General features: G+C 53.0%; 55 protein-coding genes and 1 tRNA gene (1 of these 56 running past the window's edge). 34 read left to right on the top strand and 22 right to left on the bottom strand.

Annotated elements, in window-relative coordinates; all coding sequences use genetic code 11:
• Positions 1-118 precede the first annotated feature (118 nt).
• Positions 119-1,240 carry an ABC transporter ATP-binding protein gene (locus EPE01S_RS00540; protein WP_062742625.1) on the bottom strand — a complete coding sequence of 374 codons (1,122 nt, stop codon included), beginning with the start codon at positions 1,238-1,240 and terminating at the stop codon, positions 119-121.
• Positions 1,241-1,568: 328 nt separating this feature from the next.
• Here EPE01S_RS00540 and EPE01S_RS00535 point away from each other — a divergent pair, with 328 nt between their 5' ends.
• The 6 genes from EPE01S_RS00535 (at position 1,569) to EPE01S_RS00510 (ending at position 8,677) form a co-directional block, all read left to right on the top strand.
• Positions 1,569-2,789 carry an extracellular solute-binding protein gene (locus EPE01S_RS00535; protein ID WP_062742624.1) on the top strand — a complete coding sequence of 407 codons (1,221 nt, stop codon included), beginning with the start codon at positions 1,569-1,571 and terminating at the stop codon, positions 2,787-2,789.
• Between the two features lie 41 nt (positions 2,790-2,830).
• Positions 2,831-4,138 (top strand): carbohydrate ABC transporter permease, encoded by a 1,308-nt coding sequence (locus EPE01S_RS00530; protein ID WP_062742623.1) that lies wholly within the window; start codon positions 2,831-2,833, stop codon positions 4,136-4,138.
• 9 nt (positions 4,139-4,147) lie between these two features.
• A complete protein-coding gene (locus EPE01S_RS00525) occupies positions 4,148-4,999 on the top strand; it encodes a sugar ABC transporter permease (protein ID WP_062742622.1) in 852 nt (283 codons plus the stop codon).
• Positions 5,000-5,035: 36 nt separating this feature from the next.
• A complete protein-coding gene (locus EPE01S_RS00520; protein ID WP_062743074.1) occupies positions 5,036-6,196 on the top strand; it encodes a glycoside hydrolase family 53 protein in 1,161 nt (386 codons plus the stop codon).
• 47 nt (positions 6,197-6,243) lie between these two features.
• Positions 6,244-8,301: a beta-galactosidase gene (locus tag EPE01S_RS00515; RefSeq protein WP_062742621.1), complete on the top strand. Its 2,058-nt coding sequence runs from the start codon at positions 6,244-6,246 to the stop codon at positions 8,299-8,301.
• A 61-nt stretch (positions 8,302-8,362) separates the two neighbouring features.
• The gene (locus EPE01S_RS00510; protein ID WP_062742620.1) at positions 8,363-8,677 is read left to right on the top strand and encodes a PTS sugar transporter subunit IIB; all 315 of its coding nucleotides are present in this window, start codon (positions 8,363-8,365) and stop codon (positions 8,675-8,677) included.
• 84 nt (positions 8,678-8,761) lie between these two features.
• On the opposite strand, the gene EPE01S_RS00505 is transcribed toward EPE01S_RS00510, so the two are convergent.
• Complete coding sequence (locus EPE01S_RS00505; RefSeq protein ID WP_062742619.1) at positions 8,762-10,021, bottom strand: maltoporin; 1,260 nt, start codon at positions 10,019-10,021, stop codon at positions 8,762-8,764.
• Positions 10,022-10,286: 265 nt separating this feature from the next.
• On the opposite strand from EPE01S_RS00505, the gene EPE01S_RS00500 reads away from it, so the two are divergent.
• Positions 10,287-11,357: a LacI family DNA-binding transcriptional regulator gene (locus tag EPE01S_RS00500; protein WP_062742618.1), complete on the top strand. Its 1,071-nt coding sequence runs from the start codon at positions 10,287-10,289 to the stop codon at positions 11,355-11,357.
• Between the two features lie 164 nt (positions 11,358-11,521).
• On the opposite strand, the gene EPE01S_RS00495 is transcribed toward EPE01S_RS00500, so the two are convergent.
• Together EPE01S_RS00495 and EPE01S_RS00490 are read right to left on the bottom strand one after the other, a co-directional pair.
• The gene (locus EPE01S_RS00495; RefSeq protein ID WP_062742617.1) at positions 11,522-12,529 is read right to left on the bottom strand and encodes a substrate-binding domain-containing protein; all 1,008 of its coding nucleotides are present in this window, start codon (positions 12,527-12,529) and stop codon (positions 11,522-11,524) included.
• A gap of 9 nt (positions 12,530-12,538) precedes the next feature.
• Positions 12,539-14,146 carry a methyl-accepting chemotaxis protein gene (locus EPE01S_RS00490; protein ID WP_062742616.1) on the bottom strand — a complete coding sequence of 536 codons (1,608 nt, stop codon included), beginning with the start codon at positions 14,144-14,146 and terminating at the stop codon, positions 12,539-12,541.
• Between the two features lie 424 nt (positions 14,147-14,570).
• On the opposite strand from EPE01S_RS00490, the gene EPE01S_RS00485 reads away from it, so the two are divergent.
• Entirely contained in the window at positions 14,571-15,488 is a 918-nt protein-coding gene (locus tag EPE01S_RS00485) for a GGDEF domain-containing protein (RefSeq protein WP_062742615.1), read from the top strand.
• 198 nt (positions 15,489-15,686) lie between these two features.
• Positions 15,687-17,300 (top strand): FAD-NAD(P)-binding protein, encoded by a 1,614-nt coding sequence (locus tag EPE01S_RS00480; RefSeq protein ID WP_062742614.1) that lies wholly within the window; start codon positions 15,687-15,689, stop codon positions 17,298-17,300.
• A 950-nt stretch (positions 17,301-18,250) separates the two neighbouring features.
• Here the strand turns inward: EPE01S_RS00480 and EPE01S_RS00470 are convergent.
• Positions 18,251-19,141, bottom strand: coding sequence for a LysR family transcriptional regulator (locus EPE01S_RS00470; RefSeq protein ID WP_062742612.1), 891 nt, complete (start codon positions 19,139-19,141; stop codon positions 18,251-18,253).
• A 247-nt stretch (positions 19,142-19,388) separates the two neighbouring features.
• Between EPE01S_RS00470 and EPE01S_RS00465 the strand changes: the two genes are divergently transcribed.
• Both EPE01S_RS00465 and EPE01S_RS00460 read left to right on the top strand, forming a co-directional pair.
• Positions 19,389-20,417, top strand: coding sequence for an alpha/beta hydrolase (locus EPE01S_RS00465; protein ID WP_062742611.1), 1,029 nt, complete (start codon positions 19,389-19,391; stop codon positions 20,415-20,417).
• 50 nt (positions 20,418-20,467) lie between these two features.
• Positions 20,468-20,905 (top strand): cyclophilin-like fold protein, encoded by a 438-nt coding sequence (locus EPE01S_RS00460; protein WP_072277371.1) that lies wholly within the window; start codon positions 20,468-20,470, stop codon positions 20,903-20,905.
• Between the two features lie 11 nt (positions 20,906-20,916).
• On the opposite strand, the gene EPE01S_RS00455 is transcribed toward EPE01S_RS00460, so the two are convergent.
• The gene (locus EPE01S_RS00455) at positions 20,917-21,471 is read right to left on the bottom strand and encodes a TetR/AcrR family transcriptional regulator (protein ID WP_062742610.1); all 555 of its coding nucleotides are present in this window, start codon (positions 21,469-21,471) and stop codon (positions 20,917-20,919) included.
• 137 nt (positions 21,472-21,608) lie between these two features.
• Here EPE01S_RS00455 and EPE01S_RS00450 point away from each other — a divergent pair, with 137 nt between their 5' ends.
• From EPE01S_RS00450 to EPE01S_RS00420, 7 genes are all read left to right on the top strand, one after another.
• Positions 21,609-22,700 (top strand): alkene reductase, encoded by a 1,092-nt coding sequence (locus EPE01S_RS00450; RefSeq protein WP_062742609.1) that lies wholly within the window; start codon positions 21,609-21,611, stop codon positions 22,698-22,700.
• Between the two features lie 74 nt (positions 22,701-22,774).
• A complete protein-coding gene (locus tag EPE01S_RS00445) occupies positions 22,775-23,557 on the top strand; it encodes an SDR family NAD(P)-dependent oxidoreductase (RefSeq protein ID WP_062742608.1) in 783 nt (260 codons plus the stop codon).
• Positions 23,558-23,688: 131 nt separating this feature from the next.
• Complete coding sequence (locus EPE01S_RS00440; protein WP_062742607.1) at positions 23,689-24,483, top strand: alpha/beta fold hydrolase; 795 nt, start codon at positions 23,689-23,691, stop codon at positions 24,481-24,483.
• 79 nt (positions 24,484-24,562) lie between these two features.
• Entirely contained in the window at positions 24,563-25,168 is a 606-nt protein-coding gene (locus tag EPE01S_RS00435; protein ID WP_062742606.1) for a hypothetical protein, read from the top strand.
• Between the two features lie 141 nt (positions 25,169-25,309).
• A complete protein-coding gene (locus EPE01S_RS00430; protein WP_062742605.1) occupies positions 25,310-25,798 on the top strand; it encodes an isochorismatase family protein in 489 nt (162 codons plus the stop codon).
• Positions 25,799-26,078: 280 nt separating this feature from the next.
• Positions 26,079-26,858 carry an MBL fold metallo-hydrolase gene (locus tag EPE01S_RS00425; RefSeq protein ID WP_062742604.1) on the top strand — a complete coding sequence of 260 codons (780 nt, stop codon included), beginning with the start codon at positions 26,079-26,081 and terminating at the stop codon, positions 26,856-26,858.
• 116 nt (positions 26,859-26,974) lie between these two features.
• The gene (locus tag EPE01S_RS00420) at positions 26,975-27,949 is read left to right on the top strand and encodes a GlxA family transcriptional regulator (RefSeq protein WP_062743072.1); all 975 of its coding nucleotides are present in this window, start codon (positions 26,975-26,977) and stop codon (positions 27,947-27,949) included.
• Positions 27,950-27,988: 39 nt separating this feature from the next.
• On the opposite strand, the gene EPE01S_RS00415 is transcribed toward EPE01S_RS00420, so the two are convergent.
• Positions 27,989-28,930, bottom strand: coding sequence for an SDR family oxidoreductase (locus EPE01S_RS00415; RefSeq protein ID WP_062742603.1), 942 nt, complete (start codon positions 28,928-28,930; stop codon positions 27,989-27,991).
• Between the two features lie 173 nt (positions 28,931-29,103).
• Here EPE01S_RS00415 and EPE01S_RS00410 point away from each other — a divergent pair, with 173 nt between their 5' ends.
• From EPE01S_RS00410 to EPE01S_RS00390, 5 genes are all read left to right on the top strand, one after another.
• Complete coding sequence (locus tag EPE01S_RS00410; protein WP_062742602.1) at positions 29,104-29,985, top strand: LysR family transcriptional regulator; 882 nt, start codon at positions 29,104-29,106, stop codon at positions 29,983-29,985.
• 55 nt (positions 29,986-30,040) lie between these two features.
• Positions 30,041-30,523, top strand: a complete 483-nt coding sequence (locus EPE01S_RS00405; protein WP_062742601.1) for a glutathione peroxidase — start codon at positions 30,041-30,043, stop codon at positions 30,521-30,523.
• A 155-nt stretch (positions 30,524-30,678) separates the two neighbouring features.
• Positions 30,679-31,137 (top strand): MarR family winged helix-turn-helix transcriptional regulator, encoded by a 459-nt coding sequence (locus tag EPE01S_RS00400; RefSeq protein ID WP_062742600.1) that lies wholly within the window; start codon positions 30,679-30,681, stop codon positions 31,135-31,137.
• Entirely contained in the window at positions 31,134-31,607 is a 474-nt protein-coding gene (locus tag EPE01S_RS00395; protein ID WP_218007812.1) for a hypothetical protein, read from the top strand. The genes EPE01S_RS00400 and EPE01S_RS00395 overlap by 4 nt, the downstream gene beginning before the upstream one ends.
• Before the next feature lie 9 nt (positions 31,608-31,616).
• Positions 31,617-32,564 (top strand): quinone oxidoreductase family protein, encoded by a 948-nt coding sequence (locus EPE01S_RS00390; protein ID WP_062742599.1) that lies wholly within the window; start codon positions 31,617-31,619, stop codon positions 32,562-32,564.
• Between the two features lie 96 nt (positions 32,565-32,660).
• Here EPE01S_RS00390 and EPE01S_RS00385 read toward each other — a convergent pair whose 3' ends face one another.
• From EPE01S_RS00385 to EPE01S_RS00375, 3 genes are read right to left on the bottom strand one after another with little or no spacing between them, the layout of a single operon-like run.
• The gene (locus EPE01S_RS00385) at positions 32,661-33,404 is read right to left on the bottom strand and encodes an SDR family oxidoreductase (RefSeq protein WP_062742598.1); all 744 of its coding nucleotides are present in this window, start codon (positions 33,402-33,404) and stop codon (positions 32,661-32,663) included.
• Positions 33,405-33,462: 58 nt separating this feature from the next.
• On the bottom strand, positions 33,463-34,566 hold the full coding sequence (locus EPE01S_RS00380; RefSeq protein WP_062742597.1) for an alkene reductase: 1,104 nt from the start codon (positions 34,564-34,566) through the stop codon (positions 33,463-33,465).
• A 52-nt stretch (positions 34,567-34,618) separates the two neighbouring features.
• Complete coding sequence (locus EPE01S_RS00375; protein WP_062742596.1) at positions 34,619-35,200, bottom strand: TetR/AcrR family transcriptional regulator; 582 nt, start codon at positions 35,198-35,200, stop codon at positions 34,619-34,621.
• A gap of 348 nt (positions 35,201-35,548) precedes the next feature.
• Here EPE01S_RS00375 and EPE01S_RS00370 point away from each other — a divergent pair, with 348 nt between their 5' ends.
• Positions 35,549-35,935: a nuclear transport factor 2 family protein gene (locus EPE01S_RS00370; RefSeq protein ID WP_062742595.1), complete on the top strand. Its 387-nt coding sequence runs from the start codon at positions 35,549-35,551 to the stop codon at positions 35,933-35,935.
• A gap of 617 nt (positions 35,936-36,552) precedes the next feature.
• Here EPE01S_RS00370 and EPE01S_RS00365 read toward each other — a convergent pair.
• Genes EPE01S_RS00365 through EPE01S_RS00340 form a run of 6 tightly spaced genes read right to left on the bottom strand, consistent with a single transcriptional unit; the run spans position 36,553 to position 41,730 of the window.
• Positions 36,553-37,761: an MFS transporter gene (locus EPE01S_RS00365; protein WP_062742594.1), complete on the bottom strand. Its 1,209-nt coding sequence runs from the start codon at positions 37,759-37,761 to the stop codon at positions 36,553-36,555.
• Positions 37,754-38,371: a phosphoribosylglycinamide formyltransferase gene (gene purN, locus EPE01S_RS00360; RefSeq protein WP_062742593.1), complete on the bottom strand. Its 618-nt coding sequence runs from the start codon at positions 38,369-38,371 to the stop codon at positions 37,754-37,756. Before purN ends, EPE01S_RS00365 begins: the two co-directional genes overlap by 8 nt.
• Positions 38,368-39,654: an amidohydrolase family protein gene (locus tag EPE01S_RS00355; protein ID WP_062742592.1), complete on the bottom strand. Its 1,287-nt coding sequence runs from the start codon at positions 39,652-39,654 to the stop codon at positions 38,368-38,370. Before EPE01S_RS00355 ends, purN begins: the two co-directional genes overlap by 4 nt.
• Positions 39,632-40,321: an HAD family hydrolase gene (locus tag EPE01S_RS00350; protein ID WP_062742591.1), complete on the bottom strand. Its 690-nt coding sequence runs from the start codon at positions 40,319-40,321 to the stop codon at positions 39,632-39,634. The genes EPE01S_RS00355 and EPE01S_RS00350 overlap by 23 nt, the downstream gene beginning before the upstream one ends.
• Positions 40,299-40,874: an inosine/xanthosine triphosphatase gene (locus EPE01S_RS00345; protein ID WP_062742590.1), complete on the bottom strand. Its 576-nt coding sequence runs from the start codon at positions 40,872-40,874 to the stop codon at positions 40,299-40,301. The genes EPE01S_RS00350 and EPE01S_RS00345 overlap by 23 nt, the downstream gene beginning before the upstream one ends.
• Entirely contained in the window at positions 40,864-41,730 is an 867-nt protein-coding gene (locus tag EPE01S_RS00340; protein ID WP_062742589.1) for a thymidylate synthase, read from the bottom strand. The genes EPE01S_RS00345 and EPE01S_RS00340 overlap by 11 nt, the downstream gene beginning before the upstream one ends.
• A gap of 572 nt (positions 41,731-42,302) precedes the next feature.
• Between EPE01S_RS00340 and EPE01S_RS22700 the strand changes: the two genes are divergently transcribed.
• Positions 42,303-43,217: a LysR family transcriptional regulator gene (locus EPE01S_RS22700; protein ID WP_072277370.1), complete on the top strand. Its 915-nt coding sequence runs from the start codon at positions 42,303-42,305 to the stop codon at positions 43,215-43,217.
• A 257-nt stretch (positions 43,218-43,474) separates the two neighbouring features.
• On the opposite strand, the gene EPE01S_RS00330 is transcribed toward EPE01S_RS22700, so the two are convergent.
• A tRNA-Asn gene (locus tag EPE01S_RS00330) sits at positions 43,475-43,550 on the bottom strand.
• Between the two features lie 362 nt (positions 43,551-43,912).
• Here EPE01S_RS00330 and EPE01S_RS00325 point away from each other — a divergent pair.
• Positions 43,913-45,349: a glycoside hydrolase family 1 protein gene (locus tag EPE01S_RS00325; RefSeq protein WP_062742587.1), complete on the top strand. Its 1,437-nt coding sequence runs from the start codon at positions 43,913-43,915 to the stop codon at positions 45,347-45,349.
• Between the two features lie 46 nt (positions 45,350-45,395).
• Here the strand turns inward: EPE01S_RS00325 and EPE01S_RS00320 are convergent, their stop codons facing one another.
• From EPE01S_RS00320 to EPE01S_RS00305, 4 genes are read right to left on the bottom strand one after another with little or no spacing between them, the layout of a single operon-like run.
• Entirely contained in the window at positions 45,396-46,232 is an 837-nt protein-coding gene (locus EPE01S_RS00320) for a metal ABC transporter permease (protein ID WP_062742586.1), read from the bottom strand.
• The gene (gene sitC / locus EPE01S_RS00315) at positions 46,229-47,086 is read right to left on the bottom strand and encodes an iron/manganese ABC transporter permease subunit SitC (protein WP_062742585.1); all 858 of its coding nucleotides are present in this window, start codon (positions 47,084-47,086) and stop codon (positions 46,229-46,231) included. Before sitC ends, EPE01S_RS00320 begins: the two co-directional genes overlap by 4 nt.
• Entirely contained in the window at positions 47,086-47,889 is an 804-nt protein-coding gene (locus tag EPE01S_RS00310; protein WP_062742584.1) for a manganese/iron ABC transporter ATP-binding protein, read from the bottom strand. The genes sitC and EPE01S_RS00310 overlap by 1 nt, the downstream gene beginning before the upstream one ends.
• Entirely contained in the window at positions 47,886-48,797 is a 912-nt protein-coding gene (locus EPE01S_RS00305; protein ID WP_062742583.1) for a metal ABC transporter substrate-binding protein, read from the bottom strand. The genes EPE01S_RS00310 and EPE01S_RS00305 overlap by 4 nt, the downstream gene beginning before the upstream one ends.
• A gap of 330 nt (positions 48,798-49,127) precedes the next feature.
• Between EPE01S_RS00305 and EPE01S_RS00300 the strand changes: the two genes are divergently transcribed.
• Positions 49,128-49,610, top strand: a complete 483-nt coding sequence (locus tag EPE01S_RS00300) for a cold-shock protein (RefSeq protein WP_062742582.1) — start codon at positions 49,128-49,130, stop codon at positions 49,608-49,610.
• A 185-nt stretch (positions 49,611-49,795) separates the two neighbouring features.
• Here EPE01S_RS00300 and EPE01S_RS22695 read toward each other — a convergent pair whose 3' ends face one another.
• Complete coding sequence (locus EPE01S_RS22695; protein WP_072277385.1) at positions 49,796-50,194, bottom strand: MerR family transcriptional regulator; 399 nt, start codon at positions 50,192-50,194, stop codon at positions 49,796-49,798.
• 73 nt (positions 50,195-50,267) lie between these two features.
• Here EPE01S_RS22695 and EPE01S_RS00290 point away from each other — a divergent pair, with 73 nt between their 5' ends.
• From EPE01S_RS00290 to EPE01S_RS00260, 7 genes are all read left to right on the top strand, one after another.
• Positions 50,268-50,753: a DUF2938 domain-containing protein gene (locus EPE01S_RS00290; RefSeq protein WP_062742580.1), complete on the top strand. Its 486-nt coding sequence runs from the start codon at positions 50,268-50,270 to the stop codon at positions 50,751-50,753.
• 345 nt (positions 50,754-51,098) lie between these two features.
• Entirely contained in the window at positions 51,099-51,734 is a 636-nt protein-coding gene (locus tag EPE01S_RS00285) for a dTMP kinase (protein ID WP_062742579.1), read from the top strand.
• 1,060 nt (positions 51,735-52,794) lie between these two features.
• Positions 52,795-53,745, top strand: a complete 951-nt coding sequence (locus EPE01S_RS00280) for an AfsA-related hotdog domain-containing protein (RefSeq protein WP_062742578.1) — start codon at positions 52,795-52,797, stop codon at positions 53,743-53,745.
• 15 nt (positions 53,746-53,760) lie between these two features.
• The gene (locus EPE01S_RS00275) at positions 53,761-53,991 is read left to right on the top strand and encodes an acyl carrier protein (RefSeq protein WP_062742577.1); all 231 of its coding nucleotides are present in this window, start codon (positions 53,761-53,763) and stop codon (positions 53,989-53,991) included.
• Between the two features lie 4 nt (positions 53,992-53,995).
• The gene (locus tag EPE01S_RS00270; RefSeq protein WP_062742576.1) at positions 53,996-55,231 is read left to right on the top strand and encodes a beta-ketoacyl-[acyl-carrier-protein] synthase family protein; all 1,236 of its coding nucleotides are present in this window, start codon (positions 53,996-53,998) and stop codon (positions 55,229-55,231) included.
• A 2-nt stretch (positions 55,232-55,233) separates the two neighbouring features.
• Entirely contained in the window at positions 55,234-55,923 is a 690-nt protein-coding gene (locus EPE01S_RS00265; protein WP_062742575.1) for an HAD family hydrolase, read from the top strand.
• Positions 55,924-55,951: 28 nt separating this feature from the next.
• Positions 55,952-56,768, top strand: partial view of an aldo/keto reductase gene (locus EPE01S_RS00260; RefSeq protein WP_072277369.1) — the 5' portion only. Its footprint extends 209 nt past the window's final position; the window shows 817 of its 1,026 coding nt (coding positions 1-817); it begins with the start codon at positions 55,952-55,954; the stop codon falls past the right edge of the window.

Raw genomic sequence — 56,768 nt, 5'->3', positions numbered from 1 at the left:
TGCCTCAGCCTGCGGTAAGCCGGATGTCACGCGCCACGGATGGCGCATGTTGAGGGGCATCAGGGGGCCTCTCCGGCTCTGCCAGGGCTGAGCGCAGACGGTGGTTTGTCTTTCCGCCTCAGGCCGCAGCCTGGTCCTGCGGCAGGGGGATATCCGCGCTGATGCGAAGCCCGTCCCGATCAAACACCATGCACTGGTGAGGATAGAAGGCGGGACGCAGCATTTGGTAGGGCCGGAAATGGACATCGCCCGGCAGCAGCATTTTAAAGCCGTCCTGGCCATATACCTGACCGAACAGATAAGTGTTATTACCCAGCCTTTCCACCACTTCACAGTGGAAGTCGAGATGGAGCGGGGCCTCGCTGTTGACCCGCAGATGTTCCGGACGGATGCCCAGCATCAGCTCCTCTCCTGGCTGCAGTAAGCGTGCCGGGGCGGGCAGCACCAGCCTGTTGGCCCCTTCATTCACGGTGACGGTCAGCGCCTCTGCGCTACAGTGCTCAACCTGTGCGGGCAGGAAATTCATCTTTGGCGAACCGATAAACCCGGCTACAAAGCGGTTGACCGGGTTGTAATAGAGTTCCATCGGTGAGCCGACCTGTTCCACCTTGCCGTAGTTCATCACCACGATTTTATCGGCCAGCGTCATGGCCTCAATCTGATCGTGCGTGACATACACCATGGTGGTTTTCAGCTCCTGGTGCAGTTTCGCGATGTGCAACCGCATATCCACGCGCAGTTCCGCATCCAGATTCGATAGAGGCTCATCAAACATAAACACCCGAGGGTTACGCACGATCGCCCGGCCAATCGCCACACGCTGACGCTGGCCGCCGGAAAGCTCTTTCGGCTTGCGTTCCAGCAGGTGAGAAAGTTGCAGCGTCTTGGACACCATCTCCACCTGATGGCGAATTTTGTCTTTCGGCACGCCGTTGACCTTCAGACCGTAACCCATATTGTCGGCCACCGTCATATGCGGATAGAGCGCGTAGGACTGGAACACCATCGCGACACCCCGGTGGGCGGGGGCCACGTCATTCATTAGCTCATCTCCGATCAGGATCTCGCCGTCACTGACCTCTTCCAGCCCGGCAATCAGCCGCAGCAGGGTCGATTTGCCACAGCCTGAGGGGCCGACAAACACGGTGAATTCACCGTCTTCAATATCCAGTTGAATATTATTGAGCGTTTCTGTTTTGCCAAAACGCTTACACACGTTTCTCAGTCTGATGCTGGACATGCGGATCCTCATCGAAAAGGGGAATGTAGGGAAAAATGTATTACGTATTACAATTTAGTGGTGTGACACGCGAACCCTTGTGGCATCTGGCTTGACTATAAACCCCTGCTGCAGTGCACCCTAGAGTCGATTTTGATTTCTGTAATACCGATCACATATTAGCGAGAACGGGGTGGAGGCCGCGCCTTGTTCCGCGTAGCGTATGACATCAACACGCTGTAACACTTTTCCTTCTGCAAGTCCCATTTATCGGGCGCTGCGCTGTAGCGATAAGAATCACAGCGACATGAAAAACGGATAAATGTTATACCTTCACATGAGGTCAGCAATGAAAGTCAAAACCCGCATCACTCTGCTCCTGTCAGCCCTGGTATTGGGACAGGCTGCCCACGCCGCACAGCAACTGACTGTCTGGGAAGATATTAAGAAGTCGGACGGTATTAAAACGGCCATCGCTGATTTTCAGAAGCAGTTCAACGTCGAGGTCAAGGTGCAGGAAATGCCCTTTGCCCAGCAGATTGAAAAGCTGCGTCTGGATGGCCCGGCCGGTATCGGCCCTGATGTGCTGGTGATCCCGAACGACCAGCTGGGCAGCGCAGTGGTGCAGGGCCTGCTGTCACCGATCAGCGTCGATGCGGCGCATCAGGCGGCCTACACCCCGTCAGCAATGGCGGCCTTCATCCAGAATAATGTCGTCTACGGGGTGCCGAAGGCGGTGGAAACGCTGGTGCTGATCTACAACAAAGACCTGTTGCCGGCCCCGCTGAAAACCCTGGATGAATACCGTGAATTTTCTAAAAAGCAGCGCGAAGCGAAGCAGTACGGCCTGCTGGCGAAATTTGACCAGATTTACTACAGCTGGGGAGCCATCGCGCCGATGGGCGGCTACATCTTCGGTAAGGACGGGAAGGGCGGGCTGAACACCCAGGACATCGGGCTGAACACCGCAGGCAGCGTCGACGCCGTCACCTACCTCAAGAGTTTCTTCACTCAGGGCCTGCTGCCGTCCGGCATTCTCGGTGATAACGGCCTGAATGCCATCGACTCGCTGTTTACAGAGAAAAAAGCCGCCGCGGTGATCAACGGCCCGTGGGCGTTCCAGCCTTACCAGTCAGCGGGCATTAATTATGGCGTGGCACCGCTGCCTTTGCTGCCTAACGGTAAACCAATGAGTTCGTTCCTTGGCGTGAAGGGCTATGTGGTTTCCACCTGGAGTCAGGACAAAGCGCTGGCGCAGCAGTTTATCCAGTTTATTAACCAGCCGCAGTACGTCAAAGAACGCTTCCAGAAGACCCAGGAGATCCCGCCGGTGGTCGCGCTGATGAACGATCCGCTGATTAAAAACGATGAAAAAGCCAATGCCGTGGCCGTGCAGGCGGAACGCGCCGTTGCCATGCCGGGTGTGCCTGAGATGCAGGAAGTGTGGGGCCCGGCGAATACCGCGCTGGAACTGAGCGTGACCGGTAAGCAGGAGCCAAAAGTGGCGCTGGATAACGCGGTGAAGCAGATCACCATGCAGATTGAAGCGATGCAGGCCAGCAACCAGTAAGCCGGGCTCACCAAACGGCACGAATGAAGAAGGATAATGCTGTGATGATTTCCCCCAGTGAAAAACTGATGCTCAACAAGCGCACCCGGCAGCACGCGCTGACGGGCGCACTGCTGGCGCTGTTACCGGGTTTCGGCCAGTTTTACCACCGCCAGTGGGCGAAGGGGATCTGTTTTCTGATCCTGCTGACCAGCTTTTACGGTGTGTTTCATAACTTTCTGCAGCAGGGGCTGTGGGGGCTGGCGACGCTGGGGGAACAGGTCCCCCGCGATAACTCCATCTTTCTGCTGGCAGAGGGGATCATCAGCGTACTGATCATCGCCTTCGGCATTACGATTTGGGGGCTGTCGGTGCGCGACGCATGGCTGAACGGCTGTCGTCGCGATGAGGGAAAACCGCTGCACGGCGTGCGCAAACAGTATCAGCTCCTGCTGCGCGAGGGCTTCCCTTACCTGATGATCACCCCGGGGTTTATTCTGCTGGTGTTTGTGGTGGTGTTCCCGATCCTGTTTGGCTTCGCCATCGCCTTTACCAATTACAACCTCTATCACACGCCGCCGGCCAAGCTGGTGGACTGGGTAGGGCTGAAAAACTTCGTCAACATTTTCACCCTGTCTATCTGGCGATCAACCTTCTTCGACGTGCTGCAGTGGACGGTCGTCTGGACGCTGCTGGCCACCACGTTGCAGTGCTCGGTGGGGGTGATGCTGGCGATCCTGGTTAACCAGAAAGACCTGCGTTTTAAACCGCTGATCCGCACTATTTTTATTCTGCCCTGGGCGGTGCCCGGCTTCGTGACCATCCTGGTATTTGCCGGCATGTTTAACGACAGTTTTGGCGTGATTAATAACGCGATCCTCGACTTCTTTGGGATTGCGCCAAAGGCGTGGATGACCGACCCGTTCTGGACCAAAACCGCGCTGATCATGATGCAGACCTGGCTGGGCTTTCCGTTTGTCTTTGCCATGACGACCGGCGTGTTGCAGGCCATCCCGGATGATCTGTATGAAGCCGCAATGATGGACGGTGCCGGCCCATGGACGCGCCTGCGCACCATCACGCTGCCGCTGGTGATGTACGCCATTGCACCGATCATCATCACCCAGTACACCTTCAACTTTAATAATTTCAACATTATCTACCTGTTTAACAACGGCGGGCCGGCAGTGGCGGGATCGAACGCGGGCGGTACCGATATTCTGGTGTCGTGGATCTACAAACTCACCATGTCGTCGTCGCAGTACGCGATTGCCGCCACCATTACGATTCTGCTGTCGATCTTTGTGGTCGGTCTGGCGCTGTGGCAGTTCCGCGCCACCAAATCGTTTAAACAAGATGAGATGGCATAAGGGAGCATCATGGCTAAGTCAGTGAGTATCAAACGCGAAAAGTGGCTGCGCCTGTCGCTTACCTGGCTGGTGGTACTGATGGTGTCGGCCATCATTATCTACCCGCTGGTGTGGACGGTAGGGGCATCGCTAAATGCCGGTAACAGCCTGCTGAGCAGCTCCATCATTCCGGAGAACGCCTCGCTACAGCACTACCGCGACCTGTTCAACGGCACGGTGCCGTACCTGACGTGGTACTGGAATTCGATGAAAATCAGCTTCTTCACCATGGTGCTGACCTTAATCAGCGTCAGCTGCACGGCCTACGCCTTCTCGCGCTTTCGCTTTAAAGGGCGGCAGAACGGTCTGATGCTGTTTCTGCTGTTGCAGATGATCCCGCAGTTTTCAGCACTGATTGCCATCTTTGTGCTGTCGCAGCTGCTGGGATTAATCAACAGCCACCTGGCGCTGGTGCTGATCTACGTCGGCGGCATGATCCCGATGAATACCTACCTGATGAAGGGCTACCTCGACGCCATTCCGAAGGATCTGGATGAGTCTGCGCGCATGGATGGCGCCGGGAATTTCCGCGTCTTTATTGAAATTATCATGCCGCTGTCAAAGCCCATCCTCGCGGTGGTGGCGCTGTTCTCCTTTACCGGGCCGCTGGGGGATTTCATCCTCTCCAGCACCATCCTGCGCAGCCCGGATCAGTTCACGCTGCCTATCGGTTTATACAATCTGGTTTCGCAAAAAATGGGGGCCAGTTACACCACCTACGCGGCGGGGGCCGTGCTGATTGCCGTTCCGGTCGCCATCCTCTACCTGGCGCTGCAGAAATACTTCGTTTCAGGCCTGACTTCAGGAAGTACAAAGGGATAAATCATGACACCAAAAACGCTGTTTCTCGCCCTGGCCATGGTCTGGGCTTTGCCTCTCTTCGCCGCGAATCCGCCGGCAATCCCTGCTCTCGGGCCGGTGCCTGCGGACTTTGTTAAGGGCGCGGATATCTCCACACTGCCCGAACTGGAGAAGCTGGGCGTTAAATTTTACAACGCTGACAATCAGTTACAGGATCCGATTGCCATTCTGAAGGCGAACGGTATCAACACGCTTCGCCTGCGGCTGTGGGTGGACCCTTATGATGCCAGCGGTAAAGCGTACGGCGGCGGGACCAACGATCTGCCCACCACGCTGGCGCTGGCGAAGCGCGCAAAAGCGGCAGGTATGCAGATCCTGCTGGACTTCCATTACAGCGATTTCTGGACCGATCCGGGCAAGCAGTTCAAGCCAAAGGCCTGGGAAAAACTCACCTTCCCGCAGCTGGAAACGCGCATTCATGACTATACCCGCGACACCATTGCGCGCTTCAAAGCCGAAGGGGTGCTGCCGGATATCGTGCAGATCGGTAACGAACTGAACGGCGGCATGCTGTGGCCGGAGGGCAAAAGCTGGGGGCAGAACGGCGGCGAATTTGACCGTCTGGCCGGGCTGCTGAAAGCGGCGATTAGCGGCCTGCGGGAAAACCTCAGCGATCCGTCTCAGGTCAAAATCATGCTGCATCTGGCGGAAGGGACGAAAAATGACATGTTCCGCTGGTGGTTCGACGAAATTACCCGCCGTCAGGTGCCGTTCGATGTCATTGGCCTGTCGATGTACACCTACTGGAACGGCCCGATCAGCGCGCTGAAAGCCAATATGGATGATATCAGCCAGCGCTATCAGAAAGACGTGATGGTGGTGGAGGCCGCCTACGGCTACACGCTGAAAAACTGCGACAGCGCGGAGAACAGTTTCCAGGCGAAAGAAGAAAAAGACGGGGGGTATCCGGCTACCGTTGCGGGTCAGGCCGCCTATCTGCATGACCTGATGCAGGCGGTGCTCAGCGTGCCGAATCACCGTGGCAAGGGCGTGGTTTACTGGGAGCCGATGTGGATAGCCGCACCGGGCAATACCTGGGCCACGCCAGAAGGGATGAAGTACATCCACGACGAGTGGAAACAGGGCAACGCCCGTGAGAACCAGGCGCTGTTTGACTGTCAGGGCAAAGTACTGCCGTCAATTCAGGCTTTCCATTAATTTACAGGCCTGAGGGCCGGTGTCGCTGACACCTCTGAGGAACCGTTATGTCTAAATTCCCCCCGCTTTCTGCCGGCGTTAACGCGCTGCTGCACGGTGCGGATTACAATCCCGAACAGTGGGAGAACTCGCCGGGCATTATTGATGACGATGTTGTGATGATGCAGCAGGCACACTGTAATGTCATGTCGGTCGGGATCTTCAGCTGGGCCAAACTTGAGCCGGAAGAAGGCCGCTATGACTTTGGCTGGCTGGATAACGTACTGGAAAAGTTGCACCAGAAGTCGATTCGGGTGTTCCTGGCCACGCCAAGCGGCGCACGCCCGGCGTGGATGTCGCAAAAATACCCTGAGGTGCTGCGCACCGGTCGCGACCGCGTGCCCGCGCTGCACGGCGGGCGTCACAATCACTGCATGACCTCGCCAGTGTACCGGCAAAAAGTGCAGGCGATGAACGTGCAGCTGGCCACGCGCTATGCGCATCATCCGGCGGTGATTGGCTGGCATATTTCCAATGAGTACGGCGGCGAGTGCCACTGCGATTTCTGCCAGCAGGCTTTTCGCGGCTGGCTGCAGCGCCGCTATGGCACCCTGGAACAGCTCAATCATGCCTGGTGGAGCGACTTCTGGAGCCACACCTACACCGACTGGTCGCAGATTGTCTCGCCCTCGCCGCAGGGGGAGTCATCGATTCACGGCCTGAACCTTGACTGGCGGCGCTTTATGACCGACCAGGTGACTGACTTCTGTGCGGAAGAGATCAAACCGCTGAAAGCGGCCAACCCGTCGCTGCCTGCGACCACCAACTTTATGGAGTATTTCTACGACTACGACTACTGGAAGCTGTCGCAGCCGCTGGATTTTATCTCCTGGGACAGTTACCCGACGTGGCATAACGAGAAGGATGAAACCACGCTGGCCTGCTACACCGCCATGTATCACGACCTGATGCGCACGCTGAAACAGGGTAAACCGTTTGTCCTGATGGAGTCGACGCCGGGTGCCACTAACTGGCAGCCGACCAGCAAGCTGAAAAAACCGGGAATGCATATCCTGTCGTCACTGCAGGCCGTGGCTCACGGGGCGGATGCCGTGCAGTACTTCCAGTGGCGTAAAAGCCGCGGGTCGGTGGAAAAATTCCACGGTGCGGTGGTGGATCACGTCGGTCACCTGGACACGCGCATCGGCCGGGAGGTGACGGAACTGGGCCGGATGCTGGCGGCGATGACCCCCGTGCAGGGCACCCGTGTGGACGCGAAAGTGGCGATTATTTTTGACTGGGAAAGCCGCTGGGCGATGGACAATGCTCAGGGGCCGCGCAATATCGGCCTGCACTATGAGCGCACGGTGACAGAACATTACCGCACCTTCTGGGAGCAGGGCGTGGCGGTAGACGTGATCAATGCTGACGCGGATCTGAGCGGCTATACGCTGGTCATCGCGCCGATGCTGTATATGGTCCGCGACGGCTTTGCCACCCGGGTGGAGCAGCTTCTGCATCGGGGCGGGCAGTTTGTTGCCAGCTACTGGACGGGCGTGGTGAATGAAAGCGATCTCTGTCATCTCGGTGGGTTCCCGGGGCCGTTGCGACCGCTACTGGGGATTTGGTCAGAGGAGATTGACAGTCTGACGGATGAAGAGAGCAATGGCGTACGTGCCCTTGCCGGTAACGAGCTGGGTTTACAGGGCACGTATCAGGCACGTGAGCTTTGTGAACATATTCACCTGGAAGGGGCGACGGCGCTGGCGGTCTATGAAAGTGATTTTTATGCCGGTAAATCGGCGGTCACCGTCAACCGCGTGGGCGAAGGGCAGGCGTGGTACATCGCTTCGCGTAACGATCGGGCGTTTCACCGTGATTTCTACGGTGCGCTGATCACCCGGCTGGCTCTGCCGCGTGCGCTGGCGGTCGACTTCCCGCCGGGCGTTACCGCGCACCGACGTACCGATGGCGAGCACAGCTTTGTCTTCCTGCAGAACTATACGGCGCAGACACACGCCGTCACGCTGCCTGCGCATATCTCCGACCTGATCGACGGTGCGCCGCTGACCGGCACGCTGAGTATTCCCCCCTGGGGCTGCCGCGTGCTGCGCGCCCCGCTGTAACTGTTCTTTCACTGGCGGGCCACGGGCCCGCTTTTTTTTTGCGACACGTAAGGAGAAGATGATGGTCAGTCTGAAATTATTTAAGCACTACTTCAGCCGGGAGAAGGTGGCGACGGAGGCGACGGCCGAAGACGGCGTGCTGCTGGACCGGCTGATGGTCTGTTTTGGCGGCAGGGACAATATTGTCCAGGTCGATGCCTGCCTGACCCGGCTTCGGGTTACGGTGAAATCCCTGTCTGCGGTGGATAATGAGGGTCTTCAGCAGGCTGGCGCACTCGGCGTGGTGATTCTGGGGCACGAGGTTCATGCGATCTTTGGCACGCAGTCAGACCGCCTGCGCGAGCTGATGGAAGCCCGCTTCTCCCGCCAGCACTGAGCAAAAAAAAGGATAACCGGTGACGGTTATCCCAATAAGCTATCCAGTGCTTATCCAATGATGATGAAGGCGTTTAGTCGGGCATTACCACCAGGCTTCAACCTGCACACCGAAGTTCCAGGTGTTGCTGGCGGTACCGTCCTGGAAGCTGTTTCCCTGTTCGGAGTCGTTCAGGTACGAGGTAAAGATACGCAGCTCAGGGCGTGACATAAATTCCGGGCCGGCGGCAAGACCAAGGGCCAGGGTGTATTTCTGCCCGGCCTGTTTGTAGTCACTGCCGTCTTTATTCTGATCTTTCTGCATGAACGTACCGGCTTCACCAATACCGCGCACATAGTCGGTGAACTGATACTGTGCACGACCGACGAGAGAGAGCAGGGTGCTCTTATCCGTAAACGCGGTGACGTGGTCCGCCGCACCCCAGGTGATAACCTGATTCAGCGACAGCCGGTCGGTAATCGGCAGCAGGCCGGTGTTGATGATGCGGTACCCGGTGGCATCACGCGTGTCGTTATACATGTCATACCAGCCGCCGCCCTGGGAGATCATGTTCTGTGCCAGCCCCTTGTTGGCATATTGCAGCACCAGCTTCTGATAGCCGCCCCACATGTCCTGGCTGATCTCGCCGGTCAGCATCACGCCGTTTTCTGCGTCGTACAGCTCGCCGTACTCTTTCTGCTTATTGGTTGGGTTCGGCATGGCGTAATCGATGCCAAACTCCGTCCATGCCCCGCTCCATGGCTTCAGGCCGGCGTAGCGTACGTCCAGATAGTTAATATTGACGTCGTTATCCCCGTCAGCACGGTAGTCAACGTCATTGGCATCACCACGGATCCACGCGACGGAAACCGCCCCCGGACCTAAGGTGTAGTTTTCAATACCAGCACCTGAGCCGGAGATGTTCCAGTATTTGGTATCGATGATATGCAGGTCATGCCGCTGGTAGTAACGCTTACCGCCCCAGATCACCGCGTTTTTATCACCGGGGATCAGCCCTTTGATCTGCAGGTTAAGCTGACGCAGGCCGAACTGCGCATCGTCACCTAACGTGGTTTCATTGTCGTTGGATCCGTCGGAAAACATGCTGACCATCGAGTCGACATAAAAACTGACGTCGTCCTTTTTGTACACTTCACTGCCTAATTCAATCTCACCGTAGGTATCGGCTTCGTTACCCAGACGACCAATTTTATTTTTCTGCCACTCCTCCATGCCGCCGTCACGCGAGACGCCCACGCCGCCGCGCAGATAGCCGTGGAAATCAATATTGTCGATGGCTGCGAAGGCAGGGGAAGTCAGTGTGGCAGCCAGTGCCACCGCGGTCGCCGTTAGTCTTGTGTTCATGTCACCCTCTGTTTATATTTGTCATACGTTCACACGTTGGCGACAGTAAACGCCCGCTGACGAGAGGTGTGCAAATGGAGTGTCGAAATTGTGTGATTTACTGCAAGTATTTAGGCGTAAATTGTAACGATTGGTGAGATTGATCACCAAATAACAGATGTGAACGTCATACTTTTTTGCCATTTTCTGACAGTGTGACCGGGTTAACCTGAGCGTTATTAGCCTTGTGATACAATTTGTCTATCGGTTAACAGGGAAGAGAAACATGAAATCAAAGAGCGCCACTCTGGAGGATGTCGCCCGTCACGCAGGGGTGTCCTACCAAACGGTTTCCAGAGTGCTGAATAAGTCGGCGAATGTCTCGGAAGGGACGCGCAGCAAGGTAACAAAGGCAATAGAGGCGCTGCGCTATGTGCCCAATCGCCTGGCACAGCAGCTGGTCGGAAAACAGAGCACGACACTGGGTCTGGTAACCACTTCCCTGGCGCTTCATGCCCCTTCTCAGGTGGCGGCGGCGATCAAGCGTTATGCCAATGCATCCGGATACCAGGTGTTGATTGCCATGATTGATGAGAACGTCAATCAAAGTTTGCAGGAGTCGATCAATGAACTGAAGTCGCAGCTGGTGGATAAGGTGATTATCAACGTCCCGCTGGATACCGCCTGCGCAGAACGTATCGTGGAGGAGAACCAGGACATCCTCTGTCTGTTTCTTGACGTCGACCCGTACTGCTCGGTATTTAATGTGTCCTTCAATCCGGCGGACGGCACCCGCGCCAGCGTGAAATATCTCTATGAACAGGGGCACCGCGCGTTTGCGCTGCTGGCAGGGCCGGAACAGTCGGTGTCTGCCCGGCTGCGGCTGAAGAGCTGGCTGGACACGCTGGAGAGCTACCGGCTGGAGCCCGTCAGCCTGATCCACGGCAACTGGGATGCTCAGAGTGGTTACAGCGGCATTTTACAGCTGATGCGGGAAAATCCGCACTTCAGCGCGCTGCTGGTGGGCAACGATCAGATGGCACTCGGCGCACTCAGCGCGCTGCATCAGCAGGGCATTGCGGTGCCGGGGCAGGTGTCGGTAGTGGGGTACGATGATACCTACGAAAGCGCCTTTTTCCACCCGGCGCTGACCACGGTGTCGCTGGATCTGGACTTACAGGGAAAAGAGGCCGTGCAGCGTATCCTGCAGGCCAGCGATGACGACCACAGCCGTTCCTCCTCGATCCTGCCTGCCCGTCTGGTGGTGCGTAACTCGACGACAGCAGCCGGACAGCAGCAGCAGGATCTGAAGCAGATTGCCGAACAGCTGCGGTTGATTGCCAGCCGCCTGGGGTAGCGGCAGCGTGAGGAAAGGGGGCATTGGGGCTCTGAGAGTCAGCGGCGACCATCAGGCCGACCGGAACAGAAGGTTGGTCCCTTCAATACAACGGGAGGTCGGGCCCGAAACCCCTGACGGATGGTCGGGCCCTGCCAGTGAAGCGGTGGGGGACTGATACGGAGTTATTTCGCCCCAAAGCAGGCGTTCAGCCCGGCCTGGGTGTCTTTACTGGCCAGACCCGGCATGGGTTTATCCGCGATCAGCGTCACGCCGGTATCCACATAGCCAGAGGCCTTTTTACCGTGACGGGCCCAGGCCACCGCGGCGTCAACGCCCATCGCCGCCATGGTCAGCGGGTACTGCTGCGCGGTGGCGGCAATTTTCCCGGCCCGCACGTTGTTCACCCCGGCACAGCCGCCGTCCACGGAGACGATCATCGCGCTTTTCTCTTTGCCCGCTTCCAGCAGCGCCTTGTAAGCCCCGGCTGCCGCCGGTTCGTTAATGGTATACACCAGGTTGATGTCAGGATGGCTTTTCAGACAGCTGGCCATCACTTCATAACCCTGCTGTTCTGCCCCCTGCGAGAACCCGGCACACACCGTTTCGGGCGTCACCGACAGCTCGCTGGAATCCGCCCCTACCGCCGGTAACCCCAGCCCGGTCATAAACCCGTTGTGGCGTCTTGCCCCGACTAAGTGACCGGGAGAGAGATCCAGCATGGCGATTTTCAGCGGCTGACCGGCATATTTCAGCGGCATGGCGGCTTTGGCATACTGGCCGATTAGCTCACCCGCTTTATAGTTGTCGGTAGCAAACAGGGCATCCACCGCCGATATCGGATCGGTCGGGGAGTCCAGCGCGATCACCTGAACCCCTCTGGCACGCACCTCGTCCAGCGCCGGGACAATCGCCTTTGCATCACTCGGCGTAATCAGCAGAGTGGTGGCCCCGGCGGCCACCATTTCCTGGATCGCCAGGATTTGTGCCGGATAATCGCCATCTTCTTTACCCGCTGCCGTCAGTAGTTTGACGCCATGCACCGTCGCCCCCAGCATTGCCCCTTCTTTCATTTTCAGAAAGAACGGGTTGGTATCTGTTTTCGTAATCAGCCCGATGGTAATGGTGTCATTGCTGGCCACTGCCGTGGAGGTCACCACGGCGGCCAGTGTTAAAGCCCAGGAGAGTTTCATCGCAATTCCTTAGCGCAGGGTCGCTGTTGTGTCGCTGAGACGACCGGCACGGGAGATATCGAACGCAGAGATCCCCTCCAGCAGTAAATACGCCTGCTGTTTCAGGCTGGCTGCCGCTGCGGCGCTCTCTTCAACCAGTGCGGCGTTCTGCTGCGTGGCCTCATCCATATTGACCACGGCTTTGTTCACCTGGTCGATGCCGGTATGCTGCTCGCTGGACGCCAGGGTGATCTCCGCCATCAGGCTGTTAACGCCTTTCACCGCGTTCACCACTTCCTGCATGGTGCTGCCGGCTTCGTCAACCAGCTTAGAACCGGTATTGATGCGATCCACCGATTCGTCGATCAGATTTTTAATCTCCCGGGCGGCCGTGGCGCTGCGCTGGGCGAGGATGCGGACTTCGCCCGCGACCACGGCAAACCCGCGACCCTGTTCCCCGGCGCGAGCGGCTTCCACCGCGGCGTTTAGTGCCAGAATGTTGGTCTGGAAGGCAATGCTCTCAATCACGGTGATAATCTGCGTGACTTTGCCGGAGCTACTGGCGATGTCATGCATGGTGGTGACCACGCGCTCGACCACGTTACCGCCGCGCTGCGCGACGTCGGAGGCGTTGGTTGCCATCAGGTTACCCTGATGGGCATTATCGGCGTTGTGTTTAACGGTGGCGGTCAGCTGCTCCATACTGGCGGAGGTCTGCTCCAGCGACGAGGCCTGGGCCTCCGTGCGGCGGCTTAAGTCCTCATTGCCCAGGGTAATTTCACTGGAGGCGGAAACAATACTTTCGGCAGAGTTAGCAACCTGACTGATAAGCTGATGCAGCTTCTCCTGCATCTCACCGATAGCCGCCAGCACGCTGCCGGAGGGCGCCGTACTGGCCCCGTTTACCTGGCTGAGGTCGCCCTGCGCAATGCGCTGCACCACCTGGCCTAATACCGCGGGCTCTTCACCCAGTGCACGGAACAGCGAACGGATGATCATCGCCCCGAGGATCACCGCCAGCGTCAGCGCCAGCAGGCTGATGGCAATAAAGATGATCCGGGTCTGCTGGTAAGCCGCCTCAGCGGTATCCAGACTGGCGTCCGCGCGTTCGGTGCTGTATTGCAGATACTGGTTGGCTGAAGTGAGTAACTGGGTTAACTGCGGGCGCAGTTCCCGGTTCATGCGGTCAATGGCTTCAGCCTTCTTTTCCGCCAGCGCCAGCTCAACGATGTTATGAGCAACAGGGCGATATGCCTCTTCGGCACGGGCAATGGCGGCCACAAACTGCCGGTCCTGATCGGTAACGTCAGTATGCCGTGTCACCGCCGCCTGCAGCTGTTTCAGTGCCGTGGCCGTTTTGTCTTCTGCTGCCGCGACCTGTTTTTTACCGGCCTCAATATCTGCGGCTTCGCTGACCAGCACCAGGCCGTAAAGACTCAGCGAGCTGTCTTTTACGCCGCTGAGGATCAGGTTGACGGAGGACTCACGTGCTGCGACCTGTTGTACATGCGTTTTAAAGCGGTCATTGGCGTTACTGAGCGAGTTCATCGAGAGAATGACGACGGCAAGCACAATCACCACTAACACGCCGAAACCCAGGGTCAGTTGGGTCCGGACGGTTGTATTTTTGAATTGCATAAATTGACACCCCTGAAAAATCGACGAAAAGTTAAGCGTTCGGCCTTGATATGAGCAGTAATGAACGTAATTTGTTAAGCTGAATGGATTCAGTCAGCAGCCCTGACTACAGTAGCCAAACAGGGTTCATGGGGATCTCATTCGGGCTGGCGGCATAAACTCATAAAAAGAGCCTGATCGTTTTAACGGCAGGCATGCCACGAACTTGACAGGGTAAAGGGGAAGGGAGGCGCTCTTTTTTAAAAGTGTGACGGATATCTACTTATTAAGCGATGTGACCCGGCAACCCGCCAGCCCTGGCGCACCAGGAGACAGAAAAAATGAAGCTCGCGATCGGCATGACTAATGTGTAATTTAATCCCTGCGTCGGTATTCAATTTCAAATGGTAATGATGGTTATTTTAGTTATTTTTCAGGAGTGAACATGCCATTCGCGAAATATGAAGACGGACTTTTCACCAAAAGCGCTTCACGAAAAACCCTGTTGGTGCCGGTACTGTTATCCGGCGCGCTGAGTATTCTGGTGATCATCATAAACCTGTCTCTTTTCCTGCCCAAGTCAGGTGAAATACACTGGGTTCATCGGCCAGGATGGTTATTTGACGGAATGCAGTTTGCTATCCTGAATTTTATTTTGTACTGCTTCAACCGGCTATCGGTCCAGGCGTATTTACGCCGCTGGATGAATACGGGACTGATTGTCTGGATTATTTCAGCGGCCTTTGATTTGATGGATGAAGTCATTATTCAGCCCGCCTGGGTGGGCTATTATATTGAGGATGTTACCCAACTGAGTGGAATGCTCTGCGTCTCTGTCGGTGTCTATCACATTGTTCATTATATCAACGACCGATACGCCGACGTCAGCATTGATTCGTTCCGTGACGAGCTGACGCTCTTGCCCAACCGCCGCTATTTTTCCAATGTGCTGCTGGATTTGAGGGCGGTCGATTACTACCTGTTTTTTGTTGATATTGATTATTTCAAAAAGATTAATGACCGCTATGGCCATGACCGGGGGGACGAGGTGCTGCGGCAGTTCGGTGCGATGCTGGGCGAGTTGTACGATGACGAGATCATGGCCGCCAGAATCGGCGGCGAAGAGTTTGCGGTTATCCTGCAGATGGCCTCACAGGACCAGGCGGATGCGCTGGCCCGTCATATTCTAAAGCGTACGCAGGCGCTGGTTATCGACGACGATATCCGCATTACGGTCAGTATCGGGGTGGCAAAGAAAAGAGAGAATGAGCGGCTGGAAAAACTGCTTAAGCGCGTCGATATCGCCCTTTATCAGGCCAAACGGCTGGGGCGAAACCGGGTGGAGTGGGCGTCACGCCAGTGAACGGGAGGTGCGCGCTGTCAGGGGGTGCCTTCATTTAAGCGCAGCGGACGGGCGAATCTGCCATTCTTGAGTAAACTTGTTGAAGAGCATGGGCGGACTTTTCCGCCACGTCACCCTTCCGGAACGCGGCGGGGTGAGGCTAATGCATCATCACGTTGATGAAATGGATAAGATAACCCTGACGAGGTAGCGGTATTAATGAAAAAGGTCGCAATAATCGGCGCCGGACCCACGGGGATTTATACGTTATTTTCGCTGTTGAAACAGGCTGTTCCCCTGTCTGTTACGGTGTACGAGCAGGCGGATGAGGCCGGGGTGGGGATGCCTTACAGCGATGAAGAGAACTCGCGAATGATGCTGGCCAATATCGCCAGTATTGAAATCCCCCCGTTGTTTATGACTTACCTTGACTGGTTACGTACGCAGAGCGACAGCGCGCTGACCCGCTACGGTGTTAATCCCGATACGCTGCATGTCAGACAGTTTTTGCCGCGTATTTTGCTCGGTGAGTACTTCCGTGCGCAATTTCTGGCCATTGTGGCCGCTGCCAGCGAGCAGGGCTTTGAGGTGAAGGTGCTGGAACGCTGTCCGGTCACCGATCTGCAGGCGATACCTGAAGGCGTGCGGATCTGGGTCGGGGAGCAAGCCAGCCCGGAACAGTTTGACCTGGCCGTGGTGGCCACCGGCCACGTCTGGCCGGATAACAGTGAGGCGACGCGCACCTTCTTCCCCAGCCCGTGGTCAGGTCTGATGGATGCGGCCATTCCCGCCTGCCACATCGGCATCATGGGTGCGTCGTTAAGCGGTATTGATGCGGCGATGGCGGTGGCGGTTCAGCACGGAGACTTTGCTGAACCGGAGGGGGGCAAGACCACCTTCACGTTGAATAAGGGGAGTGAGGCGCTAAAAATGGTGCTGATGTCCCGGTCGGGCATCCTGCCGGAAGCCGACTTTTATTGCCCCATTCCGTATGAACCTCTGACGGTTGTCACGCCCGACGCGATTAAACAGGCGGTGGCGGCCGGATCGACAGGGCTGCTCGATCGCATTTTCGGGCTGATGGTGGCAGAGATTGAAGCCGCCGATCCGGACTGGAGCCAGGCGATCGCCCTGCGGTCACTGGACGCGGATAGCTTTGCTGACGCCTGGTTTGCCGTGCGGCATCAGCATCATCCTTTCCAGTGGGCGCAGGCCAATCTGGAGGAGGTTGAGCGCAACAAGCGCGACAGACGCACTGTCGCCTGGCGCTATGCCCTCTTACGTCTGCATGAAGCGGTAGAGGAGATTGTGCCGCATCTTGATGAACAGGATGCCAGGCGATTCAGCCAGGGTCTGGCACGAGTATTTATCGATAACTACGCCGCTATTCCTTCGGAGTCGGTCCGCCGGCTGCTGGCGCTGCGTGAGCGCGGGATCATCAGCATTCGCGCGCTGGGGGAAGACTATCAGCTCAGTGCGACCGGGGATAAAACTGCGATCCTGACCGCAGGAGAAACGGTCACGTTCGACGTGTTTATTGATGCCCGGGGGCAAAAATCCATGAAGACTAAGGATCTGCCGTTTCCCAGGCTGCGCGTCCAGCTTGAGTCCTGCGGTGATGAAATCCCCGAGGTGGGTGACGATTACACGCTGCTCTCGCCAGAGAGTGCCCGTGGCCGTATTGCGTTTGCCGCGTTGCCCTGGTTGATGCACGATCGCCCCTTTGTACAGGGGATTACCGCCAGTGCAGAGATTGGCGAAGCGATTGCCAGAGCGGTGTGCACGCCGTCAACCCGGACGCGTAAACGTTTAATGCCCACAGAGAGTGAGTAGGGGACTGGCGACGGCCGGGGATAGCCACCTCTGCACGTCGTGAGGGCTGAATGCCGGTTCAGGGAGCCCCTCTCCCCGCGGTGTTATGATGAACATCATAGTCTACCGGATGCTCCGCTGGACCCTGGCAATCCCTGCCGCCCTCCGGGGGAACCGGCATTTCCACCTTCTCCGCCGGCTCCGCCCGCGGCGTTATCAGATGCGCCGCCATTACCCCCGTTCCCGCCATTACCTCCGTTCCCGCCATTACCTCCTTTCCCGCCGTTACCCCCGTCTCCGCCATTGCCGCCATTACCCCCGTTACCCCCTTGCAAACAGCCGTTGATGGCTGAGCCATCTTGGCCATTCTGCCCGTTCTGCCCGTTCTGCCCATTTTCCCCATTCTGGCCCTGAAGGCTGTCGCAGCCCGATGGTTGCGAGGTCACAGAGAGGGTTGGCCGTGCTGGAGTCGCTGTCGCTGTCATTACACAGGACAATAAAAGGGTGCTCAACGCCAGTGTGAGTTTTTGATGTGGCATTTTCCGTCCTCTGACAGGTATCGATAAAGTAAGCCCGGTGGCTGACTGTAAAACCGTTGATTCCATTTAAGAGAAGCGCAGTGAAATATCAAAATGGCTTAATGTAAGTGACTGTGAAGGGCGGTAATATTTTATTTTTGCGTAAAAAATGCACCCTGAGGAAAACGTATTAAAACGATAATACGACGTTACGTAATAATACGTTAGCCAGTGAAAAAGGAGTCTGAGAGTCAGTGCCATTGTTACCGGTTGATACGTATTACAGCATGATGACACAGTAAGACGAAAACAGTTTGTCAGGTGCCTGATATCAGGATGCTGGCCCTGGGTAAAAAGATTTCAGCGTATCGTTTGGCTACGCCACCCGGCCATCGTGCGATGACCGGTTTCAGTTTTTAACCTTTGCGCTTTTGCCTTTCGATACGGCAGGCGTTAACGTTGTCCCCTTAAGGCATCGAGCACCAGGGCAAAGGCCGGAGAAGGCTGCTTACGGCTGGGGTAATAGAGGTAATAACCGGGAAAGGGCTGACACCAGGGCTGTAAAATACGTATCAGGCGACCCTCTGCAATATGCGCACCAAACTCTTCCTCCGGTAAGAAAGCAATGCCCAGGCCTGCCAGCGCCGCATCAATAATATGCTCAGAGGTGTTGAAGGTGAGCTGACCGCGCACGCGCACGTTCAAATCGCCGTCCTCCTGATCGAAATCCCAGACATAAAGTCCCCCCGATTTGACCATGCGCTGGTTAATACACTGGTGCTGCGTGAGATCATGCGGGGTTTGCGGTATCGGATAACGGGCAAAATAATCCGGTGAGGCCACGGCCGCCATACGTAGTTCCGGGCCAATCGGCAGGGCGATCATATCTTTATCAATGGTATTACCAAGGCGAACGCCGGCATCAAACCGATCGGCCACGATATCGCGGAAGCCGTGGTTAGCATCAAACTCGATATGAATATCCGGGTATTCATGCAGCAGTGGCGTCAGTCTGGGAAGCAGCGTCGTGCGCAACACATCAGGCCCGCAGGTAATGCGCACCGTACCCGCCGGCTTATCGCGTAGCTCGGTGAGCATATCCAGTTCAGACTCAATTTCATCAAGGCGGTGCCCGACGGCCTGCAGCAGGCGCTCACCGGCGGCGGTGGGCGAGACGCTGCGGGTGGTACGTGTGAGCAGACGGATTTGCATCCGCGCTTCCAGTGCGGAGATCGCCTGACTGAGTGCCGGCTGAGTAACACCCAGCTTTGCCGCTGCCCGGGTGAAGCTGCCTTCACGCGCTACGGCGGTGAAGTAGAGGAGGTCATTAAGGTTGCGTTTCATCCACCGGAGCCTTTAATTAATAAGCAGGGGTGATAAGCCCATTAAGTATTCATTAGCTAGTTACCCTACACCCGTCGTGTAAAATTTTCAGCAAGAGATGACCTCGCGCGAAGGATACCTTCTCTTCTCACCCTTAACGCCTGTTTTAATGATGTTATTCCGTGGAATAGCGTCCGGCCCCGGCTGGTCTGCCATCGTCTGGCAGGGGACTGACAGGCACAACATTCCTTACCTGAAGGTACACACGATGAAGCGATTTTTTTTGGCGCTGGGCATGATCCTCAGCTCGGCAGTGGCAACGGCCGCCGATCTGTCCCACGGGGCGGATAACTTTTACACCAGTGATAAGGTTACCCGGCAGAAAGTGACGTTTAAAAATCAGTATCAGATGAATGTGGTCGGTAACCTGTTTGTCCCAAGAGGACAGGGGCAGAATGACAGACGTCCCGCGATTGTAGTCGGGCATCCGATGGGGGCGGTGAAAGAGCAAAGCGCCAGTCTGTACGCACAAAAGCTGGCGGAGCAGGGGTTTGTCACCCTGGCGATTGACCTCTCATTCTGGGGCGAGAGCGACGGTAAACCGGGCCACCTTATTTCACCGGAAATCTATTCCGATGATTTCAGCGCCGCCGTGGACTACCTGAGCACCCGGACCTTTGTTGATCCGGATAACATAGGTGTGCTGGGGATTTGCGGCAGCGGCAGCTTTGTCATCAGCGCGGCAAAAATTGATCCGCGTATGAAGGCGATCGCCACGGTCAGCATGTACGATATGGGCTCGGTATTCCGTCAGGGCCTGAAGCATTCTCAAACTTCAGCACAGCGTCAGGCCGTGATTGCCTCTGCCACAGAACAGCGCTTTGCCGAGTTTACAGGCGGAGAGACGGTCTATATTCCCGGCACGGTGAATAAGCTTGATGAGGCGACGCCTGCCATCCAGCGCGAGTTCTTCGATTTCTACCGCACGGCACGCGGGGGCTTCACGCCGGAGGGACAGCAGGAGGCGCTGACGACAAAACCGATGTTAAGCAGCGTCGGCAAATTTATGAACTTCTATCCGTTTAATGATATTGAGACGATCTCGCCCCGTCCGATGCTGTTTATCACTGGCGATCGCGCCCATTCGAAAGAGTTCAGCGAAGATGCCTGGCAACGCGCCGGCCAGCCGAAAGAGCTGTATATCGTTCCGGGCGCAGGTCATGTGGATTTGTACGACCGCACGGACCTGATCCCCTTCGCTAAACTGACCGCGTTCTTTAACGATCATCTGAAATAATCGGGTCGGCCGCATCCTCCCGTATGCGGTCTGCCTCACCGGGGGGGGACATGACATATTGGGGACTGTTAATCGGTTGCCTGCTGGCAGCCAGTGCGACTGGCGTGCCGGCCAGCGCCACGCCTTACGCGGAAAAAGGAACCACCATGAAAGTGAATATGAAGGTTAATCAACAGGTTTACCGCATTGAACTGAGTGACACACCGGCGGCACGGGCCTTTGCGCAGACGCTGCCGGTGACGCTGAAAATGGACGATCTGAACAGGAATGAAAAATTCGCCGAACTGGCACAGGCGCTGCCAACCCGCGAGGCGCGGGCCGGGACGATCCACGCCGGGGATATTATGCTTTACGGTACGCAGACCCTCGTCGTCTTTTACCAGACCTTCTCCTCAGACTACCGCTATACCCCGCTGGGGAAGATCGTGGCACCCGACGGGCTGGAAGCGGGGCTGGGTGAGGGGACGGCAGAAGTGACCTTTTACTGAGCGCCCCCCGCTCACTCTGGTTCCTGAGCCAGCAGACGGGCCTGACACACGGCCAGGATCTCATCGGCCAGCGGGGAATCATCCGGGCAGGCGCGGGACAGCACCATGGCCCCGACCAGTTGGGCAAGGGTGGCGATTGTCCCGGCACGCGTGGCGTTTTCCGCCCCATTTTCACCGGTTAACTGCGCCAGCTGATGTTCAAGTCCGGCGGCAAAGCTGGCCTTAATGGGTGCGGACTGGCGGGCCGTATCGCTACTGAGGGCCGACATGACACAGCCTTTCCCCATCCCGTCGCGATGTTGCCGTGACAGGTAGTATTTAACGAAAGTTTCCCGGTCTGATCCCGCCACGCTTTCCGCGGAACGTGAGAAGCCGCAGCGCATGGCTTCCGCCATCAGATCGGCTTTTGACCCAAAGTGTTTGTAAAAACCGCCGTGGGTCAGTCCTGCTGCCGACATCAGCTCTGCCACGCCCACGCCATCGAAGCCCCGCTCCCGGAACAGTTCAGAGGCGGTTTCAACTATGCGTCGCCGGTTTTCGCGAACCTGGTCTTTCGACACCTTCATCGTTTCACATCCTTTCTCAAAAAAGCATCCTGCCATTATACATTGATGATGGTCGTAATCAAAAAGTTTGACATTTTAGATGATGATCATCATCATTACGTTCAGACCTTCACTCACCCTTTGTCCCGGAGAGCATCATGAGCCACCAACCGATTTTTCAGCCTTATCCTCTTGGGCCTGTCACGCTGACGAACCATATTGTGATGGCACCCTTAACCCGTAACCGCGCCGGTAAGGGCCTGGTACCCTCTGAGCTGGCCGCGACGTATTACGCCCAGCGGGCCTCGGCAGGGTTGCTGATCACCGAAGCCACGCAGATTTCGGCCCAGGCGCAGGGCTACCAGGATACCCCCGGTATCTACACGCCAGCGCAGATTGCCGGGTGGCGTAAGGTCACTGACGCGGTTCATGCCGCGGGCGGGCATATCTTCGTGCAGCTCTGGCACGTGGGGCGCATCTCGCACGTTGACTTACAACCAGGGGGCGCGGCACCCGTCGCGCCTTCAGCGCTGCGAGCGGAAACCAAAACCTTTGTTAACAACGGCTTCTATGACGTGTCTGAACCCCGCGCGCTGGAACAGGACGAGATTCAGCAGATCGTGGAAGATTTCCGCACCGCGTCTGCCAGCGCCATGGCCGCCGGGTTTGATGGCGTGGAGATCCACGGGGCCAATGGCTACCTGCTGGAGCAGTTCCTTAAAGACGGAGCCAATCAGCGTACGGATGAGTATGGCGGTTCAGTGGAAAACCGGGCCCGCCTGCTGTTAGAGGTCGCCGCCGCCGTGAGTCAGGAGATCGGTGTCGGACGTACCGGCGTGAGGATTTCACCCGTTTCTCCGGCGAATGCGATTTCCTGCAGCGATCCGCAGCCGCAGTACAACTATCTCGCCGAAAAGCTTGATGCCCTCGGTATCGTTTACCTGCACGTGGTGGAGGGCGCGACGGGTGGGCCACGCGATAACGCTCCCTTTGATTACGCCGCACTTCGCCAGCGTTTTAGCCGGACCTTTATTAGTAACAACGGCTATGACCTGGCGCTGGCTGCTGCTCACCTGGCAGAAGGCAAGGCCGACCTGTTCGCCTTCGGACGTCCGTTTATTGCTAACCCGGATCTGGTGGCCAGGCTGAAGTCCGGCGCGCCGCTGGCAGCGCTTAACCCGGCAACCCTGTACGGCGGAGGGGCTGAAGGTTATACCGACTATCCCGCCCTGAACGACGGTGGCCGTTAAGCCCCGATCCTGTTTCGCCGTTCTCCCCTGACCGGGAGCGGCCTTGTTTCCTCCTTTAACCAGAGAATAAAACCATGACACAGTCCTCAGTTCTTATTACCGGCGCATCCACGGGTATCGGTGCGGTATACGCAGAACGCTTTGCCCGCCGTGGCCATGACCTTGTGCTGGTGGCCCGCGATCAGGCTAAGCTGGAACAACTTGCCGCGCGCCTGCGCCAGGAAACCGGCGTATCGGTTGACGTACTGCCGGCGGATCTGACCCGGGCGGATGACCTGGCCAGCGTTGAAGCCCGCCTGCGTGACGACGCGCGGATAGGGACGTTGATCAATAACGCCGGCGTTGCCCAGTCAGGTGCATTCAGCGAACAGACGGCGGCGTCTGTTGACTCGCTTATTGCTCTGAATATCAGTGCGCTGACGCGACTGTCCGCCGCAGTGACGCCGCGTTTTCTGCAGGCAGGTGAGGGCGCCATCGTTAACATCAGTTCCGTGGTTGGCCTGGCCCCGGAGTTTTTGATGTCAGTATATGGGGCCACCAAGGCGTTTGTTCTGTTCCTGTCCCAGGGGATGAGCCTCGAACTGGCACCGAAAGGGATTTATGTGCAGGCCGTACTGCCTGCCGGAACCTATACTGAGATTTGGGCGCGCGCCGGGATTGATATCAGCAATGCGCCTGCCATGATGGAGGTCGGTGAAATGGTGGATGCCGCGCTGGCGGGCTTTGACCGCCGTGAGCGGGTGACCATCCCCCCGCTGCACAACGCGGCCCGCTGGGACACGCTGGACGGTGCAAGACAGGCCCTGCTCTCCGATATCAAACAGGATGAAGCAGCGGCGCGCTATAAAACGCGATAATCAGGGTAAAACAAGGGGAATGTTGTCGATGAAGGCCTGCACCCGGGCTTTCATAATATTACAAGTAAAGTCTTGTTTTATTGCCATGCGATCGGATAACGTAGAGGTTCTCTGATCAACAGGACGATGACATGCCTCTTTTACATACGGCACAGGGCGATATTGACTATCAGGACAGGGGGGCGGGCGAGGTCACGCTGTTCCTTATGCCGGGCTGGTGCCAGCCGAAAACCGTCTTCGACGCTTTTGCCGGACAGGCGGCTGCTTACTATCGAGTGGTCACTCTCGACTGGCGGGGTCACGGAAAATCATCGACAGACGGTGAGGATTTTGATGGCGCTGCATTAGTATCAGATGCTCTGACACTGATTGAGTATCTGGGCCTTACGCAACTGATACCGGTATCCGTTGCCCATGCCAGCTGGGTTGCCGTTGATCTGGCAGAGCGTTTACCAGAACGGATCCCTGCGGTGGTCTTTCTGGACTGGATTATGAATTCGCCCGAGCCGATGTTTTTTACCTCGATCGATGCGATGCAGCATGAAGATCGCTGGCAGGCCGCCCGCGATGAGCTGTGTCAATGCTGGCTGGCTAACAGCGACTCTCCGACCATGATCCATCATCTGCAAACCGAGATGGCCCAATCCAGCTATCAGCTCTGGCGACTGGCAGGGCAGACCATCACCGGTGTCTATCGTCAGTACGGCTCGCCGCTGCAGCGCCTCGATATGCTCCCTCACCCCCCTCAGACGCTGCATCTCTATTCTCTCGACAGAAATGACGAATACCTGGCTTTGCAGCAGCGGTTCGCGAAGACGCATGATTTTTTTCAGGTGAAACGACTGAAACAGGCCAGAACGCACCTGGCCGTGCTTGAAAGCCCGGAGACGGTACTGACGGAGATCCTGCTTTTCCTTCAGCGCTGATACACCGGCGGTTTAAGTTCGTTAACAATAAATGGTAGGGTGAACTTCAGCACACAGAGATTAACTTTCGGGGAAGGGCATGACCAATATCGCAACCATTAGAGAACTGGCGGGCAAAAGAGGTTACCGGGATAATCCTGTTTATCGTCAGGCGATGATCAACATGCGGTTGGATGCCTTCACCGATGAGGATGTGCAGTATCTGCAGGCGCTTTATCAGGCATCGAAAGACGCGTTCAGCCGCAACCAGATTATATGCGCTTTCGCTTTAACCCCGCCGGATCGGAACCTGAAGACATTTTTGCTGGCCGCTTTCAAAAAGGAGCGCATGGTTGATATGCGCCTCGCCGCCCTGCGCGGCTTCGCCCATTATGCCACGGAGGAGGAGGTGTCGCCGCTGATGGATAAGCTGACAGAGGTCATCAGGAAACTTCCGCAGCAGGCACGTTATCCCTATCAGGAATATGAACTGTTACGGTCGCCCTTTGGGCTGCCTTATCTGGTTGAAAAATATGGCTACCCCTGCTTTACACGGGCCTCTGAGCAACTGCATACCCAGTATCAGGCGCTGCCGGCATTATGCAAAGGCTTCTTCACGCTGGATGCGCAGGGAAGGCATATTGCCCTGCTTCCCCCGGAGGAGACGAAAGCCAGGCTGGCTCAGTTGTTAAGTCAGTCGGTGTGAACGCCAGGCGGGGATGTCTGCCGTTAATGCAGAATGACCCGTTTCCATTGATTATTGGCTTCATGGCACCTTTCTGCGGCGTCAGTGAACGGGTAATGTTAACGCCACGCTGTGACTCTTCCCGAAACCAGGAACTGAAAAATGAAAAATGCCCTGATTGTTATCGATATTCAAAACGATTATTTCCCCGGCGGCGCTTTTCCGCTTGAGGGCGCTGACACCGCCTGTCAGGCTGCGGTGAGCGCGATTGAAAAAGCCCGTGGCGAGGGCTGGCTGATCGTGGCTATCCAGCATATCGCCACTGCGGATGCGCCATTCTTCAAACCAGACAGTGAAGGGGCGAACATCCATCCGTCGATTGTGGCGGCGCTGGGTGATGCGCCTGTGGTGGTAAAGAAAGAGGCAGACAGCTTTTACCAGACCCGCCTTGAGTCGCTGTTACGCGACAGTGGTATCACCGATCTTTATCTTACCGGTATGATGACGCAGCACTGTGTTACGCATACCGCGCTGTCACCGCAGGGGCAGGGGATGAACGTCCATATTATCGCGGCAGGCTGTGCGGCACCTTCGAAAGCGTTAAGCGACCTTGCCCTGTCCGGACTGGCTGTTCGTTGCCGTATTCAGTAATCCACAGCGATCGCGCCCCATCTGAACAGGAGGGCGGTGTTACCCGCTAACACCGCCCTTTTTATTGATTATTCTCCCTCTGCCCCTTTCTTCGTCCCTGTGCGTGGTCACCGCCATTTTCTGCAGGGTGATTGACCCGATTTCATCGACTAATGACCTGTGAGTCTGTCACGTCGCTTCACCGTCTCATCCTATAGTAGGACCACTGGCCGCTACCCTGTACAGACACCACTGACAGGGCTGATGGGCCGAAAAATCTGACGAATGAAGGGAACAGGTTATGAAACTCACACAAATCCGTAATGCCACGCTGGTGCTGGAGTATGCCGGTAAAAAATTTCTTATTGACCCGATGCTGGCAGAAAAAGAAGCCTGGGAGGGGTTTGTCGGTAATGCCCGCCCGCACCTGCGTAATCCGATGGTGGCGCTGCCGGTACCCGTCGAAGAATTACTGGCGGTGGATGCCGTTATCCTGACGCATACGCATACCGATCACTGGGATGAAGCGGCACAGCAGGCGGTTCCCAAAGATATGCTGATCTACACCCAGGACGAGCACGACGCGGCGCTGGTCCGTTCTCAGGGCTTCGTTAACATCCGCGTTATGCAGGATGAAAATTCATTCGCTGACGGGCTGACCCTCTACAAAACGGACGGTCAGCATGGCAGTAACGAGCTCTACGCCGATGCGCGGATGGGGGAATTACTGGGGGATGCCTGTGGGCTGGTGTTCACCCACCACCATGAAAAAACGCTCTATATCGCCGGGGATACCGTCTGGGTGAAGCCTTATGCAAAAAACCTGCAGCGTTTCCAGCCGGAGATTGTGGTGTTAAACATCGGCTATGCCGTTAACGACCTTTACGGCCCGATTATCATGGGCAAAGAGGACACGCTGCGCACGCTGAAAATGCTGCCAACGGCCACGCTCATTGCTTCACATATGGAATCGGTTAACCACTGCCTGTTGACCCGTGCCGAGCTGCGGGAATACACCCTGGAGCACGGCATCGGGGATAAGGTTCTGATCCCCGCTGACGGTGAGACGCTGGTTTTCTGATAAGCTGCATCCCCTGACGGCGGGGAACCGATCAGACCGGTTGCCCCTCCGTTATCCCCGGGCCGGCGTGTGTCAGCGGCCTTTCGGTGGTGATGATTTACAGTGAGGTTAACGTTATGTCTGCACTGACGGTCGCCGTGATGGCCACGGCCGGATTCAGTCCGTTTCACTTTTCCGTCCCCTGTATTATTTTTGGCCAGTCCATGCCGCAGCCGGATCTGTTTCGCGTGGCGATCTGCGCTGAAAAACCGGGTGTGGTCCTGTCTGATATCGGGCTGTCCATCAACGTGGAACAGGGTCTGGCGTTGCTTGACCAGGCGGACATTATTATTATTCCCTACTGGAATAACCCGGACGAAAGGCCCTCGCAGGCATTGCTGGAGGCGTTGAGAAAGGCCTGGCAACGGGGCGCTGAGGTGGTCGGTCTGTGTTTAGGGACCTATGTTCTGGCCTATACCGGTCTGCTTGATGGTCATCGTGCGGCAACACACTGGGAATTCGAAAAGGACTTTACTGAACGATTTCCTGCCGTCCATCTGGACAGTAATTCGCTGTATACCAGCGATGAACGCCTGATCACTTCCGCCGGGACCGCCGCCGGTATTGACTGCTGCCTGAATATCATTCGCGATCATTACGGCTCGGCGGTGGCTAACCGGGTGGCAAGGAGGATGGTCGTTCCCCCATACCGTGAAGGCGGACAGGCGCAGTTTATTGAGCGCCCGGTGCCGGTGTCGACGCGGGACAGCAAAATCAACGAACTGATTGAGTACCTGCGCCGCAATCTGGATAAGCCGCACGATCTCGACTCACTGGCCGGATTTGTCAGTATGAGCAGACGCACGCTGACGCGTCATTTTTCCCGCGCCACCGGCACGACGCCGGGAGAATGGCTGAAGGCGGAGCGCCTGCAACGGAGCCAGGAATTACTGGAAACCACGAACAGGAGCATTGAAAGTGTCTCGGCGCTGTCGGGTTTTCAGTCTCCCATCTCGTTTCGCCAGAGTTTTAAAGCGAAGTTTAGCGTCAGCCCCAGCGAGTGGCGACGGGCCTTTCGCGGCCCCGAGCCTGTTGATCGTGAAAGCCTGTGACCACATCGCCTCATCACGGCAATGCCTGCCCTCTGCGACTCAGGGAATAAGCTGCTGCTGACGCGCCCATCGCGTAATCGCCTCGCGCGCTGTCGGAGCGGCTCCGAAGAACGCCTCCTGCCTGGATATGTCAGAGACATAGCGCCCCGTTCTGAAGAACAGGAACATCTGGATCAGGTCATACCCGAGTTCGGAAAACAGCCTGACAGGCCGGGCGGCCATCCGAAGCGTCCACCAGGGAATGATCTGCATCTTCAGCGGTTTGTTAATAACATCAGCGATGATAGCGGCCAGCTCCTGCTGGCTCTTCGGGCCATCACGCCAGCCGACATCGATCGTCAGGTTGACGATGTCGCTGCCCGGACAGGTCGCGGCCTTCGCCAGACAGGAGGCAAGATCATCCGTCAGCACGTAGGACCAGCTTGTGGTCTTATCGCCAACCCCCTGGAATTTCCCGGCTTTCACGGCCCTGGCAATATAGTCCGGGCTCTGGTCGAGAAATGAGGGCGCTCGCACAATCACGTATGGCACACCGGACTGTTTGATCAGATCTTCCGCCACTTTCTTGGCGTGGAAATGAGGCACTGCGGATGCAGCTTCGCAGCTCACGATGCTGAGAAAAACCAGTCTGCTGACTTTTGCCCGTGCCGCGGCCTCAATGAGGTTTTTGTTGCCCTGAAAATCGGTATCAAGGCTGCCCTTCATGTAACTGTTTGCCGAGCTGACCACGACGTCAACATCCTGCAATGCCCGGTCCAGCGAAGCCGGATCCATCATATCGCCGCGAACCCATTCGATGTTGGCATCCCCGCCTGCGGGGGGGCCTTTTCGCGACAGGGCAACGACGGCCGCGCTTTTCTCAGCCGCGAGGTGGTGCAGCACCTTTGCACCGAGGAAGCCTGTTGCACCTACGACCAGAATTTTATTTCTCAGCGGGGCGATGGTATCCGCAGCAGCCGCACGTTGAGGCGATTGAACCATTATGTAATATCCTTTGTCGGCCGATTAGAGTGTGGCTTCCCCCATGCACCGGTATGAATCCTGAATTCATTTAGGGATTCCATGGCTTGAAAGCGCCATCTACTATTCATCATTCCGCTTGAGGGATAAATACTCTATATTTGAAATCACTATTCCATTTATGGAGCAATCACATGGATCCGCTGAATGACATGGCGCTGTTTGTGGAGGTCGCGAGGGCCAGGAGTTTTCGTAAGGCAGCGGAAGCCGTGGGTATGCCTAACTCCACCCTGTCACGGCGTATCAGTGAATTGGAAAAGGCCATTGGTTTGAGACTCCTGCATCGCACCACGCGCAAGCTTGAACTGACCGAGGCGGGACAGCTTTACTATGCGCGAAGCAAACCTATCGTCGACGAGGCCCGGCTGGTGCATGAGCAGCTGGGCGAGATGCTTGAACAGCCGGGCGGGGTTCTGCGGGTTTCGCTGCCTGTCGATTTCGCCACGCTTTATCTCACACCGCTCATCGTTGATTTCGCCGCACAGTATCCCGGCATCAGGTTTGAATTCGACCTGACTCCACGCCGTGTCGACCTGGTGACCGAACCGTACGATGTCGCGATCCGCATGGGCGAACTGACAGACTCGGGGCTGATCGCTCGCCTGATCGGGCGGCACTCGCGCTATCTTTATGCGTCTCCCGGCTATATCAGAGCGTCTGGCGCGCCTGCCACACCGGCGGATCTGGCCGCGCATGAATGCCTCTGCATGACGAAGGTTCCGACCTGGAAAGTGCAGCAAAGAAGTAGCAGGGCAGAGGTGGAGGTGGACGTTCGTGGCAGGTTTACGCTCAACAGCGTCGGGATGATCCGTAATCTCGCCCTGAAACATCAGGGTATTGCACTGCTTCCCGGGAAGATTGTCGCGGAGGATCTGGCTTCCGGCCAACTGATGCGTGTGCTACCTGAGTGGGAAGGGACAGCCGTCAGCATTTATGCCGTCACCGAAACGCGACTGACGCCTGCCAGGACTCAGCGCTTTATTGAATTCTTGTCTTCCAGACTGATGGAAGCCTGAAAATGGGTGACAGGCTATTCGTTCAACTTAGTAAATCTGCTCTGAGGATCCCGACATGATCACCTTTCATCAACTTGCTGCCACCAGTCTGGATGGTCAGCTTATCTCTCTGGCTGACTATGCTGGCAAGCTGGTTCTGGTGGTGAATACCGCCAGCCATTGTGGTTTCACACCACAATACGCAGGTCTGGAAGCGCTCTACAAGAAGTACGCTGCCCAGGGGCTTGTGGTGCTAGGTTTTCCCTGCAACCAGTTTGGTAAGCAGGAACCCGGCGGCACCGACGCAATCGCCCAGACCTGTCATATAAACTATGGGGTGAGCTTTCCGATGTTTGAGAAAGTAGAGGTCAACGGCGCCGCGGCGCACCCGGTGTTTCGTTATCTTAAGAACGCATTGCCCGGCGTGCTGGGTGGACGGATCAAGTGGAACTTCACTAAGTTTCTGATCGGACGTGACGGCAAACCACTCAGGCGATTTGCACCGTTCACCACGCCAGAGAAAATGGAAGCCGTCATTCTTGCTGCACTTGAACGGTAAGTTTTCCTGTAACCAGCACCGTACCCGTATGGTTAACGTCCTGTTGCCACTGCGGGTTCAACGGGCCGATGTCACCTCTCTGCTGCTGATCCCGGATATAATATATTGACAACAAGTTACCGATATGAAAACTTATTGTCAATAAAGGGGGTTCTATGGCACACACTAAAGCTGACCAACTGACTCAGGTCATTCTCAATGTTTTCCGGCTTAATGGCGTCCTGACGGAGTGGGGTGACAGGTTTGTTCTGCCTGCGGGGCTGACCAGTACCCGCTGGCGGATGCTTGGTGCGGTGGTTCTGGCACAACGGCCCGTCACCGCGCCTCACATTGCATTAACGATGGGGGTAACCCGTCAGGGGGCACAGAAGCAGCTGAATCTGCTGGTTGAGTCCGGCCTGATGAAAACGCAGGCTAATCCCATGCATAAACGATCGCCTCTTTATGCCCTGACGGCGCAAGGCCAGTCGGTTTATGACACCGTTAATGTACGCTGGCAGCATCAGGCAACAGAAATGGCGGCCGGATTCGGCACGGCTGAGTTGGAAACGGCATTCCATGTGCTGAAGAAACTGTCAGATATTCACGAAAAATCTCTGGTGGAGCACAAATGATGAAGCGTCAGATCCATGCTACTGCGTCGGTGCTTGCAGCCCTTTTTCTGGCCACGTTCTGGACTTCGACGCTGGTCACCGAACTGTTCCTGTCGGCCGCTGCGGTGACAGAAGTGAAACAGCTCATCGCCTACGCCCTGATGGTGTTCGTACCTCTGATGGGGATCACTGCGGGAACCGGGTTTTCTATGGGAGGGAAGGGGCGCCATCCGCTTTTGGTTTCCAAACGCCGCCGGATGCCATTCATCGGTCTTAACGGGCTGTTGATTCTTGTGCCTTCAGCCCTGTTTTTGGCACTGCGTGCAAAAGCGGGTCTGTTTGACGACGTCTTTTACAGCGTCCAGGCGCTTGAGCTCATCGCTGGCGCACTAAATCTGACCTTGATCGGATTAAACATACGCGATGGCTTTAAGCTCAGCGGCCTTCGCCACACGGGTCAAACGCTTTCTCAGCGTAAATCGATCACCTAAGGAGTCCCTGTGCGTGCTGCTGTTGTTTCACGTTTTGATGTTCCCCCCTCGTATGGCGACTTTCCTGAACCGGTAGCCGGTGAAGGTGAAAGGGTGCTGCGCGTGCTGGCCGCCCCGCTGAGTCCTGTTGTGAAAAGCCTCGCCGCCGGGAGACACTATTCGGGCACCCGTGACGTAAATTTCGTGCCGGGTATTGACGGTGTGGGGATGACTCCGGACGGCAAACGGGTCTACTTTCTGTTTCCCAAACCCCCGTTTGGCTCAATGGCCGCGCAGGTCCTGGTGTCGGCTGATTTAACCGTGCCGGTACCGGCGGGTGTCGGTGATGCACGGGCAGCTGCGGTGGTGACGGCGGGGCTTTCCTCCTGGGTCGCACTGACGCAGAGGGCAAAATTTATACGCGGTGAATCGGTACTCATCAATGGTGCTACCGGATCTGCAGGCGGACTGGCCGTGCAGATAGCAGTCTGGCTTGGTGCGGGCAGGATCATCGCCACCGGACGCAACCGGGAGAAGCTGGCACAGTTGCCGCCGGATGTTGAAAAAATCATGCTGGATGATTCTGCAGACGAGGCGCTGAAGCAGGCTTTTTCAGGGCAGGTTAACGTTGTTCTGGATTATCTCTGGGGAGAGCCGGCAAGCCGGATTATCAGACAGGCCACGGCGGATCGCGGTTCACGGCTTGGAGAGCCACGCCTGCGGTTCGTGCAGCTGGGTTCTGTTGCCGGGGAAACCATTAGCGTCTCTGCCGCGTCGCTCCGTAGCTCAGGTCTTGAAATTTTGGGCAGCGGCATCGGCAGTCTTTCCGTTTATGAGCTGATAGCCGGTGCAGGTCAGCTGCTGGCTGCGATCCCGGAAGGGGGCTTTGATACGCCGGTAACAACCTGCGCACTCTCAGATGTCAGTCAGATTTGGAATGAGGATACGGGGGAGGAGAGGGTAGTGCTGATCCCCTGACGTTTCAGGGCAGGAAAGAGCTATGTTTGTTCTGCAAACGAGCCGGTGATAAATCGTTAAAACCCGATGGCAGCCTCTCAGACTGCCATCGCTTTATTACCAGTTCTGTCGGGTGGGTGAAATAATCAGGTCATTGACCGTCACGTTTTGCGGCTGATTTAGCGCATACACCACAGCACTGGCCACATCCTGCGGGCTGATAGCAATTTTAGTCAGTTCCTGAGCGATCTTGCGGCCTTCAGGATCGCTTACCTTATCCGCCCAGCCCGTATTAATGACACCCGGGCTGATGGTGTTCACGCGAATACCTTTATTCACGCCTAAATCTTTGCGCATCGACTCGGTCATCGCATGCACAAAAAACTTGGTCGCGCTGTAAACGCCCGCGCCTGCATCCACCTGATGGCCCGCCACGGACGCCATATTCAGGATTTGTCCGTCTTTTTTCTCCAGCATTCCGGGAAGCACGGCCGCAATGGCGTTCAGATAACCCTTAATGTTGACGTCCACCATTTTATTCCAGTCTTCCCACACTACATCGCTCCAGCTGGAGAAAAGCATCAGGCCGGCATTGTTGATCAGGATATCGACCGAACCGAAGGTCTCAGTGGTGTATTTTGCCAGCGCTTGTGTGTCTTCCAGACGAGTTACGTCGGTCACCAGGCCAACTGCCTCACCGCCTTCTGCTTTGATGCTCTTCACTAACCTGTCGAGGCCGTCCTGATCCAGCGCCGCCGCCACGATATTCACGCCGTGCCGTGCAAGTTCCAGAGCGGTTGCTGCGCCAATGCCCGATGACGCGCCGGTAATAACAGCCGTTTTTTCCTGCAGGTGATTCATTTTATTGTCCTTCTTTATCAGGTACAGGAGGCGGGGGGAACCCCGCCCGTGTGATATATCAGTAATGGCCTTCCGGCCAGTCGGTGTAGCCTTTCGCCCCGCCGCCGTAATACGCCTCTTTCGGCGCAATCGTCAGTCCGGCACCGTAACGCAGACGTTTCACCAGGTCCGGGTTGGAGATAAACAGGCGACCAAAGGCAACGGCATCAATAATCCCGGCGTTCCGGCGGCTGATGGCCATCTCAAGGTCATAGTTGTTGTTGCCGATAAACGGCCCGTCGAACTGCGCGCTTAGCGCATCCATATCCACACCGGCAGGCACGTCGCGGGAAGTGGCCGTCGCCCCCTCAACAAAGTGCAGGTACGCCAGGTTAAACCGGTTCAGTTGCTGAATGAGGTAACCGTACATCGCCATGACGTTGCTGTCCGGCGGGGTATTACCGGCATCCGGGGTCACCGGCGAGAGGCGAATGCCCACTCTGTCATTGCCCCAGATGCCGACGATGGCTTCTGTCACTTCAATCGTGAGGCGGGCCCGGTTTTCAATTGAGCCGCCATAGGCGTCAGTGCGGTGATTGGTGGAGTCACGCAGGAACTGATCGAGCAGATAGCTGTTTGCTGAGTGCACTTCCACGCCATCAAAGCCGGCACGCAGGGCGTTTTCAGCCGCACGTTTGTACTGCGCAATGATGCCGGGGATTTCCTCTGTTTCGAGCGCACGCGGGGTGGAAACCGGCACGAAACCGTTGACGGTATAGGTCTGTCCCTCGGCTTTGATTGCGGAAGGTGCCACCGGGCGTTCTCCGTTGGGCTGCAGCTCAACGCTTGAAAAACGGCCCACGTGCCAGAGCTGGCAGACGATTTTTCCGCCCTCAGCGTGGACGGCGTCAGTGACTTTTTTCCAGCCAGTCACCTGCTCTTCGCTCCAGATCCCCGGGGTAGCCGCATAGCCGCGGCCCTGCGCTGAGATGTTGGTGGCTTCTGAAATAATCAGGCCCGCACCGGCGCGCTGTGCGTAATAGGTGGCATGCAGTTCATCAGGCACGCCGTCCTCACCGTAACGGCTGCGGGTCACCGGGGCCATCACAATGCGGTTAGCCAGCTGAAGCGTCCCCATCGTAACAGGGGAAAATAAATCGGTACGGATACTGTTGTCAGTCATAAACACTCCAAAATAGTTGACCGGTCGTCTAGTAATAAGATAAAAAAAACGGCTACCCGAGCAGCCGCAGAGTGGCGTTCAGCGCTTTGCCAAATGCCTTATCAGGATCATGAATTTTTGCCATCAGGGAGGCGCCCAGCCAGAGTTGATAGAGTTCTTCAGCAAGCTCCCCGGCATCCGCAACCGCCGGAAGAGAGCGGTCTTGCTGACCCTCACGGATACACTGAGCAATTTTCTGCACGATATCCTGTGTCCCTTTTGCCAGCACGTATCGCATGCTGTCGTACTGATCGCAGACTTCTGCGCCCAGCTTGACGACGAGGCATTTACTTTCAGGCAGGTCTGCGCCCTGGGTCGTTTTCCAGAAAGTGAAGTAGCGCAGCAAGCGCTCACGGGCTGGCCCGCTGCCATTTAGCTGAATGTCTACCTCACTCAGATAGTGGCTGAAATAGTGCTCCAGCAGCGCTTCGGCAAACTCTTCTTTAGACTTAAAGTAATAATAAAACGAGCCTTTAGGGATGCCGGCGGCCTGCACAATCTCAGCAATCCCGACGGCGCTGTAACCTTTGTGCGTAATAATTGCCCTTGCTACATCAATAATGTGCTGGCGTATGTCTGTCGTGTGTTTTTTCATAGTCCGGGTACTCTAGTGAAAAACTGACCGGTCGTCTATTTTTTTGAGTGACATTTCGTGCGTTCAGGTTTTGCGCAATAGGGGCCGCCTGATAATGTCCTGTCGACACGGTCGAAGCTGCGCGGTCTCTCTTCACGTTCTTCAGGGTTGCGTGGCATTCGCGATTTTCATGCGTGGGTTTAATGATTGTCTTGACGGATTGCATAGTGATCACTATACAATGGTGGCATTACTTAGTGAGTACTACGTAATTAGGCGGATAATGACGAATCTTTTCTCTTCGTCTTTATCTTCAGGCTGTAGCGGGCATCTGAACGGATACCCGATTTACGATAACGGAGACAAAAAATGAGCGACACAACCTACGTGCAGGACTATAACGCCATCGTGAACGTGCTTAATCAGTACAACGAAGGCGGTAAGCAGGCGAAGAGTGAACTGATGAAGCCCGCGTTCAGCGATAAAGCGACTATTTTCGGTGTTGACGGGGACGGCAATCTCAGCGGAGGCCCGATTCAGGGACTGTTTGACACCATCGACACCGCCTTCCGTCCTTCACCGGAGGCTAAAGCGGCCATTGTACGTGTGGATATCGTAGGTACCGCTGCCAGTGCCCGCATCGACACTGACGACATTTCAGGCTTTCGCTTCACTGACTTTTTCAATCTTCTGAAGGTGAACGGTCGCTGGATCGTGGTCAGTAAGATTTACCATACCCACGTCATGCCCGAATAACGGCCCGGCCCGCGAGCTGATGCAGCGTGCATTTTTTTCATGCTACAAAAGAGCAAAGAGGGCCCAGTAAAATATCAAATCGGTACCCACTGTCGTTGACCGTCTGTCAGGGCAACGGCTGAGAGCGGGTGACGCGTGTCATTATCCTCACATGAGGGCACAACATCGCGTCATCCTGCCTCTGCGTCTAAGGGAATAAGCTGCTGATGACGCATCCATCGCGTGATTTAGTGTGCGCAAAGCAAACCTGTCGTCGATGAGACCCGGCTGGTGCTGAGTAGCTGGGCGAGATGCCTGAACAGCCGGGCGGGGTGCTGCGGGGTTCACTGTCTGTCGATTTCGCGATCCGCATAGGCGAACTGGCAGACTGATGGAAGCCTGAAATGGGTGACAGGATATTTTAGCCGCCGCACGGTACAGCAATGATCACCCTCAACGAGCAGACACAGGATTGACCGCAATAACGCTTCCTCTGGTCATTTAACCGTCCAGAAAACAGAATTATATCAAATCAACTTTATGCGTAGATCGCCTTGAGTCAATGCAGTCGAGGCCTTACGCTCGGGTCAATCATCCTGCAGACCCGCGTCATGCTGAACTGAGCAATCCCTCTGTTTTCAGTTAAGAGAGGCCTTTTCACGCATAAGTTTGGGATCGCCGTTGGATATTTGCTTGTAAGCTAATATCGATGAAATAGAAGCTAACAAACAGCATAAAAATGCAAAGATGAAAACGGCGGGATATCCAAATAGCGAAACGATCCCACCCCCTGCCAGACCTGCAACCAATAGTCCTATATCAAAGCAAGACTCATAGGTACTCAGCGCCAGACCAATATTCTCATCTGGCATACTTTTTAATGCCGGAAGGGCAAGCAAAGGATAAATCATTGAAAGACCGAATCCTGTCAGGAACGAGCCCATCATGGCTACGTACGGATGAGACGAAAAAGCAATTAATAGCAATCCGCTGGCTTCAATAGCTATTGAAAATAGTGTTAATTTTAAACCTGAGCTATCCGCTTTCCAACCCAGTGTCAGCCTTGAAACAACATATCCCATGCCAAATAAGGACAAGGCTAAAGCTGCCTGTCCTCCCCAGTTATTCTGATTAAAATACAGGACCAGAAACGTCGTAATAGTGGCATAACCTATATTAGCCAGTGAAAAGCCCGACCCTGCTTTCCATATTCTGTGGATCGCATAGGAAAGTTTCGCTTTGTTTTTTTCTGGATGAATAGCAACAGGTTTAACGATAGCTACCAGCAAAAAACCCAGCGCAGGGAGAACAGCCATAGCAGTAGCAGAGATGATAATTCCGGAATGATAATATGACCATGTTCCCGCGTAATTACCTAACGCTAAACCCAGGAACATGGCAATTCCCACCCAGGACATAATTTTCCCGGCATGCTCTCGGCCGACGAGTCCAATAGGCCATGTACCACTGCAAGTAAAAATTAAACTCTCGCCAATGCCCATCAACACTCGCGAAAAGATAATGACGGAGTATGCCACTATAGCGGAGTCGATAAAACTGAAAGAAAATAAACAAAAGAGTCCCGCGAGCAAAGTGAGTGACAGTCCCAATACCATACCTTTTTGTGGGCCATGATTGTCAGAATATCTTCCTGCGGCTGCTCGTGAAAATAAGGTGGACAATGATTCAGCGGCGACAACAAGCCCAACATAAAAAGCTGAATAGCCCAGGGATTCGCTAATATACAAAGGTAATGTCGCTAAGGATAACCCAAGCGTTGTTATGGCGATAAAAAGGATGCTCGCAACGCAGCTTGCAGCAAAAATATTATTTTTTATCTTATACATAGATATCCTCCTCATAAATGACCTTATCACCGTCAAGCGTTATTCGCCCTTCAATAAATGCACGAACTGCACGATAGATCATCTTTTTCTCTGCCAGTAAAATAGCTTCTTTCAGCGCGTTTTCAGTCATGCCGTTTGCGATCCTTACGGGTTCCTGATCTATAATAGGCCCTGCATCAACCTCATCATTTATGAAGTGCAATGTTGCCCCTGAAATTTTCACACCTTGGGTAATTGCCCTTAATTGAGCTTTATCCCCAGGGAACGCAGGGAGTATTGACGGATGTGTATTCATTGTTTTATGGCCGAACAGGTGAACAAAGCTGGATGAGAAAATCCGCCTGAACCCGCCTAAGATGACCAAATCAACGTTAATTTCATTTAGATAGGTGGCTATTTTTTTCTCAAAAGAGTCTCTGTCCTCATAGTCCTGATGATTTACTTTTATGACTGAAATCCCGGAAAAAGCAGGGTTTTTGCCGGCTTCAAAATCACGGTTATTGGTCAGAACAAGGCTCAACTGTGCAGGTTCGCAAGCATCGGCAACAGCATCTTGCACTGCTGTTATTAAGGTGCCACGACCTGAAAATAAGAAAGCAACTTTTTTCATACGTTAATCATCTCTCTCATGGCAGAATACTGACTATCATTATCAAGTAATGTTGAATCTAAGAGTTTTTTACCATCGATAATGGTTTTTCCATTAATCATAACCTTGCAGGGTGATTCCTGATTTAACATTTTCAATATTGATACAGGGGTATTTATATATCCTGTATCTATTGATTTCTTATCATAGAATATTAGGTCAGCTTTAAATCCCCTTTCTATCCTACCGGTTTGAGAGAGCCCTAACGAATGTGCGCCACCTTCGGTAAGTGATTTTAAAATATAAGTAGCGCTGACCTTTTTAGCAAAGTTGTTGTCGCCATGATGATAAAGGGACATAAGCGCATCAAAAGTTATATCATTGACTGGATTCACCATTGCGGCATCAGTCCCTAATCCAACCGTCATTGATGAGAGATCTTTCAATGGTAGTGTTCCAGCACCAACAAAACTATTGCTGACGGGGCAATGAATGATATTACAACCACCAAGGAGGAGTAAGTTTTTATCCTTTTCTGATAAATGGCAGCTATGAATAAGCGTCGTGTGATTATCTAATATGTTGAGTTTCGCCAGTCGTTCTATACCACTCATGCCATATACTTTATGATGTGAGATGACTTGATGCTCACCTTCGTGCATGTGAACAAAAAATTTAGTATTAAATTGTTTGGCGATATGATGTAATTTTATCATCAGATCATTATCAGCAGATAATTCAGATGCCGTCGCCGGGCAAACAACAATAAGATTTGATTTGTATTTTTCCTCTATCTCAAAAAACTGATGAATAACCTCCTCACTACTTTTACTTTCAGGACTTTGACCACTACCTATCCATTGGTTATTCTGACAGTAGTTGACGACGGCACGCACCCCAATTTTTTGAGCAGCCCGGACATCACTCTCAATTCTGCTGGTGAATAAACCAAACGTTGTCACCCCTTTTTGTAAGGCTGACATCATTGACTTCAGCGATGCGACATATTGCCCCTCTGCATCTTCAAGACTGTTATTTTTGTGCACGGAGTCAAGCACAACATCAATCGGTGAACAGTCCAGCATGCCACCATATATCTCTTTACTTGGATGGAGATGGGCATTAATCATTCCAGGTAAAACGATGAAATCACAGGATGGTATGATTATTTCATCATTTTTTTCTGCAATTTTATTATCGAGTTCAGTGATATAACCCGCAGAGACTCGCATATCACCTTTGAATAGACGCATAGAATTGGAATCAAGATAGGTGATGTTTTTAAATAAAATATTTTGATCCATTTTTTAACTCCATCAATTCTTTATATATTACCTGGAATGACGCTTCCCCATCATACTTTAAGGTATTTATTCCCAGTTTCTGACAGGGAAGAACATCATTCATTAAACTATCTCCCACCATGATGGCGTGTTCCGGCTTAAGCTGAAAGTCTTCAAGTATCCTCCCGAAAAAATCAGTGTTCGGCTTACAGTTTGGATGTGCATCACCAAAATAGAATCTATCAAAAAATGGTGATATTTTATTTTTTTCAAGTTTTTTTAGCTGAATTTCTTTCATTCCATTGCTGCAAATGATTAAATGAAAATCAGAATGAAGTTGTTGTAATAGAGAAATCCAGTCATGTGTTAAATGACAATTAGATATGTAATTTTCCCAAAAGATCTCTTTAAAGGCTATCTTATGATGCCTCCTGATTTCAAACCAATCAAATACATAATCAAACCTTTTTTTCATTATATCGGCTATCGCTATCTTGCCGATTTCAAATTGAGACCATAGCGTATGGTTACGCTTCTCGTAGCCATTAAGGAATATGCTAAAATCATATTCCTCATCGATATAATTAAGCTGAACTAATTGTTGCTTTAACGCAGACATCGCTTCCCTGGCCCCGGTGCGGTGATCCAGAAGAGTGTCATCAATGTCAAAAATTATCAGCTTGACCATATTGCTCCCCTCTTTGTACAACAAGAGAACCAAATGCGCATTTCAGTGCAGTCTCAAACTCTTGAACTCGTGTATAAAGACCGCGAGTCAGTACTCCGTTCGTGCCCATCTTTTTCAAATCATCATCACTGTACTGTGGATATAAATCCAGAACCAGGTCTGACAGTTTTACGCTTTTTAAGAGTTTCGAGGTAATATCAGAAGGAAGCATCACTTTCCCGCTGCAGCCATAATGATATTTTTTTGCCGCTGTCTCTTTTATAACGGCCCATCCATAAACAAAAGCACCAAATTTACTTTTATTAACAAGGCCTTCAAGGGCTATGATATAATCAGCATGTATTGAGGATATTTCTTTTTCTAACTTTTCAATGCGGTTATGGCATCCTTTTATTGCTTCATCATCATCTTCAGGTGTTTCACTTATCCCCGATGTGACATTGTAATGATATAGACTGAAATTCGGGAAGAGCTCAGTGCAGACTTTCCTTACAGAAGAAATCTTTGCTTCATTTTCAGAACTGAGTAATATCGTTACACATTTATTGCGCATGCTGATAGACCCATTGAAGAAGATAAGTATTTTTACTTCCGTTTAGAATGTCGGCTAATGTTTCTCGTGCTGACTCAATAGTCGGCATCTCGCTGTGCCTGTCAGACAGGGTGCTTTCAGCCACGATGTTAGCTTTAGATAACGATTTGTCATAAATTTGCGTAAAAGTCGTTTTCATAACCGTATTGCCTAACATGAGGTTTGGAATGCCACTTTCAGTCAAATCTTTCCACATTAATTCATGCAGGAAGGAAAAGAACCCCATGTCATAAGGAAGCCCTGTAATCACATCAGTGCTTCTTGACATAACCTCGCAAAATAGATGATTGTCTTTGATATAAAATTGTATCCCTACCGTACACGGAAAATCTTTAGTCTCAGATTTATGATAATTTTGGTTTATATTGATTATCGCTCTTCTCGAATCATTGTTGTTTATTAATACAGTTTTAACCCAGTTATACTGGTTGCCATAATTTTCAACCGGTTCATAGAAAACGTAATATCCATAATTTGAATTTACATTCCCATCTTCATCAGTGAGCGTCATCCAGAATTTTGATGCTTTTGCCAGTCCTTCCTCAGCCTTTAATTTTCCGCTAAAATAGGCTAGCAACTCTCTGGTGAGATACTTTACTGCCCCATCCCTAAGATGATGTAAGCGATTTCGTGGGTTCTTCAGAACATAGTTTACGCCATATGCCTGAAGTGCGCTCCCAGCCCTGGAAGATATTTTTTCTCCAGTCGTAAGAATGTGATACACACCATTTTTAACTAACTCATCGACCGAGTTTCCAATAATTGTAGAAAATTCATCGGTCAACGTCATTTTATGTTCTTCAATAAAAGAAGTCATACTATCTCCTTATATGAAAGTTTTAACAAAGAGTCATGGGTATGGTTATGACAATGAATAATGCGCTTAAGAAAAGTTAAGCCCTTTATCTGCATCATCTATATTAACGATTGTTCAATTCTTATTAAAATACTGTATAATCCTTTTCCAACTTTGGTTCTCCCAGGTGAGAATTTCACTGTTGGCACGCTCTTTCACTTGTTGAGAAAGTACCCGGCTAACAAACAGAGAAATGGATCATGGGAACCCCTATCTGGAACAGACATGTTTTTATCAATGACCATGTTAAATAATTTAAGATGACAGTATTTATCACTTCCACGTGATGAAACAGGTGCAGTGAATACCTTATTTCCTGTTATGCTCGCAATAATTGCATTAACATAATAATTTTTTTATGTTGTTGGAAATACACTTCTGTGAATATGAATTACAATTTTTGCATATTCAAATCAATACTCCTCTCATTAATCAATTTAAGTTGAAGAATAAATTCAACGTAATGATTTGTAAATCCCTCTTTTGAAACTTATACTAAAGACAAAATGTCTTTAATGCGCGTAAGGTGGTCTATGGAAAGCCTTAAAGGGATGACTGCGTTTGTTGCTGCTGCTGAACTTCTCAGTTATCCCAGTGCGGGACGGGTCCTGGGGGTCTCTTCCTCTGCCATTGCCAAAAGCATAGCCAGGCTTGAGAATGAATTAGGGGTCAGACTTTTTCACAGAACAACCCGGAGTATTGGGCTGACAGAAGAAGGGGCGGTCTTTTACGACCGTTGCAAGCATATTCTTGATGATATATACGACGCACAAGCCATGATTTCGTCTACCAGGTCGCGCCCTAAAGGTAGACTTCGTGTAAGCGTACCACAGATTTTCGGCCACAGTCTGCTGATGCCATTGTTGCCTGGCTTCCTTAAAGAGTATCCAGAAATCGAACTTGATATCGATTTCGAGGACCGTGTTATTGATATCATTGGCGAAGGAATAGATGTTGCTGTCAGAAGTGGTGAGCTCAGAGATACACGATTGATTGGTCATCGGCTTGGAGAACAGCATTTTGTTGTTTGTGGTTCTCCTGATTATTTAAAAAAACAGGGCTGCCCGCAAACGCCCAGCGACCTCCTCAGACATAGTTGTATCCATTTTAAATATCCCTCAAATGGTCTTCTTGCCCAATGGTCGTTTTCATCGCCGGATACAAACCTGAATCTCCCCCGTAATCTTATCTTTAACAATACGGATGCTGGACTGCGTGCTGCGATTGATGGTCTGGGTCTTGCTCATTTGCCTGTATATGTATCTGAACCCGCGATTAAAAATAAGTTACTCCAACCCATACTTACCGAATTCATGGTACCACTTGGTTCATTATCTCTTATCTGGCCATCTAACCGACATCTGTCCCCCAAAGTCCGGGCTTTTGTCGATTTCGTCATTAATGCCGTGCGTTCCAATCCGTCAATTTTAGAGCCAAAATGGCTTTAACACATACCAGGCGCTGTATCTTCGCCACACAGCAGCGGGTGGTCTTTGGGGGTGTTCACAGATACCGGGTGGTCACGCCCTAATCGAACTGAAAGACATCAAATCAGACCACCCATTTTGCCCGATGCAGAGGCAATAAAAATGCATCCGGACGATTATTCAGGCTGGCTCGGTGAATCTGAATTGAATAAAGATTCGCCTGGACGCATGAAAACAAAAAGCCCGCTCAGGTTTCCCTGAGCGGGCTTCTCTAAATATGGCTCCTCTGACTGGACTCGAACCAGTGACATACGGATTAACAGTCCGCCGTTCTACCGACTGAACTACAGAGGAATCGTTTGAACGAGGCGCATAGTAATCATCGCGGCAGGGGGTGTCAACGCGAAATATCATCACAGGCAGCCAACTGTCGATGTTTGCACCAATATGCTGATTTCCTCAACATTTTTTCCGTTTTTACGCGGGTTAACCCTGGCCGGTATTGTGCGGTAAACACCGGGAGGGTGGCATAACCCGCCCAGGCGATGCCGTACTTGTGCAGCCATTCCCTTTTCTGCAATCGGTTTCATAGTGCTGTTATCCCCGTCATTTTTGCTCTACTATTTCTGCCGTTCGGGCGGCGCAGAGGTCGGGTCATCGCAGGGCGGCCGGGCTGCGGCTCCGCTAACTATCGGTATCATTTAAGGAAAAGTGGCATGAAAGAAAGGTTTCCGCAGGGCTTTATGTGGGGCGGCGCAACGGCGGCCAATCAGGTTGAAGGGGCTTATGATGTGGATGGCAAGGGCCTGTCGATTGTCGATGCCATTCCGGGCGGCAAGCAGCGCCTGAGCATTGTAGCCGCACCGGAGTTTGACTTCACGCTGGATGAAGCCCGCTACACCTATCCCAACCACAAAGGCATCGACCATTATCACCGCTTCCGCGAAGATATTGCCCTGTTTGCCGGGATGGGTTTCAAATGTTATCGCTTTTCCATTGCCTGGACGCGCATCTATCCGAACGGTATCGAGCAGCAGCCGAACGAGGCGGGCCTCAGTCACTATGCTGAAGTCATTGATACCTGTATCGCCCACGGCATTGAACCGGTGATCACCCTTTCCCACTATGAAATGCCGCTGCATCTGGCGACCGCGTTCGGCGGCTGGAAGAACCGTGAGCTGATTGGTCACTTCGAGCGTTTTGCCCGCACGGTGCTGGAACGGTTTGGCCACAAGGTGAAGTACTGGATGACCTTTAACGAGATCAACAGTGCGGCGCATTTCCCGATGATGAGCCAGGGTCTGACGGTAAAAACCGGTGCGCTGGAAGCGCAGGCGAAATTCCAGGGCTGGCATAACCAGTTTGTCGCCAGCGCGCTGGCGGTGAAAATCGCCCATGACACTGACGCGCAGATCCAGATGGGCTGCATGATCCTGTTTGCCACCAACTACGCTTATGACTGCAATCCGCTGAACCAGCTGGCAGCAATGCAGGAAAACCAGTCGTTCAACTACTACTGTGCTGACGTGCAGGCGGGCGGTAAATATCCGTATTACGCCCGCAAGCTGTGGCAGTCGCTTGGCGTCACGCTGGATATTCAGCCGGGCGACCTCGAGCTGATCAAAGCGCACACCGTCGACTACATCGGTTTCAGCTACTACATGTCTTCCACCACCTGTGCCACTGACCCGGATGCGGCGGCAGCCAGCGGCAACCTGCTGGGCGGGGCGCGTAACCCGTTCCTTGAAGCGAGCGACTGGGGCTGGGAGATCGATCCGGTGGGGCTGCGTATCGCGTTAAACCAGCTGTATGACCGCTATGAAAAACCGCTGTTTATTGTGGAAAACGGTCTGGGCGCGGTGGACAAGCCGGATGCCGACTTCAACATTGCCGATGACTACCGCATTAACTACCTGCGTAAGCACATTGATGCGATGGCAGAAGCGATAGACGACGGCGTGGAGCTGATGGGATATACCCCGTGGGGCTGCATCGATCTGGTCAGCATGTCGACCGGGGAGATGAGTAAACGCTACGGCTTTATCTACGTCGATCTGGATGACAGCATCAGCGGCACCGGTAATCGCTACAAGAAGAAATCCTACCACTGGTATCAGAAGGTGATCGCCAGCAACGGTCAGGACATCAGCTAACACAGACAGAAACGGCGTCCATTGCAGACGCCGTTTTTTTTAGTCGTTACGACAGTACCCTGCGCCGATCGCGCCGCACCGAGTAGATAAAGGCGGCAATAAACAGCAGGGCGAACAGCACCACGATCGTCGGGCCGGGCGCACTGTCCAGAAAGAATGACAGGTAAGTACCGCTGAAGCACACCACCACCGACAGCACGACGGCGAAAATCATCACGCTGGAGAAGCGGCGCATCAGCAGCACGGCGATCGCCCCCGGCGCAATCAGTAGCGCAATCGACAGCACAATGCCCACTGCCTTCAGGGTGGCAACGATAGTCAGGGCAATCATACTCAGCAGGCCGTAATGCAGCAGCGTGGTGTTCAGCCCGCTGGCTTTCGCCTGGTGCGGATCGAACGCGTGCAGCACCAGGTCGCGCCACTTGACGCCGATAATCAGCGCAATCAGGCAGGCAATGCCGCCGCTTTGCAGCAGGTCGCTGGTGGAAATACCGAGCATATCGCCAAACAGGATATGGTCGAGGTGAACCTCTGATTTGACCGAGATATAGAGGATCAGCCCGGCAGCAAACATCCCGGAGAAGACGATGCCCATCACCGTATCCTGCTTGATACGGCTGTTCTCTTTCAGGTAGCCGGTGGCCAGCGCGCAGAACAGCCCGGCGCAGAACGCCCCGACAGCAAGGGGGATGCCAATAATCCAGGCGATCACCACGCCGGGAAAGACCGCATGGCTCATTGCATCACCCATCAGCGACCAGCCCTTGATCACCATAAAGCTGGAGAGCAGGGCGCAGGGGATCGCCACAATCACCGAAATGGCCAGCGCAGTGTGCATAAAATCAAACTCAAGCGGGCTTAACAGCAGTTCGGTCATAGTCATATCGCCTCCTGCTGCGGGCTGGCCGCGCGTCGGCGTCGGGCCAGCAGCCCGTGTTTAGGCGCAAAAACAAAGGCGGTGAGGAAGACCAGCGTCTGCGCCACGACGATGATGCCGCCGGTGGCACCGTCCAGGTAGTAACTGACCCACGCGCCGAAGAAGCTGGTGGTGCTGCCAATCAGTACGGCAATCACCAGCAGCCGCTGGAAGCGGTCGGTCAGCAGATAGGCCGTGGCTCCGGGGGTGACCACCAGGCAGATCACCAGGAACGCGCCGACGGTCTGCAGGGCAGCAATGGTACAGGCCGCCAGCAGAGTGAAGAACAGCAGCTTGAGGCGCGTCGGATTCAGGCCGACGGAACGCGCATGATTCTCGTCGAAGAAGGTCACCATCAGATCTTTCCACTTCACCAGCAGGATCAGCAGGGAGACGAAGCCGATGACCGCCAGCTGAATAATATCCTCCGGGGCTATTGCCAGGATATTGCCCAGCACGATGGTCTGAATATTCACCGAGGTGGGGTTAAGCGACACCATAAACAGGCCAAGGCCAAAGAAGGAGGAGAAGATCAGCCCGATAATCGCGTCCTCCTTCAGCCGGGTACGCTGGTTCAGAAACAGCATACTGCCCGCGGCCAGCCCGCCGGAAAGAAACGCACCGAGAGCAAAGGGCAGGCCGAGCATATAGGCTCCGGCCACGCCGGGGACAATCGAGTGGGAGAGGGCATCGCCAATCAGCGACCAGCCCTTCAGCATCAGATAGCAGGAGAGAAACGCGCACACGCCGCCCACCAGCGCCGACACCCACATGGCGTTAAGCATGTACTGATAGTGAAAAGGTTCAGCCAGCCACGCCATCAGCCATTCCCCCGCACCACCGACAGCGCCGGCTGGGTGTGACCATCGCCAAACACCACATCGCGCAGCGCACCGCTAAAGGCATTTTCCAGATTTTCCCGGGTGAAGGTGGTGGCGGTCGGCCCGCAGGCCAGCACCGTGCCTTTCACGATCACCGTGTGGTCACAGTATTCGCTGACCGAGGCCAGGTTGTGGGTGGAAACCAGCAGGGTGCGGCCCTCATCGCGCAGTTCGTGCAGCAGGCTGATAATCTGACGTTCAGTGTTGACGTCCACGCCGGTAAAGGGTTCATCCAGCAGGATCACCTGGCCGCGCTGGGCGATGGCGCGCGCAAGGAACACGCGTTTTTTCTGGCCGCCGGAGAGTTCGCCAATCTGCCGCAGGCGAAACTCTGCCATACCGACGCGCTCCAGCGCCTCGGTGACCAGGCGCTTATCCTCTGCGCGGGCGATGCGCAGCATGCCCATATGGCCGTAGCGGCCCATCATCACCACATCTTCCACCAGCACCGGGAAAGACCAGTCAACGTCCTCCGACTGCGGCACGTACGACACCATATTCTGTTTCAGTGCCTTGTGTGCGGGCTGGTCCAGCAGGGTAATCGACCCCTTCGAGAGGGGGACAAACCCCATAATGGCTTTAAACAGTGTCGATTTACCGGAGCCGTTGATCCCCACCAGCGCGGCGATGCTGGCACCGGGCACCTGTAAGGTGGCATCGCGCAGGGCGGTGTGCCCGTTGCGGTAGGTGACCGTCAGATCGTTAACCCGAATGCCGTCGGGCGCCGTCTGTGTGTTGTTCATTTTGCCAGCCCCTGCCGAATGCCGTTAACGATGGTATCGCTGGTAACGCGCAGTAAGTCGAGATAGGTCGGTACCGGCCCATCGGCAGCGCTGAGGGAGTCAACGTACAGCACGCCGCCGTAGTGGCTGCCGGTTTCGCGCGCCACCTGGCGGGCGGCCTTATCGGAAACCGTGCTTTCGCTGAACACGGCGGGGATCTTCTCCTGCTTCACTTTATCGATGACTTTACGTACCTGCTGCGGGGTGCCCTGCTGATCGGCGTTGATCGGCCACAGGTAGAGCTCTTTCAGCCCGAAGTCGCGCGTCAGGTAGGAGAACGCGCCCTCGCTGGTAACCAGCCAGCGCTTGTCCGCCGGGATCTGCGCCAGCGCCTGCTGCACCGGCGCCACGGTGGCGTTGATTTTTTCTTTATAGGCGGCCGCATTTTTGCGGTAAGTGTCGGCATTGGCCGGGTCATACTTCACCAGCGCATCGCGGATATTATCCACGTAGATCAGCGCATTTTTCGGTGACATCCAGGCATGGGGATTCGGTTTACCACTGTAGGGGCCGTCGCTGATCCCCATCGGGACAATGCCGTCAGACACCACCACTTCCGGCACCCCGGGAAGATGTTGATAAAAGCGCTGGAACCACAGTTCCAGGTTCAGGCCGTTGGCGAGGATAAGCTGGGCACCCCGGGCGCGTTTGATATCACCCGGTGTGGGCTGATATTCATGGATTTCTGCTCCGGCTTTAGTGATCGACGCGACGTCGGCAGCGTCACCCGCTACGTTTTTCGCCATATCCGCAATCACGGTGAACGTGGTGATCACTTTGAATTTTTCCTGTGCCACTGCCGGTGCCAGCGGCAGCGAGGCGAGCAGAGCAGCACAGATCCATCCTTTTAACCGGAACAGTAAACACATAGAAATCCCCCAGAAAGCGCTTAAAAATAGAACGTAATTAGCAGTTGCTATAAGGTATAGCACAGGCTATATCGCCATGTGAATGTTTTTTGTGTGGGATTACGCAGATTGACAAATGACCGTCTGAGAAATAAAACCGCGGGTATCGCTTGCGATGAGCGGGACAAATGTTATCCCGGCGGCCGACAGTCCCGCGCCCGATGGCGATTATTCCCACGCAGGCGGCAAATTTATCGTCCAGACTTAAACCAAAGGCATAGTCTGCGTCCGCATTGTGCTTTACACTGCGCGCTGCAAAAACTCAGTAGATAAATGACAGAACAGGCGGAAATGGCGATGAACGGAACAATCACAACCTGGTTTAAAGATAAAGGTTTTGGTTTTATCAAAGACGAAAACGGCGATAACCGTTATTTTCATGTGATTAAGGTCGCCAACCCGGATTTGATTAAAAAAGACGCGGCAGTGACGTTTGAGCCCACCACCAACTCCCGGGGCTTATCGGCCTTTGAAGTGAAAGTGCTGCCGGAAAGTAACTATATTTATATCGCCGGCGAGCGCCTTAAGCTGACGTCGATCAAGTCTTACCTGGTGTACAGCGAAGAAGTCCCTGCCGATACCCGTATTGATAAAGAAAATACGGTGCTCTCCGTGGGTATTCTGATGAGCAGTATCCGGCCGAAAACGGCCACCGCGCCGGGTGAAATGCGCACGCTGAAAAAGCTGGCGATCACCACCTTCCAGGGGACGACATTAATTTTCTCGGAAGATGAAATTGACGTGGACAGCACGGTAAAAATGCTCAAGATCTGACGGTTGACGCAACACCGGCAGTGAAATAAAAACCCGCTCAGGGAAACCTGAGCGGGTTTTTTACAGGCGCCAATGTGATAACGCCGCAAAAAACAACGCTGTGCTGTCAGGGTAGCGGAATGATCATTCGGGCGCTGACAGACCGCCCTGTGACAGAAGCGGATTAAGCGTGAAAAAAAGGTGCATTACCTGATGAGCCGTAGTCCTCTGGCCACCAGATTGCTGAACCCTTCACAATGGGCATGATCCTCTGCGGTACAGCGGGCAGCATGCTTCAACCCCCGGCTTAATCGTTGCAATCTGCGGACAGTGGCGTCAATTTCCCTGGCACGACCAGCAAGGCGCTCCCGGTCAATGACAGTTCCACCTTGCGTATTGAACATGCCGGCCATTTCATCCAGGGTAAATCCGGCAGCCTGCCCCAGGGCGATCAGCTGCAGTTTATTCAGCACATTTTTGTGATACTGCCTTCTCAGGCCGTTACGGCCAATGGGATGAATGAGTCCTTTCGTTTCGTAAAACCGTAACGCCGAGGGCAGCACGCCGGAAAGATGAGCCACTTCCCTGATATCCAGTTCTTCCATCATTGACTTCAACCTGACTTTAAGTTGCACACTGGCGACCAGCTTACCATTATCATTAAATAAGGACGAAAAAATGGACAATGTGACGCTGTTTCAGGCGGTCATAACAGGTATTTGCGCCACTCTGGTGATGGATTGCTGGTCACTGATCCAGAAGCCCATCTTCGGCGTTCCGCCGTTGAATTATGCCCTGGTCGGACGCTGGGTTTTATGGCTGACCAGAGGAAAAATGCGTCATAACACCATCGCTTCCACCTCATCTGTGCATAACGAACTGCTAGTCGGGTGGGGTGTTCATTACCTGACCGGGATCCTGTTTGCCTTTATACCGCTTTTGCTGGACGGGCCGGACTGGTTCCGTGCACCTTCTGTTACCACGGCTATGCTGGCAGGCCTGCTAACACTCATTGCGCCTTTCCTGATCCTGCAGCCCGCCCTGGGTTTTGGCATTGCGGCTTCCCGCACGCCCCGCCCATGGCGGGCCCGACTGCTGAGTGTGATCACCCATCTGGTGTACGGGTCAGGACTGTATATCGCGGCTCTGGTTATAAACTCATAAAGGTAAAGCCGTTGAGCCAGGCGTTCGACGGTCAGTCCCTTTACCGTTCAACGCGGCCTGCCAGCGGCATCCGCTTAAAAGCAGGTGCCATCGGGGAGGCTTTCCGTTTGCTAAGGGGATGCCTTAAACTACGCTGCGCAGGTCACCACCGCTGGACAATGCCCCTGGCTGGCTGTCATTCCGGGTCTTCAGACCGGTGAAAGAAGGGCCATCGGTGTCTGCTTACAATCCACTCCCATTCAGTTCCGGTTAACGATGGGGGATCCGCTATTCATACTGAGGAAGTAAGATGCGTTTGCAAGAAACCCGCCTGACTCAAACCCTCGACCCATCGTCGTTTAAAGAATGAGTCAGCCGCTGTTTGTTTCTCTGGATGGCCCTAAGGGAGCCGGTAAAACCACCCTGCTGGAGGCCATAACAAAAGTGCTGAGGGCTGACAATAAGAAGGTGATCCGACTTTGCGAGAGAAAAAGCGATCCCTTCAGGGCGGAAACCATGGCCCTCGTTAACCGGCTCGCCAGAAACCCCGCTCTGGATGTAGAACGGGAGGTGTGTCAGCGCCTGGCTGACAGCCGTGCCTGGATTTCCCGGCATGTGCTGACGAAACAGCCGGCGGACAGCATTATCCTGATGGATCGCTGGTACCCGTCAGATGCCGCGTTTCGCCGGATGGTTCCCTTTGCCGAAATTTTACAGCTGAACACGGAACGACAGGTGCGAGCGCCTGACCTGCATGTCGGGGTTGTGACTGCGCCTGATATTTCATGGGCCAGGGCCACGTCCCGGCCGCGCGGGCTGAGCAGTACGGTGATGTCTTCCCTGGAAGAGCATGCTGCCTGTACCCGGGCATTTGAGCGGGAAATGGCAAATTACGGCTGGGTATTGTGCCGTAATGAAGGAACGCTCGAAGACGCAACCATGCAGATTATCGCTGAGATCTACAAACTGCCCGGTTGCCCCACAGGTGCCGGCCGCCAGTAATCAGGGCAACCCCTTGCGTATGCACGACAGGGCAGGATCGTCCAGCGGGCAGGGGCAGGGGCAGGGGCAGTCTGCTCTGTGCCAGAGCGAACGCTGCGGCATTTTAGTCTGGTATCAACAAGTATATGATCAGGCTAGTCGGGAACTTCCAGTTGCTATTGTGTTGTTTTCTCCCCCCTTCACGATAAGTGTGAAAGGAACATATTAATTCAGGATTACGCGTCACGGTGAAACGCCAAGAAACTGAAAAAAATAAATAGTGAGAATATGAGCTAAAACGGTAAGATCTGCAACCTGATCCAGTCTTAAGATGAAAGCACTCCTGAGCGCATAAATTCCAGGGTGTTTCCATCTTACTATGTTCTTTTTCTGGCACAGAGCGGCCAGGCCAGGCGGAAGAGCTGCTGCGAGTGTGGAGCGGACGTAAGATTACTCTAAAATCTTGCATTAATTATTTTTTATTACTTGGTGTTTTCTTTTTAAATTTTTCCTGCCAATTTTACCATTCTTGGTTTTAAATATTAAAAAAGTAAATTAATTCTCATTTCGAGAATTAATTTCAGCGTGAAATTCTTGGTGTTCCGCAGGTAATATTTATTATGTTGGCATAGTCGAGCAGCTAATGAATCATTTTTTGGTTTAAAATTTCCTTTCTAGCTCGGTCGGTGAACTATTCGTAATATAATGGGTAATCGAAAGTATATGGAAAGATAGATGTTTGTATATAATGCCTGGTGATAAGCATCACCAGACTTGCTTTTTATTCCCGAATTATTGGTTATTAAATCCTCAGCCATCGTAGATGATTGACCAATTTTGTTTCATGTTGATAAAATTTAAGTAGGGTCATTTTCTGGCATAGAGTACCACTTTTCGTACAATACAACCAATTAGTAAAGTTGGTTGTATTATTAGATTGGTTAGCTTTATTGGTTTTTAAATTTATGAAAAATAAATATCGTGATGACATTTTGTTATTACGCTATAGAAATTATTCATTGTACGACTAAAGATTAGTGCGTATAGAATTCAATTATTCTAAGGGGGAGGCCTGTATATCATGAAGTCTGTTACTGAAATTCAAGTAAAAGAAGAGCTGTTATGTGACCAACGTTTACTTCATAAGAATGAACATAATGAGGTTTTTTTATCTTTTTGCAATCAGTCTAACGCCTCAGAATACATAGCTCATGCTTTATTACACGAACATCATTATTACAATGACCACATCAGGCCTCTGACTGACCTAATGAATTTGTTAGAATGTGCCAGGCAGGCTGAAACATATATTGTACACAAATTTGAAAAACAACCACTTGACACACGATTTATTTTAACTGGCTGGGCTTGTAATTTCACCGCGAACTTTATTCCCACCACTGACTTGTTAAATCATTATGTTACTTTAAAAATAATGACAAATAATACGCGACGGGTGAAGCAAAGACTTTTCTCTCAATCTTATAATATTGGAATTTATCAAGACTCTTTACATATAGCAGATGTTTACATGTCAGTGAAATACATGACAGACAATGCCTATTGTGTTGTGCGGAAAGAGAAAATAAAAGGTTACTTGTTAAAATCAATACTTAAACTTGATAAGGAATCAAGAATAAACCCTGAAAGAGTATTTCGCAGTGCAGAAAATAATGTTGTCGTGGATATGCCCGTTTTTAATGAAAATATAATAATTTCAAAACTTGCTGTCAATATGGATAATACAGCCTATTTTGATCATGCTCAGGATCACTACCCGGCAATGGTGTTGATGGAGGCTGGTAAACAAAACTGCCAACTTTGGATATATAAATCAGAGGTGGGGGTGTTCCCTGTTCTAATTGAAATGAAAAGTAATTTTTTTCATTATGCAGAGCTTAATAAAGATGTTGAAATTATTTCAGTTAAAACCTCAGATGTTCCAAACAGCACAATGATATTTGATGTCTATTTGAGGCAGGGAGGAGTGGCTATTGCCGAGATGCAATATTCATTCAAAGTAATTGACTAGTACAAAGGTGAAAACATGGATGAAGTCAAAGATAAGGTTGTCGGGATTCTTGTGGGGAATTTTGGACTTAATGAGGAAAAGGTCAAAGAAAATAATGACCTTGAAAGCCTGGGAGTTGATTCCATTATAACGATTGAAATTCAGCTAGATTTAGAACGCGAGTTTAATATTAAAATTCCGGATGGAGATATCCTTACTAATTTCACAGTGCTAGATATTTCAACTTATATTAAAAATAAGGGCTGAAATTATGTTGGATAACGACACCCGTATTGCTGTTACCGGGACTGGCTTGGTATGCCCCGCTGGAATCAATGTTGCTACAAGTTGGGATTTTTTCCTCGCTGGTAAATCAGCGGCACGAAAATGCGAGAAATTGGAAGGGCTCGAAATTGATTATGCCTGCTGCATTCCGGATTTTGATCCTGATAAATTTCTCGGACGTAGTCTGGCAAGGCGTATTGACAGATTTATTCAGTTAGCCCTTGTTGCATATCGCGAAGCAGTAGCGGATGCGGGGCTTGATCCAAAAACATGGAATGGCGCACGTGTTGGCGTGGTGGTAGGAAACTCACTTGCCGGGATTGAGCGATTACTGCATGAACAGCAGGTTCTCCAGTCAGAAGGTGATCGGATGGTTTCACCCTCTACTATCCCTGGCGCAATGATGAATATGGTCGCAGGACAGATCGCTATTGACTGTCATGCAACTGGGCCCAGCTTGCTTGTGAGCACGGCTTGTGCTTCTGGTATCACGGCTATTGATACGGCCTGTAACTGGATTAAACAGGGGCTTTGTGATGTGGTAATTGCTGGTGCTTCTGAAGCTCCGATCGTTCCTTTAATCGTAAGTGGTATGAATCGACTAGGAGCTTTGTCCAAAAATCCCGACATCAGTCATGCAAGCAGACCTTTTGACCGAGATCGCGATGGTTTTGTTATTGCTGAGGGCGCCGGTTTTGTGGTTCTGGAGTCCAAAGAAAATGCTGTCGCGAGGGGGCAAGAGTTACTGGCTCTTGTAAGTGGAACAGGTCTCACAACGGATGCTTACCATGTAACCACGCCTCATCCTCAAGGGGTGGGGTTGTCAGCAGTCATTAAGCAAGCATTGAATAACGCGGGCTTACAAGGTGAAGATATTCAGTATGTCAATGCACATGGGACTTCCACGCGCTTGAATGATGTCACTGAGGGCCGAGTCATTGAAAAAGAAATTGGACGGCATGTCTCTGTAACGTCATTAAAGGGGGCTATCGGGCATACATTAGCAGCAGCTGGAGCTGTGGAAACAGTAATGACTATTCTTTCGGTTAAACATGGGATCATTCCACCAACAGTAAATCTCAGCTCTGTGGATCCCGAAATTAATCTTGATGTTGTTTACGGAGAATCTCGTGAACTCAAAATCCGTCATGCCTTAAAATTGTCAATGGGATTTGGTGGCCATAATGGGGCACTTATCATTTCTTCTAACGAACAGGCCTGAATATGAATATTTTCAATAAGATCAAACTCGTTGCTATTGACGTTGATGGTGTACTTTTAACTGATACCTACAGCCCCGCAATTAGATCCTTTGTTGAACAACACGGAGGTGTTTATACACCAGAGCTGGAAAGGCAGGTCTGGGGCTCTCCTCATATTGCAGGGGGGCACAATATGTCCTTAGCCTGCAAACTGCCATGGTCGGCTCAAAAAACTATAGAAGCGTTTTTTCAACATCATGGGAAGTATATTGAGGAAAATCCTATAGAGGTTGTGCCGGGTGCTGAAAGTTTCCTTGGCCTTTTACAGGAGTTTAATGTCAGAGTGACATCATACGGCGGACGGAAAAAGGAATATATCTTTGACAAGCATATGTCTTCGTTAAAAAATTACTTCGATAAAGAAAAGTCATATATCGATACTAACTCCATCAGGCCTGGTGTAAGGGAGATTACTAAAGATATATTTCATTTAGACTTTGATGAGGTCTTATTCATTGACGATATCAATAGAATGGCTGAGGTCGCTAGATACTACAGAACTGGTTTTATCGGGACTCCGGTAACAAATTATCAAAAAGAACAGATGCAGGAAACAGGAGTGAGGTATATAGCTTCATCAGTATCCGCTATTACAATGGATATGCTAATTCAAATCGATGAGGAATTGATTTCAGTAAAGCACTGGTCATGAAATTAAATAATTTGAGGTGTGATCGATTATGAAAAAAATAACGCTTGGACATTCTAATTTTAATGTTACAGCCGAAGGTTATGGTTGCATGGGATTGTCCGAATTCTACGGTCTGACGTCAGAAATCGATGCAGAGAGAATGCTCGAACGAGTCATTGAAAAAGGCGTTAACTTCCTCGATACTGCAGATATCTATGGCTATGGACATAATGAAAAACTTCTTGGAAAGGTTTTGAAGAAACATTCTGATGATGAGATTATTTTGGCGACAAAATGCGGAATAGTGCGGGATGTTAACAATCCTCTTCACCGTGAAGTCAATAACAGCCGTGGTTATATTTTGAGCTGCTTTGAGAGGAGTTCGGAAAGACTAGGCAGAAGGATTGATTTGTATTATCTGCACCGGGTTATTCAGGATCCGGATACACTCAGAGAAGCCATGGCGACAATGCATCAATTAAGGTCTGATGGCAAGATTGGTGCAATCGGTCTTTCAGAAGTTAACGCCGAAACCATCAAGCTTGCACATGAGTTGTTGCTGAAATTGTCTGATGGTGAATTTGGCTTGAGTGCAGTTCAGACAGAGTACTCATTGATGTCCCGTGATATTGAAAATAATGGGGTCCTGGATACATGTAATAATCTGGGAATCTCTGTCGTTGCATACAGTCCTGTAAGTCGGGGATTGCTTGGAGGGAAGCTACAGGATCTCAGTACCCTCTCAGAAAATGACTCCCGGCGTTATCTACCGCGTTTTATGGGGTGTAATCTTAAAGCAAACAATGCCATCGTTGATGGATTGAGGACATTTGCTAAGAGTAATGCAATTACTCCCGCTCAAATTT

The organism is Erwinia persicina NBRC 102418 (genome assembly GCF_001571305.1).
GTDB classification, from domain to species: domain Bacteria; phylum Pseudomonadota; class Gammaproteobacteria; order Enterobacterales; family Enterobacteriaceae; genus Erwinia; species Erwinia persicina.
This window is presented reverse-complemented; position numbering and strand designations above follow the sequence as displayed.

Bases quoted from the DNA above. Each gene is read 5' to 3' on its own strand.
- EPE01S_RS00540 (WP_062742625.1), bottom strand. From the start codon at position 1,240: ATGTCCAGCATCAGACTGAGAAACGTGTGTAAGCGTTTTGGCAAAACA.
- EPE01S_RS00535 (WP_062742624.1), top strand. From the start codon at position 1,569: ATGAAAGTCAAAACCCGCATCACTCTGCTCCTGTCAGCCCTGGTATTG.
- EPE01S_RS00525 (WP_062742622.1), top strand. From the start codon at position 4,148: ATGGCTAAGTCAGTGAGTATCAAACGCGAAAAGTGGCTGCGCCTGTCG.
- EPE01S_RS00520 (WP_062743074.1), top strand. From the start codon at position 5,036: ATGGTCTGGGCTTTGCCTCTCTTCGCCGCGAATCCGCCGGCAATCCCT.
- EPE01S_RS00515 (WP_062742621.1), top strand. From the start codon at position 6,244: ATGTCTAAATTCCCCCCGCTTTCTGCCGGCGTTAACGCGCTGCTGCAC.
- EPE01S_RS00510 (WP_062742620.1), top strand. From the start codon at position 8,363: ATGGTCAGTCTGAAATTATTTAAGCACTACTTCAGCCGGGAGAAGGTG.
- EPE01S_RS00505 (WP_062742619.1), bottom strand. From the start codon at position 10,021: ATGAACACAAGACTAACGGCGACCGCGGTGGCACTGGCTGCCACACTG.
- EPE01S_RS00500 (WP_062742618.1), top strand. From the start codon at position 10,287: ATGAAATCAAAGAGCGCCACTCTGGAGGATGTCGCCCGTCACGCAGGG.
- EPE01S_RS00495 (WP_062742617.1), bottom strand. From the start codon at position 12,529: ATGAAACTCTCCTGGGCTTTAACACTGGCCGCCGTGGTGACCTCCACG.
- EPE01S_RS00490 (WP_062742616.1), bottom strand. From the start codon at position 14,146: ATGCAATTCAAAAATACAACCGTCCGGACCCAACTGACCCTGGGTTTC.
- EPE01S_RS00485 (WP_062742615.1), top strand. From the start codon at position 14,571: ATGCCATTCGCGAAATATGAAGACGGACTTTTCACCAAAAGCGCTTCA.
- EPE01S_RS00480 (WP_062742614.1), top strand. From the start codon at position 15,687: ATGAAAAAGGTCGCAATAATCGGCGCCGGACCCACGGGGATTTATACG.
- EPE01S_RS00470 (WP_062742612.1), bottom strand. From the start codon at position 19,141: ATGAAACGCAACCTTAATGACCTCCTCTACTTCACCGCCGTAGCGCGT.
- EPE01S_RS00465 (WP_062742611.1), top strand. From the start codon at position 19,389: ATGAAGCGATTTTTTTTGGCGCTGGGCATGATCCTCAGCTCGGCAGTG.
- EPE01S_RS00460 (WP_072277371.1), top strand. From the start codon at position 20,468: ATGACATATTGGGGACTGTTAATCGGTTGCCTGCTGGCAGCCAGTGCG.
- EPE01S_RS00455 (WP_062742610.1), bottom strand. From the start codon at position 21,471: ATGAAGGTGTCGAAAGACCAGGTTCGCGAAAACCGGCGACGCATAGTT.
- EPE01S_RS00450 (WP_062742609.1), top strand. From the start codon at position 21,609: ATGAGCCACCAACCGATTTTTCAGCCTTATCCTCTTGGGCCTGTCACG.
- EPE01S_RS00445 (WP_062742608.1), top strand. From the start codon at position 22,775: ATGACACAGTCCTCAGTTCTTATTACCGGCGCATCCACGGGTATCGGT.
- EPE01S_RS00440 (WP_062742607.1), top strand. From the start codon at position 23,689: ATGCCTCTTTTACATACGGCACAGGGCGATATTGACTATCAGGACAGG.
- EPE01S_RS00435 (WP_062742606.1), top strand. From the start codon at position 24,563: ATGACCAATATCGCAACCATTAGAGAACTGGCGGGCAAAAGAGGTTAC.
- EPE01S_RS00430 (WP_062742605.1), top strand. From the start codon at position 25,310: ATGAAAAATGCCCTGATTGTTATCGATATTCAAAACGATTATTTCCCC.
- EPE01S_RS00425 (WP_062742604.1), top strand. From the start codon at position 26,079: ATGAAACTCACACAAATCCGTAATGCCACGCTGGTGCTGGAGTATGCC.
- EPE01S_RS00420 (WP_062743072.1), top strand. From the start codon at position 26,975: ATGTCTGCACTGACGGTCGCCGTGATGGCCACGGCCGGATTCAGTCCG.
- EPE01S_RS00415 (WP_062742603.1), bottom strand. From the start codon at position 28,930: ATGGTTCAATCGCCTCAACGTGCGGCTGCTGCGGATACCATCGCCCCG.
- EPE01S_RS00410 (WP_062742602.1), top strand. From the start codon at position 29,104: ATGGATCCGCTGAATGACATGGCGCTGTTTGTGGAGGTCGCGAGGGCC.
- EPE01S_RS00405 (WP_062742601.1), top strand. From the start codon at position 30,041: ATGATCACCTTTCATCAACTTGCTGCCACCAGTCTGGATGGTCAGCTT.
- EPE01S_RS00400 (WP_062742600.1), top strand. From the start codon at position 30,679: ATGGCACACACTAAAGCTGACCAACTGACTCAGGTCATTCTCAATGTT.
- EPE01S_RS00395 (WP_218007812.1), top strand. From the start codon at position 31,134: ATGATGAAGCGTCAGATCCATGCTACTGCGTCGGTGCTTGCAGCCCTT.
- EPE01S_RS00385 (WP_062742598.1), bottom strand. From the start codon at position 33,404: ATGAATCACCTGCAGGAAAAAACGGCTGTTATTACCGGCGCGTCATCG.
- EPE01S_RS00380 (WP_062742597.1), bottom strand. From the start codon at position 34,566: ATGACTGACAACAGTATCCGTACCGATTTATTTTCCCCTGTTACGATG.
- EPE01S_RS00375 (WP_062742596.1), bottom strand. From the start codon at position 35,200: ATGAAAAAACACACGACAGACATACGCCAGCACATTATTGATGTAGCA.
- EPE01S_RS00370 (WP_062742595.1), top strand. From the start codon at position 35,549: ATGAGCGACACAACCTACGTGCAGGACTATAACGCCATCGTGAACGTG.
- EPE01S_RS00365 (WP_062742594.1), bottom strand. From the start codon at position 37,761: ATGTATAAGATAAAAAATAATATTTTTGCTGCAAGCTGCGTTGCGAGC.
- purN (WP_062742593.1), bottom strand. From the start codon at position 38,371: ATGAAAAAAGTTGCTTTCTTATTTTCAGGTCGTGGCACCTTAATAACA.
- EPE01S_RS00355 (WP_062742592.1), bottom strand. From the start codon at position 39,654: ATGGATCAAAATATTTTATTTAAAAACATCACCTATCTTGATTCCAAT.
- EPE01S_RS00350 (WP_062742591.1), bottom strand. From the start codon at position 40,321: ATGGTCAAGCTGATAATTTTTGACATTGATGACACTCTTCTGGATCAC.
- EPE01S_RS00345 (WP_062742590.1), bottom strand. From the start codon at position 40,874: ATGCGCAATAAATGTGTAACGATATTACTCAGTTCTGAAAATGAAGCA.
- EPE01S_RS00340 (WP_062742589.1), bottom strand. From the start codon at position 41,730: ATGACTTCTTTTATTGAAGAACATAAAATGACGTTGACCGATGAATTT.
- EPE01S_RS22700 (WP_072277370.1), top strand. From the start codon at position 42,303: ATGGAAAGCCTTAAAGGGATGACTGCGTTTGTTGCTGCTGCTGAACTT.
- EPE01S_RS00325 (WP_062742587.1), top strand. From the start codon at position 43,913: ATGAAAGAAAGGTTTCCGCAGGGCTTTATGTGGGGCGGCGCAACGGCG.
- EPE01S_RS00320 (WP_062742586.1), bottom strand. From the start codon at position 46,232: ATGACTATGACCGAACTGCTGTTAAGCCCGCTTGAGTTTGATTTTATG.
- sitC (WP_062742585.1), bottom strand. From the start codon at position 47,086: ATGGCGTGGCTGGCTGAACCTTTTCACTATCAGTACATGCTTAACGCC.
- EPE01S_RS00310 (WP_062742584.1), bottom strand. From the start codon at position 47,889: ATGAACAACACACAGACGGCGCCCGACGGCATTCGGGTTAACGATCTG.
- EPE01S_RS00305 (WP_062742583.1), bottom strand. From the start codon at position 48,797: ATGTGTTTACTGTTCCGGTTAAAAGGATGGATCTGTGCTGCTCTGCTC.
- EPE01S_RS00300 (WP_062742582.1), top strand. From the start codon at position 49,128: ATGGCGATGAACGGAACAATCACAACCTGGTTTAAAGATAAAGGTTTT.
- EPE01S_RS22695 (WP_072277385.1), bottom strand. From the start codon at position 50,194: ATGGAAGAACTGGATATCAGGGAAGTGGCTCATCTTTCCGGCGTGCTG.
- EPE01S_RS00290 (WP_062742580.1), top strand. From the start codon at position 50,268: ATGGACAATGTGACGCTGTTTCAGGCGGTCATAACAGGTATTTGCGCC.
- EPE01S_RS00285 (WP_062742579.1), top strand. From the start codon at position 51,099: ATGAGTCAGCCGCTGTTTGTTTCTCTGGATGGCCCTAAGGGAGCCGGT.
- EPE01S_RS00280 (WP_062742578.1), top strand. From the start codon at position 52,795: ATGAAGTCTGTTACTGAAATTCAAGTAAAAGAAGAGCTGTTATGTGAC.
- EPE01S_RS00275 (WP_062742577.1), top strand. From the start codon at position 53,761: ATGGATGAAGTCAAAGATAAGGTTGTCGGGATTCTTGTGGGGAATTTT.
- EPE01S_RS00270 (WP_062742576.1), top strand. From the start codon at position 53,996: ATGTTGGATAACGACACCCGTATTGCTGTTACCGGGACTGGCTTGGTA.
- EPE01S_RS00265 (WP_062742575.1), top strand. From the start codon at position 55,234: ATGAATATTTTCAATAAGATCAAACTCGTTGCTATTGACGTTGATGGT.